Raw genomic sequence first — 46400 nt, 5'->3', positions numbered from 1 at the left:
GACTCCATCCTCGCTTCCAAGCTCAGGAGTCTCCACCGAACCCAGTGCGGTTCAGGTCGGCTTGTTCGCTGAGATGACGCAGCAGGCGCTCGACCCGAAACAGGAAGGCTTCGTAGGCCCACGGTGGCGGCGATACTTCACACTCATCGCGCTCAACCTGGTCGCGGCGATCGGAGAGGACGCCAACATCGTCAGCGTCGCGCACATATCCGGCAGCCCGAAGCTCGTGCAGCGGCTCGCGCGAGCGACCCGAGAGACCGCGCCCGAGTTGTCGTTGCAACTCGAGAGCGAGTACGTCAACCTCCCCCGCAACGAGGCGACCGAGCTGGCATCTTGGGGAGCGTCGAAGTTTCAGGAGCTCCTGTCGAGCGAGGCGATCCGCTGGATCCTCGGGTGCGGTCCCGACGCCATCGACATCCCGAGCGCAATGGACCGCGGAGAATCGCTCCTGATCGACTTGGGATCGCACGAGCTCGGACAGACAGCGGCACGCGCGATCGGCGCCGCCTATCTGCTCAAGCATTGGGCCGCGCTCGGAGAGCGCAAGAACAGAGACCACACCCACGTGATCATCGTCGATGAGGCTCACCTGCTCTCCTACGGTCCTTTGCCGCGGTTACTCGCCGAAGCGAGGAAGTTCGGGGTCGCCGTGGTTGTCGCGACCCAGCACCTCGGCCAGCTCTCACCACAACTTGCCGATGCGGTCGAGTCCAACACGGGCACGTTCGTCTCGCTGCGTTCCGGCCTTCAATCCGCCCAGCGGGCATCGACCCGCCTGATGGGGTGGCCGGCGCAGGACCTCGTGCGCCTGCCCAACCTGACCGCAGCAGCGTCGATGACCCGCGATGGACTCGTGACGGCGCCATTCTCCCTCAAGGTCGACTTCCACGATCGAGGCAGACGATCCCGGCAGCTCGGTCGGGTTGGCGAGCACGTTGTAGCGGGTATCGAGTCGCGGAGCCGGCACGAACTCGCGGCGTACTCCAAACTCAGCCCGATCGGGGTCGTCGACCTGCAACAGCGCCTCGACGAGACTCAGCCCGAGCCCGCTGAGCTGCCGAAGCCCCCTAGGGACCAACAGTCCGCCGTGGATGCCTGGCTGGCGAAGCGCAAAGAGGGCTACCGCGAGCCGGTTCGGGAGCCGAGCGAGCCACCGAAGGCCGTGGAGGAAGCGACCACGTGATGCGCCCCCCGTTTATCGGGATCGGTTTGTAGAGCATCCGGCACTACAGACCAAGGGAGATCGAAATGGCCCGCAATCGCAAGATTCGCACTCGCGTCCCTGGCTTCGGAGGCCGCGCCCTCCATCTCATCGACGCCGAGAACGTGGGCGGCGGCCCGAACATGAGGGCGGACGACGTCCGCTACATGTGGACGGTGTATCGAACGAACGTCGCGACGACCAGTTCGGACCAATTCTGGATCGGCTCCAGCAGGCGGTTCTTGCGTGGGGCCATCCCCGCCTTGTCGGGCGAAGGCGCCCGAGTGCTTGTCCGCGACGGCAGGGACGGCGGGGAGTCCATCCTCATCGATAACGTCGACGTCGATCACGTCGCCGACCGGTACGACCGTGTGGTCATCGCATCCGGCGACGGAGCCTTCGAGGGGCTCACGCTCGAGCTCCGAGCGCGCGGCGTGCACGTCCAGGTCGTCAACGGGTACGCGAATCTGTCGCGCGCACTGCGGCGGGCAGCAAGCACGGTGACCCAACTCAAACTCACCTTCGCGGATCCGATCCCGTACCGCCCGGACCGAACCGTGGCGGCACCAACCCCAGCACTTCTGGCCGCCCGGTCGCGCCAGGCACGCGGGTTGCGGCGTGACCTCAGCGCCGGACCGCTCCCGCAGGGTTCCTCGATGCGCTCCTGGAGGGCCGTTCCGGTCATGTCGGGATCAGTACCTATTGGTACGTAGGCCAACACCTGTCCGTGACACCAATCGCAGGGAGGAGGGACCAACCATGGGATCGATCATCACCCGCGCCAGCCACGCGCTGCGCTACGTGTGCCGCGGCTGCGGCATCACAGTCGGCAACCAGGGTGCATTCAAGAAGTGCCCGAACTGCGGCATCAAGTGGGGCTGACCACCGGCGGTGGCGCGGCCGTCTGCGGACGCCGCGCCACCGTCCCCGCACGTCGAGCGAACCGCGGCCTCATCGGGGGATACAACAATCTCACCGCTGCATCTGCTGGACGGGCTCGCTATCAGCGGGCCCCACGACTCAGCAGACGCTCTGATAGCCAACGGGTACAGCCCCGCCACCCGGAGCGGCGGCGATGGTGGTCCCGACGGACGCTCGCTACCGTTCGTCCCCAGCACCCGGGCTGCGTTCGAAGCCGCGCTCAGGGCCGCGATCGACGGCGGCGCGAACTGCATCTCGGCTGGACACCTGCTCCACGCCCTCCTCGAGGACACGGAGGTCATCCAGCACCTCGTAGCAGCGGGATCGAACCGCATCCAGTGGTCGAACAGCTGATCCCCTGCTCGCGGCGACCACCAGCCAGATCAACACCCACTATCCGGTGGGCGCTTCCGATGACGGCCCGGCGACCGAACAGCCATGGCCAGACTTCGAACGCTTCACCGAGGCAGCCCGAACGGTCATCGCCACCGCCGACCACGAGGCCGAGCTCCTCGGACACAACTTCATCGGCGCCGAGCACCTCAACCTCGGCATCATCGCCTCCACCGCACCCGAACTCGACCCCTACAAGCCGCGCCAGCCTGACCCGGGCACGGCGTTTGGTCGTCAAGGCGATCCGGCGCGGCAACACTGCGCCCGGCTCCCGACGGGCCTTCGCGCCTCATGCCAAGGACGCACTCGAAGCCGCGGCAGCCCTAGCGGCCACACTGGGCTGTCCCGTCGATGCTCGCCACCTGCTGGTGGGAATCGCCCAACCCGACAGCCTCGGCCAGCGACTCCTGAAGCTCTCCAAGGTCGATGTCGTCCAAGCCACGAACGACGTCAAGGTCGACCGCGTACCCCTGCTCCATTGACACAGACTTGGACCAATGGAGGGACGCCCTCCTGACCAGCGGAAACACCGAAAACCGGGGGCGCCCGTCCAGGGACGGGCGCGAAATGGTGCCTCCGCGGGTCCACAGTCGGGTGCATGAACAACCTGCAACCCCAACGCGCCGCGACCGTCCGGTGAGGTAGGTGCAGGCGTAGTCGTCTCGCGGAGGTCGATCCTGGCGGGGATGGTGATGGGCTTACGTCGGATGGTGGCGGCCCGGGCTCTGACCAGGGAGTGCGTCTTGGTCAACGTGGTTGCGGCGCGGGTGAGGTTGAAGGCCATGACGGCACAGATGAGCCAGGCGGCGTTCGCGGTGAACTTCCCGGAGGGCATGTGCGCCAGGGCAGATGCCTTCAGGTCAGCGTTGACGTTCTTGATGATCGTGTGGCGGCGGTGGACCTGATCGGCGTCCACGCCTGGTCACTGATGGAGCTGATGGCGTGTGTGACGGCCTTGCGGTGATTGAGACGTTCGCGCCGGCGGCCAGGACCTTGGTGACCAGGGTGGCCGAGTAGAACGCTGCGTCCGCGCGCACCAGCACTTCCCGCCCGGCCAGGTGAGTGCGGCCCACCAGGCGAGAGCATCGCTGGCTAGGCGGGTGGCCCCGCGTGGGGAGCCGACGCTGCCCTTGCGCAGCCGACCGGCGGCGATCACTGGTGCGAAGCCGCTGGGCCCTTCGGCTGAGATGGTCCCGAGCAGGGCGTTGAGTCCACGGACACCGGAGTAGCCGAAGGAGGCGCCCTGTTTGGCATGCCCGTGGACCTCGATGATGGTGTCATCGAGATCGACCATCACCGTCCCGGTCGCGGTGGCGTCGCCGAGCAGGCCGGTGCCTTGAGCGAGGTTGAGTAGGAACCGGGAAGCGACCGCGTCGCCCTGGCGGACGTGACCGAAGGTGAACGAGCGCAGGAACTGGCCCAGTGTCGAGGGAGCATGCGGACGCTCGAAGAGCCTGCTCATCGCCCCGTGGCGCACCACGCCATGTCATCAATACTGTCCACCCCAGCGGCCATGCCAGCCACCAGGCTGGTCAGTTTCAAACCGGCCTTGGCGCTCTTGTCCGTGGGCACGCTCAAGTGCTCATCACCGAGCTCACGCAAGCCCGCCTCCGGGCCAGGCCCATCAACGGGACCAGACCCGCGAACGACACGAGATTCGGCTCATCGAACCTCACCGATCGGTGGATCGAGGCTAAGGTCACCCGCAGAGGTCATGGAACGGAGCGCGGGTGAACGCACGACGGCGGCACGAGGCACGAGCGGCGTATGCGCTGCTGCTGCCCAGCTTCGTCGGAGTCGGCGGCTTCCTGCTGCTGCCGGTGCTGGTGGTGCTGGGGATGTCCTTCATGGAGTGGGATCTGATCTCCGCTCCGGAGTGGGTAGGCCTGGAGAACTACGCGTACCTGCTCACCTCCGAGCGCTTCGCCAACTCACTGTGGGTCACTGCAGTGTTCACACTGCTGTCCATCCCGACGGCGATCGCACTGGGCCTGCTGCTGGCGATCGCCATCAACCGTGGCCTGCCAGGCACGAGCTGGTTGCGCGTGCTCTACGTCTTGCCATGGGTGAGCGCACCGTTGGCCCTGGGTGTGGTGTGGAAGTGGATCCTCGACCCCTCCTACGGGGTGCTGAACGCCCTGATCGGGCGGCGGGTCGAATGGCTCACCGACCCGCAGCTCGCGCTCCCGGCCGTGGTGTTCGTGCAGGTGTGGACCACGGTGGGCTACATCTCGCTGTTCTTCCTGGCCGGGCTGCAGCAGATCCCGGTGGCGGTATACGAGGCGGCCAAGCTGGACGGTGCTGCCGCCGCGCGCATCCTGCGCTCGATCACGCTACCGCTGCTGCGCCCGACGATGTTCTTCGTGACGGTCACCTCCGTGATCGCCTCGTTCCAGGTGTTCGACTCCATCTACGCGATGACCCGGGGAGGCCCGGCCTTCCGCACCGATGTGATCGCCAGCCGGATCTATGACGAGGCGTTCGTCAACCTCCGCCTGGGCCGCGCAGCGGCGATGGCGGTCGTGCTGTTCTTGGTGCTCGTCGCGATCACCCTCATCCAGCAGCGCTACTTCCGGCGCCGGATCACCTACGACATGTCATGACGGAGCAGCCCATGGCCACTGTCACCTCACCCACCCGAACCCGCCGGACGCCGTCGGCTCGGGCTTCCCGCCTGCTCGCGAACGCGTTGACGTACGCCTTCCTCCTCGCAGGTGCTGCCCTGATGCTCGGGCCGTTCCTGTTCTCGCTGCTCACCTCGCTCAAGACCCCGCGGCAGTTCAACACCACGTGGCCGGTGAGCCTGCCGGACCCGGTCACCACGGAGAACTTCACCAGCCTGTTCTCCGAGCAGTACAACTTCGTGGTGCCGATCGCGGTGACCGCGCAGGTGGTGCTGGTGCTGGTGTTCGGGCAGATGCTGTGTTCAATCCTGGCCGCCTATGCCTTCGCCCAGCTCGACTTCCCTGGCCGGGACACGCTGTTCTGGGTGTATGTGGCCACGCTGATGATCCCGGCGGTGGTGACGATCATCCCGCTGTACTCGATGATGACCTCGCTGGGCCTGAAGAACACCTTCCTCGGCCTGGTGCTGCCGTTCCTGTTCGGCTCCCCCTACGCGATCTTCCTGCTCCGGGAGAACTTCCGCTCCACCCCCGCGGATGTGCTGGACGCTGCGACCATCGACGGTGCCGGGGTCTGGCGGCGCCTCTGGCAGATCATGGTGCCGATGAACAAGCCGATCCTGGCCACGCTGCTGCTCATCACCGTGGTCACGCAGTGGAACAACTTCCTCTGGCCGCTGATCATCGCCCCGGCCGAGGAGTGGAATGTGATCACCGTGGCCACTGCGGCGCTGCAGACGCAGTACGCCGGGAACTGGACGCTGGTGATGGCGGCCACCACGATCGCGATCGCACCGCTGGTGACGTTGTTCGTGATCTTCCAGAAGCAGATCACGTCCTCGCTGGGCGTGACCGGGGTGCGCTAGGGGGTCAGCACCCGTCTGGGCCCGGTTCGGCAGACCGGCCTACTGACGGCGTATGTCGGGTCTGCGGTGGTTCAAGCGAAACGGCCGCGCTCGCAGCGCCGTCTCCGCCACGAGGATCAGCGCCACGATCAGCACTGCCCCGAGCGCGGTGGAGCCGACGCGCTGCAGCTCCACCGGGAGCACGTTCTCCCCGCGCGCATTGAGCAGAACCACACCCGCAGTGAGGACCGTGACGTACCAGGCGTAGTGCACGCCCCGAAGCTGGATTGCGATGGAGACGATCATCGCCACCAACCCGGCGAGAACAAGAATCATCGGGATCGGCAGTACCAAGGCAAGCAGCGCCGCAGCGGTTCCACCGGCGATCGTCCCGGCGGAGCGGGCCAGCAGCCGTCGCTTCGTCTCGCTCGCCCCCGGGCGGACGGTCACGAGGATGGTGAGCAACACCCAGCCGGCCATCGTGCCCGGGAACCAGGTAGCCGTCAGGTACGCCGCAAGCCCGAGCAGGAACGCGAGTCCCGCCCCGTAGCGGGCAGCGGTACGCCCGTCCAGCGCCTCGAGCGGAGAAGCAGGTACTCCGGTCAGGAACAGCGAGCCGATCAGGATCGTCCACGCCCCACCGAGCAGCGAGAGGCCGATCGGTGCCAGGACCGGCCACGGCCCGTCGGCGAGCCACGCCAGGCCCTCGACGCGGAACGGGGCCGCGATCAGGAGGGTCGCGGGCCACCCTGCGCTGATCGCCGCAGTGTTCTGCCAACCACGGGCGGCGGTCGCGCCCACGACGACTCCCACCAGCACCATCAGCGCCGCGGCGGCCAACGGCCAGGGCTTCACGAGCTCCACCGCACCGACCAACGCGCTCGTGGCGATCACGCCGACAACTGCCGCACGCCGGCCGTGTGGCAGGGCCAGGAACGCCGGCACCACACCGACGAAGAGCAGCGCCACTGCCGGTGCCAGCGGCGTGAGCGCCACGACCGCCGCCGGCACCGACACCACAGCGACGAGCCCGGCAACCTGCGCCGTCGTCGACAGCATCCCGCGGCGATCTGGCTGACTCACGCAGGCGAGTCTGGCAGATCTATCCCATGCTCTTCGCCCCGTCGAGCGACTCCCGGATGATGTCAGCGTGGCCGGCGTGTTGGGCGGTCTCGGCGATGATGTGCAGCAACACGCGCCGGTTCGACCACTCCGTGTCGGTGAACCAGGGTGCCTGCGGAAGCTCCTGAACCAGATCGAGGTCGGTCTCGGCAAGCACCTCGTCGGTGCGTGCGGCGATCTCGGCATACCGGTCCAGCACGCCGGCAAGCGTCTCCTCGGGGAGCAGGCGGAACTCTCCGGCCCAGTCCTCGAACGCTTCGGCCGGGAGGGACTCGAAATCGATCCCGTCCCACGGCATCGCGGCCCGGCCTCGGAGCACGAACTCACGCCAATTCAACTCGGCGGCGCTCACGTGCTTGATCAGCCCGCCGATCGTCAGCTCGCTCACCGTGGTCCGGGTGCGGGCCTGGTCGTCGGTGAGGTCGCGTGCGGTGAAGCGCAGGAAGTGCCTGGCGTTGGTCAGCGAGTGCAGCAGATCGCCGCGCTCGCCGGTCAGTTCGGTGGTGACGGTGGCCATGGTCGACTCGGTCATGACGTGTTCCCTTCGTCCGGCGGCCGCAGGCCGCCTCTTGTGGCTGGTATCTCCACGCTAGAAGGCATTAGTGTCAGTTTCTGACCGCTATCGGAGGAAGGGTGGGTCCATGAGCACGAGTTCGCGCACGCTCCGCCTGCTATCGCTGCTGCAGACCCACCGGTACTGGTCCGGGGACGACCTGGCCGACCGGCTCGAGGTGTCGATCCGCACCCTGCGGCGCGATATCGACCGGCTCCGGGATCTGGGCTACCCGGTCCAGGCCGACCGCGGCGTGGGTGGTGGCTACCAGCTCGCTCCCGGCGCGGCGATGCCGCCGCTGGTACTCGACGATGACGAGGCCGTCGCGCTCGTAGTGGGTTTGCAGTCCGCGGCACACTCGGGGCTGGCGAATGTGGCGGAGGCATCGGTGCGAGCACTGGCCACCGTGGTCCCGGTGCTGCCGAAACGCCTTCGGCGCCAGGTGGAGGCGATCGGGGCATCGACCGACTCCCTCCGGCCGGAGGCTGCCGCGGGTGAGGCGACCGACCCCGGAACGCTCGTGGCATTCGCCCAGGCGTGCCGGGATGCCGAACGGGTACGCTTCGGCTACTCCAGCGCTTCCGGCGAGGCCACCGAACGGCACGTAGAACCCGTGCGCCTGGTCACGGTGGGCCGGCGTTACTACCTCCTCGGCTACGACCTCGACCGTGCCGACTGGCGCAGCTTCCGCCTGGACCGGGTGCGCGAACCGTCTCCCACGGGCGTCCGCTTCCGCCCGCGCGAGGTTCCCGGGGGCGACGCCGCAGCCTATGTCCGTGCCGGGCTGCGCCGCGGAAGCCGCGGCCCCGAGGTGAGCGCCGAGATTGCTGCGGACGCCGATCAGGTGCGCGAGCGGATCGGGCGCTGGTTCGACGTCACCGAGTCCGGGCCGGGCCGGTGCCGGGTGCATGCCGAGGGAATCAACCCGGAGTGGATGGCCTTTGCCCTGGCCCACACCGGTGGCGAGATCCTCTCGGTGGAACCGGCCCAGGTACGTGAAGTGATGCGCACCTGGGCGAGCCGGTTCACGCGCGCCGTGGGGACGCCGTCGTAATCCGCGCAGAGATACACCTCGCTCACCATCCTTCGCATGACGTAACTACTTGTTTTGTAGCATGCGCTACTGTTGTCGTAGTAACCATGGAACGGGTAGCCGAGGTGGGCTTGATGGGACTGAGCACGAGCGAGATCTGGCGACTGGTGCACGAGGAGCGGGCGCAGCTCGCGGACGACCTCTCCGCACTACCGGCTCCCCGGTGGGCGACACCGTCCCTGTGCGAAGGCTGGAGCGTGCACGACGTGCTGGCCCACCTGCTCGAGACGGCGCTCACCGGACGTCTCGCCTTCGCCTGGTCGATGGTGCGCGCGAAGGGTGACTTCGACCGGGCCAATGAGAACGGGGTCCTGCGCTACCGGCACGCCGACCCCAGCCAGACACTGGCCGCATTCCGCGAGGCCGGCCCCCTGCAGCGGACTCCGCCCGCGCACCGAGCCACCCGGCTCGTGGAGGCGATCGTGCACGGCGAGGACATCCGCCGTCCGCTGGGAATCGAGGCAACCTACCCCAGCGCCGCTATCCACGAAGCCCTGGACTACCAGCTCCGCACCAAGGTCTCCTTCGGCGGTGGCCGCGAGCGCGCCCAGGGTGTGCGCCTCGTCGACGCCGCGACCGACCAGACCTGGGGAACTGGCCCGGAGGTCACGGGCCGCCCGGTCGACCTGCTGATGGCTGTCTCCGGCCGCCCGGTCGGAGACGGGCTACTGACGGGACCGGGCGCGCCGCAGCTGGCGGCCGGAACCTAGCCCGCCATCACGATCGCTTCGAACTCGCTGAACACCGGTGGGATCTGGGGTGAGCTCCACATCCGGTTCGTCAGTAGGATCCCGGTGCGATCTCTGGCCGGGTCGGTGAACCAGCGCGATCCCAGCCCACCGTTCCAACCGTAGGCTCCCGCAGCCAGGCCGCTCGGGGCCCGGGTGGTACGCACCTCGCAGCCGTACCCCCAGCCCGTTCCGTCCGGGTCCGGTCCCCCGCGGGCGAGGACGTGGTCGCGTAGCTGATTCGTGGTCATCGCGCGCACGAGTTCTCGCGGGATCAGCTGGCGATCCCCGACGGCGCCCCCTGCGCGGATCAGATCGGCGAACCTCCCGTAGTCGCTCACCGTGGAGACCAGTCCGGCGTCACCACCCTCACGCGGTGGGATCGCGGCCCACTGACCGTCGGCGGGATCGTAGACGTCGGTGCCCGCACCGAAGCAGGCTCCGAACCGGCGCTGGGTCTGGGGTGGTATCCAGAAGCCGGTGTCAGTCATCCCGAGGGGTTCGAAGATCCGTTCGGCCATCACCTCACCCAATCTGGAGCCCGTGACGCGCTCGATGAAGAGGCCCGTGACGAGGGAGGGCGTGTTGTACAGCCAGCGTTCCCCCGGCTGGTGCCGAAGCGGCAGGTCGGCCGCGGCCGTGAGCCAGGCTTCCGTCGAGAGCACCCCGGCAGGTGCCGGTGGTCCGGCCACGATCCCCCGCGCTGCCCACGCGGCATCGAGCGGGGTGGGGCTGAAGTCGGTGAAGTCCATCCCCCAGCCACTGGTGTTGGTGAGCAGGTCGGCCAGGGTGATCGGCCGATCGGCGGGCACCGTGTCGTCGATCTCGGCGTGGGGATGGCGCAGTACCCGCCGGTCGGCGAGCTCCGGGAGGTGGGCGTCCACAGGGTCAGTGAGCCCTACGGCACCGTCGGCCACCAGCATCAGGGCGAGGGCCGCCGTCACCGGTTTGGTCATCGAGGCGATGCGGAACACCTCATCGGTATCGATCCGTGCGGTGGCTTCGAGGTCACGGTGACCGAGCGCTCCGGTGAGGACCTGGTCTCCGTCGCGGACGTACCAGGTCAGGCCTGGGATGGCGTCGGCGCCGACGTGGGTGGCGAGCTGCTTCTCCAGATGTGCGCGATCCATACCGACCATGCTGGACTACGCCGGTGACAACCGACCATCCCTCCCCCGTCCCGCGGCCCTCAGCCGCCCAGCTCGCGTGGCAGCGTCTCGAGTTCGGCGTCTTCTTCCATGTGGGTGTCAACACCTTCGCCGGCAAGGAGTGGAGCGACGGCACGCTGGCCGCCTCCTCCTTCGCTCCCACCCAGCTCGACGCCCGGCAGTGGGTGCGTGTGGCGAAGGAGGCAGGGGCCCGGTACGTGGTGCTGACCGCCAAGCACCACGACGGGTTCTGCCTGTGGCCCACGGCCACCACCGACTACTCGGTGGCGTCCTCACCGTGGCGGGGTGGCCAGGGCGATCTGGTCGCGGAGGTGGCGCAGGCGTGCCGCGCCGAGGGGATCGGTCTCGGTCTGTACCTCTCCCCGTGGGACCGGCATGCACCGGAGTACCCGGACCCCGAGGCCTACGACGCGCTCTACCTGGCCCAGCTGCGCGAACTGTGCACGAACTACGGCGAACTCGTGGAGCTGTGGTTCGACGGCGCCGGTTCCGCGGGCCGCAGTTACGACTGGGACGCGATCATGGCGCTCGTGGCCGAGCTGCAGCCGGGCGCAATGGTCTTCAACATGGGCACCCCGACGATCCGGTGGATCGGAAACGAGGACGGGCTCGCTGCCGACCCGGTGCGGTACGCCGTCGACAGCGCCAGTCTGGACAACTACACGGACACGGTCGTCGCCCTGGGCGAGTCCCGGTACGTGCCGCCGGAGGCGGACGTCTCGATCCGGCGCGGCTGGTTCTGGGCGGCCGATGACGCGCCGAAGAGCGTGGAGCACCTGCTGGCGATCTACTACCGGTCGGTGGGACTGGGCGCGAACCTGCTGCTGAACGTGCCACCGGATACGCGCGGCCTGATCGACGACGCCGATGTGGCGCGCCTGCGCGAGCTCCGCGCCGCGCTGGATCGCCGTTTCGGCTCACCTGTGCCTGGTGTGTGCGAGCAGGTTGCCGACGGCGTCTGGCAGGTCCACTTCGACGCCCCCGTGACCTTCGATCACCTCGACCTGGCGGAGGAGCTGGGCGACGGGCAGCGGGTGGTGGCGCACCGGGTGAGTGTGGAGGGCGACGAGCTCGACGGTGACGTGCTGCTGGCCGAGGGCGGGACGATCGGGCATCGTCGGCTGCACGCTCACCCGCCGGTGACCGCGCAGCGGCTGCGCGTGACCTGCCTGGGCGAGGGTGCACGGTTGGCGGGGGTGTCGGTGCATCACGCCGGCACCCATGAGGTGCCGCAGATCGAGTACCTGGCGCCGACGGACGAGCCGGAATAGAGCGGGCAACTCCAGTCCACGTCGCCCCACCGACACACCTTCCAGGCACCGACCTGGGGGGCCGCCTCTGTCCGCGCCCGGAAGGTCGGTCGGCAGCGGGGACCTGTGTCCAGGGACCCCGACGAGGGTGGCCTGGATGTCGAATCTCGGCTCTGCGACGACACCTAGGCCACCCTCACGCCCGGCCCTGGTACGTGGGGACCGGGGCATCCGGGCCAGGGGAACGGGCGAACATGAAGCGGTGATCGCTCGCGACCCAAGGTTGCGCTCCGTGTGGGTCCATGCCTGGAGCCGGGTCGGCAAGATCGGCGCAGCGGTCGACAGGTCAGACGTAGCGGCCTAGCGTTGGGGACCATGTGGGGTCGGCCGAAGGGGATTGGCACGCGCGGAGTGGGGCTCGTCGCCTCTGCCGCCGCAGCCGCAGCACTGGTTGCTGGCTGCACGGGATCGGACGACTCCTCACCCTCGGCAGGCACCGGCACATCGAGTGCAGCACCGACGACTGCGAGTGAGCCGGACGCGTCGGTCGCACCGGGCGAATCCTCCGAACCTGCGGAGCCGGAGTCCGCTGATTCGCGCACACCAGGTCTGACTCCCGATGACTCGGACTCCGGGTGCAGAGACGGACTCACCTACGCCGACGACTGGGACTGGTCGCTGCCGAGACCCGAGCCGGGCGAGTTCGTGCCTTACGACTATGCCAGTCAGATCCAGGAGCACAGCGAAAGCGCCTACGGGCTCACGGTGGTCCGGACCGCGGAGCACGACGGGTTCGACCGGTTCGTCGCCGAGTACACCAACCCCCATGGCTACACCGGCGAGCCGGGACTATATGCGGCCTATGTCGAGTGCGCGGGCGCGGAGGGTAGCGGCGAGGAGATCCCCATCACCGGCGAAGACATCCTCGCGGTCTCCATCATCGGCGGCACCCCGCGCATCTCTGACGACGGAGTCTGGGCCGAGACACCCGAGATCGACGCTCCCGGAACCGCCATCACCGAGATCGACTACCAAGAACCGACGGGCGGCACGCACCTGCTCCATCTCGGCGTCGGCCACGAGCGCGCCGACTTCCGCGTCTTCTCCCTGACCGACCCCTACCGCGTGGTGGTCGACATCGCCCACCCGGACTGATCTCCACGGCGCCGACCGAACTTCCAGGCACCGGCCCACGTTCCGGCCTATGTCCGCGCATGGAAAGTGAGTCCGCACCCGGAACCTGTGTCCGGGGAGCCTGGCACGAGAGGCTTGGGGCTGACGAGGGTGGCCTGGATGTCGAATCTCAGCCCTGCCGCGACACTGAGGCCACCCTGAGGGCCAGCGGCGCCACACCACAGGTGCAGCCCGACCGGCCCACGCCCGCCCTAGACCCGCGGCGGCCCGCTCGAATCCCGCACCATCAGCGTCGGGCTCACCATGACCCGGTGCACGGGCCGACCGGCATCGGCCATCCGCGCCGCGAGCAGCCCCACGGCCGTGCGCCCGATCGTGCGCCGGGGCGGACGCACCGCGGTCAGTGCAGGAGCCGACATCGCGGCCACCTGATCGTCGTAGGAGACGATCGAGAGGTCACCGGGCACTCTCAGCCCACGCTCCTCCGCACGCTGGATCAGCCGGATCGCCTCCGGGTCGGAGTGCACGAGCAAGGCTGTCGTGCCGGTCGCCACCACATCGTCGATGATCGCATCGATCGCCGGATCGAAGCCGGGCTCGCGCCGATCCGGGATGCGCCAGTCCACCACCGACGCCGGGTCGAGCCCATGTTCAGCACAGGCGGCGAGCCAATCGGTGTGCAGTCGCGGCGCGTGCGGGGAGTCCTGGCTCAGTGCCACCCCGACCAGCCGGTGCCCCAGCCCCACAAGATGGTGCACGGCCATGGCGGTCCCGTCGCCATGATCGGTGATCACCGACTCCACGGTGCGCTGCACCGACCCCACCGACGCGGTGCGTTCCATGAGCACGACCGGTACCGGAGCGTCGGCGAGCCACTCCCGCATCAGGTCACCACCGGCGCCGTCGAGCGTCGGCGCGATGAGCAGCCCGTCGGCCCCGGCGTCGATGAGCCGTTGCAGATCGACGCGCTCATCCGGTGCCTGGTAGACCGAACCCCGCAGCGTCACCCGCAGTCCGAGGCGCTTGGCCTCCTCCTCGGCGCCGCGCGCGACGTCGGGCCAGTAGTAGTCGAGCGAGGGGACGAGCATCCCGACCGTAGCGCCGGCTGGCCCGGAGGTCCGTCCGGAGAGGCGGGGCCCGACGGCGGTCGCTCCCCCGTGCACGCGACGCACCAGTCCGGCGTCGGCCAGCTCGGAGACGGCGCGCCGCACGGTCACCGGGGTGACCCCGAGCTCGGCTGCCAGCTCAGTCACGCGCACCGTGCCCCGGTCGGAGACAGCGGCCAGCACCTCCGCCTGACGTGACCCCACCGGAGGTCGCCGTCCCTCGTTCGACGTCTGCGCCATCACATCCCTCGCCACGATCCTTCACCGTCCTGATTGGTCAGCCTAGAGCCCCGATCAGCAGAGCCAGGCTGGTTGGCAGCCGCTACCGACGTCGGTTGACACCCGCATTGATCGAACTTACTGTATCCGATCGTACTAGGTTGTTTTGATCGTTTTTCGATCGGTTCGACATTTCGCTCGCACAGGACCCAAAGGAGTTGCCGTGGCGACCATCCGCCCCCTCACCGCTGCGGTGATGGCACCGGCGACGTTCCAGCGACAGTTCGGGCCCGCCGAACTCCAGCGCCTCACTGACCTGGCCATTCTCAGCGATCCGATCTGCACGGACAGTATCGCCGCCATGTCCGCTACCCGACTGGCCGAGACCGAGGTGCTCCTCACCTCGTGGGGATGCCCGCCGATCACTGACGCCCAGCTGGATTCCGCCCCTCGGCTCCGCTCGATCATCCACGCGGCCGGCAGCGTCCGCGGACTCGTGCCCGCGAGCGTGCACACCCGGGGCATCGCCGTGGCATCGGCAGCGGAGATGAACGCCGTGCCCGTGGCCGAGTACACGCTCGCGGCGATCATCCTTGCCGGCAAGCGCGCCCTCCCGCTCGCGGCGCAGGGCCGGATCCACCCCGGCACGTGGGAGACCTCCTTCGACGACGACGCCCTCTCGAACTACGGACGCACGATCGGCATCGTGGGGCTGTCGAAGATCGGCCGCCGCGTTCTCGACCTGCTGCGCGTCCTCGATCACGGCCCGATCCTGGTCGCCGACCCGTTCGCCGACCCGGCCGAGGTCCGCCGGCTCGGCGGTGAGCTGCTCCCCCTGCCCGAGGTCCTGGCCCGCGCGGATATCCTCTCGCTCCACGCCCCGCTGCTGCCGGCCACCCGGAACATGATCGGCGCGGCCGAGCTGGCCCTGCTCCCCGACGGCGCCACGATCATCAACACCGCCCGGGGCGCCCTGATGGACCACGACGCACTGCTCGCCGAATGCACCGCCGGCAGGCTCGACGCGATCCTCGACGTCACCGACCCCGAACCGCTCTCCGCGCAGCACCCGCTGCTCGACCTGCCGAACGTCACCGTCACCCCGCACCTGGCCGGCTCACTGGGCACCGAGACCCGGCGCCTGGCGCAGTTCGCGCTCGACGGCCTCGAGGCCCTGATCGCCGGCCGGCCGCTGCCCGGCGCGGTCACCGACGAGACCGCGGCGGTGAGCGCCTGATGGGCACCCGCGTCCGCACCCGCGAGGAACTGGTGGCCTTCGCCGACCAGCTGCTGGCCGCCGTCGAGCCCTACCGTTCTCCGGCCGGCTCCCTGATCACGCTCCCGGGGACCCCAGGCGGATACGGCACGGCCGTGGACGGCCTCGAGGGTTTCGCCCGTACGTTCCTCGCCGCCGGTTTCCGGGCCGCAGGCGATGGCCACGACGACGGCGCCCGCCTCGAGCCGTACGCCCGCGGCCTGGCCGCCGGGACAGACCCCGGCCACCCCGAACGCTGGGTCCGCCCCACCGAACACCCGCAGGCCAAGGTCGAGGCTGCCTCGCTCGCGCTCATCTTGGACATGACCCGGCCGTGGCTGTGGGACACCCTCGATCCTCGCGTGCAGGAGCAGGTGGTGGCCTACCTCGCTGAGGTCGTCGGCGACGAGACCTACCCGCGCTGCAACTGGCTGTGGTTCCGCATCACCGTGGAGACGTTCCTGCGATCGGTCGGCGGACCACACCGCCTCGACGACATCCACGCCGACCTTGCTCTGCACGAGGAGTTCTACGAGCGCGAGGGCTGGTACCGCGACGGCGACGAACGCTCCTACGACCACTACATCGGCTGGGCCATGCACCTGTACCCCACGTTGTGGGCACGCATGGCCGCTGCCCGAGATATCGCCGAGCCGCGCCTGGAAGTCGACCGCGAGCGCCTGGATCGGTTCCTCGCCGACGCCGTGCACCTGATCGGCGCCGACGGCTCACCCCTCATCCAGGGCCGCAGCCTCATCTACCGCTTTGCAGCCGCCGGCCCGTTCTGGGCGGGCGCGATCGCCGATGTGCCCTCAGTCCCGCTCGGGACGCTGCGGCGGGCCGCACTCGGTGTGGTGGATCACTTCGCCCAGCACGTGCCGAACGAGCGCGGGCTGCTGGACCTGGGCTGGCACCGCCCATGGCGCTCACTCGCCCAGTCCTACTCCGGCACCGGCTCCCCGTACTGGGCGAGCAAGGGCCTGCTCGGGCTCGCCCTCCCGGCCGGGCACCCGGTGTGGGCCGCCCCGGAGCACCTCCTCCCGCACGAGCAGGAGGACACGGTTCGCACGATCGCCGCCCCCGCGTGGGTGGTCAGTGGCACCACCGCCGACGGCGTCGTGCGGCTGGCCAACCACGGCACCGACCATGCCCTCACCGGATCCGCCGGGGGAGACTCTCCCCTCTACGCGCGCCTGGCCTACTCCACCGCCACCTTCCCGCTGCTGCACGCCGACGCCTGGCAGAACCCGGCCGACCAGTCCGTGGTGGTCACCGACGGTTCCGGCCGTCGCAGCCACCGCAGCGGGATGACCACCCTCCCGGTGGAGAACACCGCCACTGCGACCACCCTCGCCGCCTCTCGGGCCCGCGCGCACTGGCTGCGCCCCGCCGAACAGCAGCAGCTGCACGGATCCGGCGCCCAGGGGGAGGCCATCGATGCCGGCACCCTCACCACCATCTCCGTGCTGCACGGAGCCTGGGAGGTGCGCCTGGTCCACCTCGCCTCCCCGTCCTCCGAGGCGGTCGCGCTCGAAGCAGGCGGCTGGGCGCTGTCCGACGACTCCGGTGTCGTGATCGATACCGTGCCCGAGCCGAAGGCGAGCGGGCAGGCCCAGCCGGGCTCCGCCGTCGGGAATCTGCTACGCAGCCAGACCCACGAGGCCGCCCTGCTCGGCCTACACGGGTGGACGGTGGCGCGCACCGAGCACCACGACGACGCCACTCCCCTCGGCGCGCACACATGCGTCGGGATCCTCAGGACTGCACCGGCGCCGGGCTGGTACGCCCTCGCGCTCGGTCTGGCCGGTAGCGAGCTGCTGCCGCCGCCTCCCTTCGTCCATCTCCACGCCGGGTTGTCCGCCCGGATCGAGTGGGCGGACGGCTCCGGCACCGTCGTCGACATTGGCGCGGTGCCCACGGACACCACGAAGGACACACCCACGCCCATCCGGGCACGAGACCTCAAGGAGAGGATCACGCAATGAAGCGCACCATGCTGACCGGCGCAGCCGCCCTGGCTGCCGCAGCACTGACCCTGACCGCCTGCAGTGGCGGCGACGACACCGCCGGAGGAGGCGGCGACACAGGCGACGCCTCCAACGTAGACACCATCACCCTCGCCGGCTGGAGCCTGGCCACCACCCCGGAGTTCCAGGTGCTGGCCGACGCCTACAACGAGCAGAACCCGGACGTCACCGTGGAGCTGCAGGAGTACGACGCCACCGAGTACGACACCCAGATGATCGCCGACCTGGCGGCGGGTTCGGCACCGGACATGTACGTGCTGAAGAACCTGAAGAACTTCGTCACCTACGAGGACGGTGGGCAGTTGCTCGACCTGTCCGACATCGAGGTCAGTGACGAGGTGAACGGTGTGGACGCCTACACGGTGGACGGCGCCACCTACGCCATCCCCTACCGCCAGGACGCCTGGTACCTGTACTACAACAAGGACCTCTTCGACCAGGCCGGGATCGACTACCCGGACGGGTCGTGGACGTGGGATGACTACGCCGCCACGGCCGAGGAGCTGACGGAGGCACTCGGCGGAGACGCACTGGGCACCTACCAGCACAGCTGGCAGTCCACCCTGCAGGGCTTCGCCAACGCACAGGACCCGGACGCCGATGTGCTCTCCGGTGAGTGGGAGTACCTCGTGCCGTGGTACGAGCGCATCGTCGAGCTGCAGGATGCAGGCGCCCAGATGGACTTCGGCGCTGTGACCACTAACTCGGTGACCTACCAGTCCCAGTTCGGCACCCAGCAGGCCGCGATGATGCCGATGGGCTCCTGGTACGTGGCCACGCTGCTCGCCCAGCAGGACAGCGGCGACGCCGAAGAGTTCAACTGGGGCTTCGCTCCGGCGCCGCAACTGGACGCCAGCACCACCGAGAACCCGGTGACCTTCGCCGACCCGACCGGTATCGGCATCAACCCGGCCGTGGACGCTGACGTGGCTGCCGCCGCGAAGGACTTCCTGGCGTTCGTCGCCAGCGAGGACGCCGCGTCGGCGCTCGCCGAGATCGGCATCACCCCCGCCATCACCAACGACGGCGTGACCGAGACCTACTTCTCGATCGAGGGTGTTCCGACCGACGAGCTCTCGCAGTTCGCGTTCTCCACGCACGACGTCCGTCCGGAGAACCCGGTCTCGGCCGACACTGCGACGCTGCAGAACATCCTCAGTGACGCCCACTCGGCCATCCTGTCCGGCACGGTGTCCCCGGCCGATGGCATCGCCGAGGCGATGGACCGGGCTCAGTCCGAGGTTCTTGGCTGATCCACGCTAGTTTCCCGGTACCGGCCGGCCCATCACGGGCCGGCCGGTACCCTTGATCGAGGAGGAGAACCATGGCGACGACAGCCGTGGACGCCCCCGCTGCACCGGCACCCCCACCGCGCCGGAACCGCAGTCGGTTGACGCTGCGCAACACCTTCATCGGGTGGACCTTCATCCTCCCGAACTTCATCGGCTTCGCGGTGCTGACGCTCGTGCCGGTGATCACCTTGTTCTACCTGGCCTTCACGTCCTGGAACGCGTTCGGGCAGGCGAACTGGATCGGCCTGGAGAACTTCCAGCGGCTGCTCACCGACGGCACGTTCCACACCGCGCTCATCAACACCGGCTACTACGCGGTGCTGCACATCCCGCTGACCCTGGCGGTCTCACTGGGCCTGGCGCTGCTGCTGAACCACAAGATGCGCGGGATCGCGTTCTTCCGCACCGTCGCCTTCTTCCCCTACATCACCTCGATCGTGGCGATCGCGGTGGTCTGGAACATGCTCTTCTCCCCCGACTCGGGGCCGATCAACCAGTTCCTGATGGCGCTGGGAATCGACAACCCACCCGGATGGACCACTTCGGCCACCTGGTCGATGCCGGCCGTGGTGCTGACCAGCGTGTGGCGCGAGATGGGCTACTACATGCTGCTCTTCCTCGCCGGCCTGCAGGCCATCCCGCGTGAGCTCTACGAGGCGGCCCGGGTGGACGGCGCCCACGCGATCCAGCGGTTCTGGAACGTGACCGTGCCGAGCCTGCGGCCCACGACCTTCTTCGTCACCGTGATTCTGACGATCCAGAGTTTCAAGGTGCTGGACCTGATCCTGGTCATGACCGACGGCGGACCGGGCACCTCCACGCTCGTGCTCGCCCAGTACATCTACCGCAAGGGCTTCGAGGAGAACGACTTCGGCTACGCCTCCGCGGTGGCCGTGGTGCTGTTCTTCATCTGCCTCGGGCTGACGGTCGTGCAGTTCCTGCTGAACAAGAGGAAGGAAGTCTGATGGCGACCGTGACACTCGACCGCCCGGGCACCTCCCCTGCTCCGGTGCTGCGTCAGGACCCTCGCCGCGGACGCAAGCTGGCCGCGCGCATCGCCCTGTACGTGGCGATGATCATCGCAGCGGCGGCGATCATGCTGCCGTTCTTCTGGATGGTCACCTCCTCACTGAAGACGAACAACCAGGTCTTCTCCGTGCCGATCCAGTGGTTGCCGGACCCGGTGGTCTGGCGCAACTACCTGGACATCTGGGCCAAGGCCGACATGCTCACCTGGGTCAAGAACACCTTGATCCTCTCGGTGAGCGTGACCTTCCTGCAGGTACTCACGGGGTCCTTCGCGGCCTACGGCTTCTCCAAGTTGCGCTTCCCGGGCCGCGACGTGCTGTTCCTGACCTATGTGGCCACCATCGCCGTGCCGTGGCAGGCGTACATGATCCCGCAGTTCATCATGCTGTCCAAGGTCGGACTGTCGAACACGCTGTGGTCCATCCTCGCGCTGCAGACGTTCAGCGCGTTCGGCGTGTTCCTGATGAAGCAGTACTACGAGTCCATCCCGGAGGAACTCTCCGAGGCGGCACGTATCGACGGCCTCTCGGAGTACTCGATCTGGCGCAAGATCGTGCTGCCACTCTCCGGACCGGCCGTGGCCACGCTGACGCTGCTGACGTTCGTCAACACTTGGAACGACTACCTCGGCCCGCTGATCTACCTGCGTGACCGGGACATCTGGACCATCCAGATCGGTCTGAAGTCCTTCGTCTCGCAGTACAACGCCGAGTACGCGCTGATCATGACTGGCTCGGTGATCTCGGTGCTGCCTATCGCGCTGATCTTCATGCTCGGGCAGCGCTACTTCGTCCAAGGCATCGCCACCGCGGGGCTGAAGGGCTGACAATGGCGAGCATGGCAGGCGCAGCGGGCGCAGCGGGAAGAGCGGGCACAGCCAGCAGGAAGGGCCGGACTGGCAATTCGCCTCGGCGTCGCCTGCTACGCATGCCCTCGGCCGATACCTGGGAGACCGTGATCGGCGTCGGGTACCTGGTACTCGGCACCAACGCCATGCTGCTCGTCGCCACGATCCCGCTGCTGGTGCTGCTGGTCAGCACCGACCCGGTCACCTCCTGGCCGGCGCTGCTGGGTGCGGGCGTGCTCGCCACGCCCGCACTCACCGCTGCCTTCGCCGTCTTCACGCACTACTCCACCACCCGCGGCACCGAGGTGATCCGCACGTTCTGGCGGGCGTGGGCCCGGCACCTGCGGCGCAGTCTGGCGCTCGGCCTCGGCCTGTCCCTGACGGCGGTGGTGCTCGTGGTGGATGTGCTCGCCCTGTGGGGCTCACCGTGGGGTGCGGTGCTCACCCCGCTCTTCGTGGTGCTGTTCCTGCTCGCCACCACGACGGCGCTGCTCGCCCTGGTCGCGACCGTCGAGCGCCCGGATGCCCGGCTGCGCGACGTGCTGCGGGCCGCCCTCTACCTGGGCGTGCGGCGCTGGTACCTGACGTTGGCGTCGTTCGCCGTGTTCGCCCTGCTCGGGGGACTCTTCGTGATCCACCCCGCCCTCGCCGTCGGGCTAGCGGCCGCGCCGCTGCTGTACGTGACCTGGGGGAACTCGCGCTACACGCTGAAGCCGGTGCTGCCGAAGGGGTCGTCGGTCGACATCTGAGCGCTGTCCGACCACCTCATCGGCTCAGTGTTCGAGGACGTCCGGTGCAGGTCCGGCCTCTTCGAGAAGCTGTGTCAGGGCATCGTGGAGCCCCGGGACCCGGTTCGTCGGACGCGTCCCAGATGTGCGCTGCTGACTCAGGCTGCATAGACGTCCTGCGCACTCTGCAGCGCTGAGGCCCGGAAGTAGGGGTTACGCACGGCTCGAGTGACCACGAGATCGACGTTGCGGCCGACGATGCTCGACAACTCGTCCCTCAAACCGAAGTAGTCGCTGAACCGGTCGCCACGACCCGGAAGGAAGTCAACGAGGAAATCGACGTCACTGCGTGCAGGGTCGAACCGGTCGGTCAGCACCGAACCGAAGAGACGAAGCCGCGCGACGCCATAGCGTTCGCACGCGCTCTCGATCGCTGCGCGGTCGAGATTGGATGCAAATGACACGAACTCAGGGTAGCGGGAGGTGTTCGACAGGTCGAGATTCTGACCTCCCAGCACGCGGCACCGACGGCGTGCCTTGTGAGACGTCCACTCGTCGCTCAGACCGTACGACTGATCCCGAGCTCCGGTTCCCGCACGATCAGCGCCGCCACGGCCACCGCGATCGGGATCGCCGCGGTGGCCAGTAGGACCGGGCCGTAGCTGCCGACGGTGTCGAAGACCGCAGCGAAGAGCAGCGGGCCCAGCGCCGAGCCCCCGACGCTGACCGAGGTCATCAGGCCGCGGATGGACCCCAGATGTACCGTTCCGAACGCCCGGGGCAAGGCGGCCGCCTCAACCGCCCGGATCATGCTGCCCGAGGCGCCGAGCGCCATTCCGAACCCGATCGCGGACCACCCGGGCCCGACCACCACACCCCAGGCCAGTGCGAGCGCGAGGGTGCACATCGAGGCGACGATCATCCACCGGGAGGCGAACCGGTCCATGAGAATCCCGGCGCCCATGGTGATTCCCAGGCCGGCGATGGTCTGCGGGAGGAAGTTCGCGGCCGCCTCGGTCGCCGAGAGTCCCCGGGCGGTGAGGAGGCTGATCTGGTGGAACGCGACCGCCGTCGCCAGCATGCCCGAGACGGCGACGGCACACGTGACCAGCCAGAAGAACGGATGCCGGACCACCTGTGCCCGGGTGGCCCCACGGGCAGGTGGTCGGGGCGGCTCACCCTCCTTACGCCGTCCGTCCACCTGTTGACCGAGGGCCTCCGGCCGGTCGCGGACGGCGAAGATCGCCAACGGGATCACCACGGCCCACACCGCGAAGCCCTCGATCATCCACGCACGCTGCCACCCGTGGGAGGCGATCAGGGACTCCAGCAGCAGTGGCGTGGAGGAAATGCCGAGCGAGCCGATCGCGGTGACGATGCCCATCGCGAACCCGCGGCGCCGTTCGAACCACAACGCCACCATGGTCGTGGCGGTGAGCGTGAGCGCGCCCTGCCCCATCATCCGGATCCCCACGAAGCCGAAGGTGAGCCCCACGATCGAGGTGACGAACGAGAGGGCGATGAGGATCGCGCCGAAGACGAATCCGATCGCCATCATCGTGCGGCGGGCGCCGAACTTGTCCAACGCGCGGCCCACCCACGGCAGCGCGAACGCGCCGATCAGCGTGCCGATCAGATAGGCGGTGGAGATCGCGGACCGGCTGAAGCCGAGATCGGCGATAAGCGGGTCGATGAACAGCGAGATACCCACCGTCTGGCCCGGACCGGTGGCAGCGAGGGCGATCGCTCCGATGGCCACCATCCGCCAGCCGTAGAAGCCGTGCGGGGAGGTGGAACGGACCCGGGATCGGGTGGACACGGTGGGCTCCAGCGTGTGGCGAGCAGCGATCAGGTGGCGTCGGCGAGCAGGGGTGTGAGAGTGACGTCGGGGTGGGTACGGCCGATGGAGCGGGCGAGGTAGATGTCGCGCAACAGGGCCAGGCGGGTGCCGTCGTGGCGGCGGGCGATCTCCACCCCGTGCATCCCGGAGATCTCGGCAGCGCCGGCCTCGTCGGTCTTCCGGGCGAGGGAGTACGGCAGGGTGTCCAGGATCAGTCGAGCACCGAACTCGTGCTCCATGCGGTCGGCGGCAACCTCGAACTGCAGGGGCCCGACCGCGGCCAGGATCGGGTTGCCGTCCCCGCGAAGGTCGGAGATGAGGCGCTGCACCACACCCTCCTGGACGAGCTTGTCCATCCCGCGGCGGAACTTCTTCGAGGCGCTCGGGTCGGCCACGCGCGCCGAGGCGAAGTGCTCCGGTTCGAAGGCCGGCATCGGCGGGAACTCCACCGCCGGCCCCTCAGGGTCGTAGAGCGTGTCACCCACGGCGAGGTTGGCCGCGTTCACCAGCCCGACGACGTCCCCCGGGTACGCCCGATCGGTCACCTCCCGGTCACGGCCGAAGATCGAGAGGGCGTACTTGGTGGCGAACGCTCGCTTGGTGGGCTGGTGGGTGAGGATCATGCCACGTTCGAACACCCCGGAGCAGACCCGCACGTAGGCGACGTGGTCGCGGTGCTTGGGGTCCATTCCGGCCTGCATCTTGAACACGAAGCCCGAGAAGGCCTCCGCGACGGGCCGGTCGTCGCCGCTCTGCGTCGGGCGGTCCCCGGGAGCAGGTGCCCACCGGTCGATCGTCTCGAACAGCTGGCGTACGCCGATGTTGCTGAGCGCGGCGCCGAACAGGATCGGCATCACGGTGGCCTTGGGGGCGCTGGAGTCGAGCACGGGCAGGAGCCCGGATTCCTCACGGGCACGGGAATCATCCTCACCGAAGTGCTGGGCCGCAGCCTCGGGATCGAGGGTCTCGTCCTCCGCGAGCTGAGCGCCGCCGGGCGCCTTGCGATAGGCGTGCACGTCCCCGGTGGCTGCATCGAGCAGGCCGAACGCGGAGCCACCGATCCCCACGGGCCAGGTGACGAGCTGGGGTTCCCGGTCGAGACGTTCGGTGATCTCGTCGATCAGTTCCAGCGCCTCCCGCCCAGGGCGGTCCCACTTGTTGATGAACGCGATCACCGGCACGTTGCGGCGCTTGCACACCTCGAACAGCTTGAAGGTCTGCGGCTCCAGGCCCTTGGCGGAGTCGATCAGCATCACGGCGCAGTCGACCGCCGTGAGCACGCGGTAGGTGTCCTCGGAGAAGTCGGCGTGCCCGGGGGTGTCCAGCAGGTTGATCGTCAGGTCACCCCAGGCGAACTGCAGCGCCGCCGAGGTGATGGAGATCCCGCGCTTGCGCTCCATCTCCAACCAGTCCGAGACGACGCCGGACCGGTTGCCCTTGCCGTGCACGGCGCCCGCCTCACCGATCACCTGGGCGTGCAGGGCCAGCGCCTCGGTCAGCGTGGACTTACCTGCGTCCGGGTGGGATATGACGGCGATGGTGCGGCGGCGCTGGGCCTCCGCGGCGATGTCCTGTGACGACGATCCGTCGGCCTGCATAAGTGGCGACTCCCTCCACCGCCGACTCTAACGGCGCGGGAGGGTGAGGCCGAACTGGCGCTGGTGTGAGGTGGCACTCATCGTCGCTACACTCACGTAACGTCACAGTCGACGGGAGGGCCCGATGGCACGCCAGCTCAGCTGCCCCCGGTGCGGGGATGAAGACGCGATCCGGGGATCGCGCGAGGCCAGCAGGATCATGCTCACGTGCGATACGTGCCAGATCACGTGGGACAGGGAGTCGCCGGTGTGCGCGACCTGCGGCGGGTCTCGGCTGCTGCTGACCACCCGGCGAGTGGAGTCGATGGGTCGGGGCACGCAGACCTCGATCATCGCGACGGTGGAGGTGGAGATCTGCGAGACGTGCGACCACGAAGTGTTGCGGGCCTACACCGACCACGGGCAGCCACTGCCTGCGGGGTACGTCCCGTACGCCACTCGGCATCCGGAACGCCCAGATTGAGGCCAGGGACGCCGTCGGTTCATTCGGTCTCGGTGCCGGACCCTGCCTCGCCGGCGGGATCAGCGCAGTAGAACAGCTCGCCATCCTCGGCGGCGTGGTAGGCGTACTCCTCACCATCGTGGGTCAGGATGAGGCGGTAGCCCTCGACCAGCGCCTGCGTATAGGACTGACCGGGAGCGGGGCAGCCGATCGCCCCGTTGGGCCAGGTGACCTCCTCGAGTGGCTGAGGGAAGATCCGGTAGTAGGGCAGGCTCAGTCGCTCCGCGAGATCCTCGACGGCGGCCCGCTCCTGGTCGGATAGGTCGCCGTAGCGTTCGTCCCAGGACTGCTGCGGGTCGGTGTCGGCCGTCGCGCCGTCGGTGGTTGACTCTGCACTGGTCGAGTCGTCCGGCCCGAGCGTGTTGGCATCGGGATCCTCAGCGCTGGCACCACAACCGACCAGCAGCAGCGAGGCTGCGATGATGGCCGCGATTCGGCGCATGAGGCCACCTCCTGTCGACCTCATCATAGGTTTCGCCGACGGGTCCGGCAGGAGGTGTGACCGAGCTACAGCTCGATCACGGTGTAGCTGACCACGCCTTCGCTCGTGATGGAGCTCAGCGTGACCTGCCACTGATCATTGGCGAGCCCCACCATCTCCATATCCCCCGAGCTCATCGAGTACGACTCCTCGGACTCGCCGAAGCCCGCGTCCCGCAGCGACTGCTCGGCGCGCTCGAAGGCATCCTCACCCATTGCCTGGATTTGAACGGCCCAGCCCGACCCTTCCTGGGACTCCATGGCCGACGCGCTGAGAATCTCCCCCTCGATCAAGGGGACGTCTGCGGGGAAGCTGTCCGGCAGATCGCCCCCAACCGAGAACGACCCTTCGTCGCTCTCGACGACGAACCCACCGTCCTCGGAGTCGAGGTCCACGTCGACGTTCTCGCCCTCGGCCTCGGCGGCCTCCTCGACGACCCGCTCGACACCTCCCTCGATGAGGCCGCTACATCCGGTCACCGTGGCCATCGCGACCACGGCAACCAGGGTGGCCCACCGGGCAGTCTTTGCGTGACGAGTCATCGATCCGCTCCATTTCGCCTCCGGCGGCTCCGCGCGGGCCGCGGAGCCTTCCGACGCTTAAGAGTGGCCCAAGGAGACCCTGATACGTGACAAGGCCGCCAGGAGTTCGCCGCGGGCTCGGTTGTCCAATCGTTAAGCGGACGATATTCTCCAGATCAGGGCTGACGGGGTTCCGAGCCCGACCACAAAGGGAGAGGCCAGCCGTGCGGATCGCAGCGCGAGGACGTACCCGGACGCTTGCTGTCATCGCTGCGACCGCGGCGGTCATCACCGGCATGATTGGTCCGCAGGCCGCTGGTGCGAGTGCGCAGGATCCGCCGCCCTCACCAGATGAGACCGCGGTCACTCCACTCGACGCGGAGGTCCGGGTGTTCGACACCTGGGAGGAGGCGAATGCACTTCTCGGCCCGGACTGCATCGATGGGAGCATCGTTGTGCCTGGCGACGGCGGCGAGTACGACAACTCCATCGGACGTGCCCAGGTGCAGTGCGATCTCACCCTCGATCTGCGCGGATTCGGCTGGATACCCTCATTGCGCATGATCGTCGAACCCGGCAACCACTTCACCATCACCAACAGCGTGGGGCCGGGCTGCGACATGGACGTCATCACCGATCCCGAAGCCCATCCCGACCCCGACTGCACCTGGCTCGAGGCGTTTGAGGGTATCGCCGTGCCGTTGGGTGCGAAGCTGACGATCACCGGAGACATCGGTGTGTATGCCCGCGGGTTGGGGCGCGACGCAGCTCTCGGGGGCAGCACCCGCCATGCGAACACCCATGCCGGCGAGATCGAGGTCTCGGGCAATGCGACGGTCCGCGCCCGAGCCGGCGACGGTGCCGCGATCGGCGGCGGCTTCCACAGAGACATCGGCGGCGTCCAGGTGAGCGGGAACGGCGGCACGGTCGCCATCACCGATCACGCCTACGTCCTGGCCACCAGCAGCACCATGGTGGACTCCGCAGCAGTGGGCGGATCCAACGGGGGGATCGGCGGCAACCTCACGCTCGGCCCGGACGCCACGCTGATCGCTGCAGGTGGCGCCACAGCGATCGGCGGCACATGGGGCTCAGGGGACGGAGTCGCCGTCATCAACGGCACCCTCTACACCCGCACCCCGATCTTCGACGGCGACCTGATCTGGGACGACGGCGAGTTCACCGTCGGCCCGACCGGGCAGATCCTGGGGTCCGTGGAGGACCCGATCGGCGCCGGGCGGATCGCCGGCACCGGCACCATCGTCAACAACGGGGTGGTCGCGCTGACGAATGTGGATCCCCCGAGCATCATCACGAACCACAACTTTCAGGTGCAGTTCGTGCGACACCCGGGCACCACAGACGCCGAGGCGGACGAGGAACTGACCACCCGGGTGTATGCGCCGGACTTCGGTTCGGGCTACCGCGAGATTCCCGTGCCCGAACCCGGCGTGCTCTGGAAGACTGAGCCGAACGGCGGCGGGGAGGTTCTCGACGACTCGACGCAGCTCGCAAACTATGCGAACGACGACGGCGTGGTGCGGATCTACGAACACGTCATTGGCACGACAACCTCGCTCGCGGCATCCAGTCCGATCCGCGACTCCGGGCCCGTCGATGGCGAGCCAGTACGGCTGCTCGCAGTCACGACGAGGGACGAGCAGCTCGGGATCGATCCCCTCTCAGGCACCGTCACGTTCACCGCGGTGGATGAGGCCGGCGTTTCCCGCGAGCTCGGCACCACGGCGGTGGACATCGCGGGCGTCGCCACACTCGACACCTCGCTGCCAGTCGGTGACTACACGCTGACCGCGACGTTCGAGAGCGATGAAGCGCGGTATGCCACGTCGACTTCCGATGATCTCCACAGGACCGTGCAGAAGACACCGGTGCGCGTACTGCCCCAGCCCGAACCGCCCGACGGCGAGTGGGTGTACCCAGAGCCGGTGGAGATCTCAGCGAGGTTCTACGCCGAGATCGACCCCGCCGCGTGCGACAGCGATCCAGGCAGCGCGCTGTGCCCGGAGATCGAGACCGGCACCGCAACGCGCGACGGTGAGGCCGTCGAGATCGACGACGGCGTCGCCCAGTTCGTGGTCTCCGGCCTCGACGCCGGCGAGCACACCGACACCATCGAGTTCGTCGGCGATGACCACCGCCTCGGTGCATCGGGCACCGTGACCTACGAGGTGTCGCGGGCGAGCACCGTGATCGACGTCGACGCATCTGCGGACGCCGTCGCAGGAGAAGCACTTCCCGTAGCCGTCTCCGTGAGTGCCGAGTTCGACCCGACGACCCCGACGACCCTGACCACCCTGACGACGTCGAGCGCGTCCCCGAGCGGCACGGTCGAGTTGCGGGAAGGCGATGCGAGCGGGGATCTGCTCGCGAGTACGACGCTCGACGCCGAGGGTGTCGCACAGCTCGCACCAGTCTTCGACACCCCCGGCACGTACCACCTCGTGGTGGTCTACACCGGCGCCGACAACTTCTCGCCCGTGACCTCGCAGCCCTTCGTCGCGCACGTCACCCGCACGGACGCCGAGGAGCCGGATCCGGGCCCCGAGGAACCGGGCGTACCAGATCCCGATCCCGAGGAACCCGACGAATCAGGCGAACCAGGCGAACCAGGCGAACCAGGCGAACCAGGCGAACCAGGCAGTGATGCTCCGTCCGAACTCGGCCGGACCGGAAGCGACGTGCTCGCGTGGTTCATCGCGGCGCTCGTGATGATCGGCGCTGGCATCGCCGTCATCCTGAGTCAGCGCCCACGCCGGCAACCACGGTAGGAACCGGGGCGGTCACGCCACCCCCAGCGCACGCAACCCCGCCGCGCCGGCGGCGGCGGCCACCAGCACCACCGGCAGCGGCACTCCTCGCCACGCCAGCACACCGGCGAGCGCTACGCCGGCCGGGCGGGCACACCCGGCGATTCCTACGCCGTCCGTGAGGGCGGCGGTGGCCATGACCGAGGCGAGCACGAGGACGGCGCCATCCTCCATCAAGCTCTCGATCCGGGGCCGGGATTCGAGTAGCTCACCGGCCACACCACCGGTCGTACGGATGGCATAGGTCCCCACGGCCAGGCCAAGGCCGGCGAGCACCACGGTCAGCAGCTCAGGCATGACGCCACCTCCGCAGCAGCACCAGCGGGAGGGCTAGCAGCCCCAGGACGGGGGCGAGCCCGGCCGGGGCCCAGGCCACTGCCGTCACCGAGACGACCGCAGCCACCAGCACCGGCAGCCGCAACCGACTCTCATGCAGTGCGGGTAGGAGCAACGCCAGGATCACGGCAGGGAAGACGGCGTCCAGCCCCCACGCCTCCTGGTCGATGACCTGTCCGAGCAGACCCCCGGCCAGGGCACCGAGCGGCCAGCCGACCAGGACCGAAAGCCCGGCGATCGTGTACGCCCGGCGCGCGTGGTCCGGGTCGCGCTGGGCAAGTCCGTACGCCACCGACTCGTCATTCATCACGTGGGTGCGCACGAGCCGCTTCCATCCGTCGCCGAGGAAGCGGCGCACCGCCATGCCGTACGGCAGGTGCCGGGTGTTGACCAGCAGGGCCGCAACCATGGCCAGCCACGGGCTCGTGCCACCCGCGGCCAGTCCCACGAACAGCATCTCGGAGGCGCCAGCCAGCACCACGACGCCGAGGAGCGGAGCGAGCCAGACCGGCAGACCGCCGTCGACCGTGAGCGCGCCGTAGGCGATACCGATGAGGGCGACTGCCAGGCCCATGGAGAGCCCGCCGCGCACGAGCGGGTCCCGCAATGCCGATCCGGCCACATTCACCACCCCGAGCCTGTCGAGTGTTCGACGATCCGAACGCATGATCGTTATGATGAACCAGACAACAGACGTTCGGCAAGTCGAACACGGCGGAGGTCATAGCGAACATGGTCGAAGGACTCCCACGTGAGGTGATCGCGGCCAGCATCCACCGGGAACGCGTGCGATGCGGCTACAGCCTCACCGAGCTGGCGCGGCTGGCGAACGTCGCGAAGTCCACGCTCTCCCAGTTGGAAGCAGGTGCCGGCAACCCGAGCCTGGAGACCATGTGGGCACTCGCGACCGCCTTGGGCGTGCCGCTGTCTCAGCTCATCGCACCGCCGCGGGCGTCGGTGGACGTCATCCGCGCCGGCTCGGGGCCCTCGGTGCAGGCCACCGACGCCGATTACCTCGCCACGCTACTGGCGGCCTGCCCGCCGGGGGCGCGCCGCGACCTGTTCCGCATCGCCGCCGAGCCTGGGCAGCCACATCTGGCGGCGCCCCACGCCGCGGGCACGGTCGAGCACGTGTATATCGCGGCCGGCCGAGTCCGGCTGGGACCGGTCGGCGCCGAGGAGACTCTGGAGGCGGGCGACTTCATCACCTACACCGGCACTGAGCCGCACACCTTCGAAGCTCTCGACAGCCCGGCTCATGCACTGCTGGTGAGCGAGCAGCGCTGAGTGAGCGCCGACGCACCGACCACAACCTCACCGGGGGTGACCCTGTTGCCGGTCTGGACCAGATCACCGACCACAACCTCACCGGGGGTGACCCTGTTGCCGATCTCGATGGAATAATCGACGGCAACCTCACCGGGAGTGTGCGCGCAGCCCCGGCGTGGACTACCCCTCGGAACGCTTGCGCGGCGCAGCCCGCAGGTGCGCCCGCTCCCCCTGGGTGCCGAACAGGCTGAGGAACTCCACGGCTTCACCGTCGGCCGAGCCGAACCAGTGCGGTACGCGGGTGTCGAACTCGGCCGCCTCCCCTGGCTTCATCACCAGGTCGTGCTCGCCCAGCATCACCCGCAACCGCCCGTTGAGCACGTACATCCACTCGTAGCCCTCATGGGTCTTCGGCTCCGGCTGGGTGATCGGCCCGGCCGGGATCACCAGCTTGTAGGCCTGGATACCGCCAGGGCGGCGGGTCAGCGGCAGCATCGTCATCCCGTGCGCCTTCACCGGCTTGAGGTGAATCCGCGGATCACCCGTGGGCGGTGCGTCGACCAGCTCGTCCAGCGAGACGCCGTAGGCCCGTGCCAAGGGCAGCAACAGTTCCAGGGTGGGCTTGCGCGAGCCCGACTCCAACCGGGAGAGCGTGCTCACCGAGATGTCGGTCGTTCGCGCCAGCTCGGTGAGGGTGATGTCACGTTCGGTGCGCAGGGCCCGCAACCGCGGTCCGATGCCCTCCAGCGCTTGCTCCAGTTCGTCGTCCATACATCCGATTTTGCCATACCGGCAATGATCCTTGCCGGTATGGCTCGTGGTACGCATTCTGAGTCGCAGGAGGTGGTCCCCATGACCCAGTTGAAGGATTCCTACGATGTCGTCGTCATCGGTGGCGGCGCGGCCGGGCTGAACGGTGCCCTGATGTTGGCCCGCTCCCGCCGGAGCGTGGCCGTGATCGACGCCGGCCAGCCCCGCAACGCACCGGCCGACGCCGTGCACGGGCTGTTCGCCCGCGAAGGCACTCCCCCGGCCGAGCTGATAGCCCGGGGTCAGGAGGAGGTGCGTAGCTACGGAGGCGAGGTGTTCTCCGGGGAGGTGAGCGACGTCGTCGGGAGTGTGGACGACTTCGAGGTGCGCCTGGCCGACGGACGCACCACCCGGGCGCGCCGCATCCTCGTCACCGCCGGGGTGGTGGACGAACTGCCACCCGTGCCCGGACTGGCCGAGCAGTGGGGCCACGGCGTCGTGCACTGCCCGTACTGCCACGGCTGGGAGGTCCGCGACCGAGCAATCGGGGTGCTGGCCACCGGCCCGATGACCGTGCACCAGGCCCTGTTGTTCCGCCAGCTCTCCGACGACGTCACGGTCTTCTCCCACGAAGCCACCCTGGCGCCCGAGGAGCGGGAGAAGCTGGCGGCCGTCGGCATCAGCATCGTCGAGGGCCAGGTGACGGCGGTCGAACAGTCCGAGGGGACGATCACCGGCGTACGCCTCGCCGACGGCACCCTCGTGGCCCGGGAGGCGATCGTCGTCGCCACCCGGATGGTGGCCCGAGCGGGCTTCCTCAGCAGCCTCGGCCTCACCCCGACCGAGCACCCGAGTGGGATGGGCGTGCACATCCCGGTGGAGGCGATGACAGGGAAGACGGACGTTCCGGGCGTCTGGGCGGCCGGGAATGTCACCGATATGGCCGCCCAAGTCGGGCCGGCTGCCGCGGCGGGCGCGCAGGCGGGTGCCGTGATCAACGCGGACCTCGCGATGAGCGACGCTGCTGCGGCGGTGGCCACCGATCGGGACTCACTCTCCCCGGCATCGGTGGCCGGGTAGCGCGGGTGGCCGCTGGGAACCGCGGGCTCTAGTCGACCGCCGCGATCGCCTCTGCGATCACCACGTTCGGCGGCGCTGTGGCATCCACAACCTGGCCGGGCTCGTCGTCGCGGAGTTCTTCGAGCGTGTCGAACTGAGAGGTCAGCAGCGCTGGGGGCATGAAGTGATCTCGGGCTTGCATGCGGGTATGGATGGTGTCGTAGTCGGCCACCGGGTGCACGAAGAAGAGGCCGGGCGACCCGGCCCGCAGCCGGTCCCGGTAGGCGTGGCGCAGAGCCGAGCAGGCCAGTACGGTGCGCTCGCCAGACGCATCCCGGCGGGCGATCTCGGCAGCGAGGATGTCCAGCCAGGGCCACCGATCCTCGTCGGAGAGCGGGGTACCGGCGCTCATCTTGGCCACGTTGGCCTCCGGGTGGAACTCGTCGCCCTCCAGGAAGACCGCGCCCAGATGGTCCGCGAGCGCAGCACCGATCGTGCTCTTGCCATTGCCGGAGACGCCCATCACCACGATGTGCCGGGGGGTGTGTGTCATCCCCCCATTCTCGCGTGGACATGAGGGAGGTATCGAATCGGTGCACCCAGTTGCCTCGGAATCAATCGTCGATTTGGCGACTCACCCCCACCTCATCAGGAATCGATCGTCGATCTGGCGGTTGCACCGCCGCCAGATCGACGTGCGATTCCGGTGAGGGGCGTGGCGGAGCAACCAGATCGACGATTGATTCCGGTGAGGGGCGTTCCCCTGCCGCCAATTCGACGATCGATTTCGTCAGCGGCCGACGGCGTAGCCCTGCATCCCGCGCGGGTTCGCCGCCGCGTGGAGCATCCCGTCCGTCCCGGTGCCGGCGGCACTGAGCCTGCCCAGGGACCACTCCCCAGCCACGTCCACCTCATGCCCGCGACGACGCAGCTCGGCCACCACCTCGGCACCGACACGCCCCTCGATCCGCATCCCGCGCGGCTGCGCCACCCGCGGCGCGAACGAGCTGGGCCAGTGCGTAGAGTGCCAGGACGGCGCATCGATCGCCTCCTGCAGGCCCATGCCGAGCACCAGGTGGTTGATCAGGAACGGCACGGTCCACTGGTCCTGCTGGTCGCCGCCCGGCGTTCCGAAGCCCAGCACCCTGCCCTCACCCAGGAGCATCCCCGGGCTCAGGGTGGTACGCGGCCGCGCTCCCGGCACCAACGACGACGGCAAACCCTGTTCGAGCCAGAACATCTGCGCCCGGGTACCGAGCGCGAACCCGAGCCCAGGAATCGTCGGCGAGGACTGCAACCACCCACCCGACGGCGTCGCGGCCACCACATTCCCCCACCGGTCGGCCACGTCCAGGTGACAGGTGTCGCCACGGGCGACGGTCGGCTCCCCCTGTCCAGGGGTAGCCAACCCGTCCGGCCAGGCTCCGCCGTCGGACATCGCAGCCAAGACCCGTGCCGGCAGGCGCGGCGCCCGGCCACCCGGACTGCCGGGACGCAACTCGCCACTGGCGCTGGTGCCCACGAGCTGTGCCCGCTCGGCGGCATAATCCGGGCTGAGCAGGTCCTCGATCGGGACGTCCCCGTGCTCGGGATCCCCGTACCAGGCCTCCCGGTCGGCGAAGGCGAGCTTGGCCACTTCGGTGACGGTGTGCACGAGGTCTGCGGTCGGCATCTCCGTCAGGTCGAAGGTCTCCAGCATGGCCAGTTGCTGCAGCAGCACCGGCCCCTGCCCCCACGGCTGCGTCTTGGCCACCTGCACCCCGGCGAAGTCGACCGTGAGCGGCTCTTCCTCGCGCGCCCGCCAGGCGTCCAGGTCGGCGCCGGTGAGGAAGCCGCGGTGGGCGCCGTCACCCACACCATCAAACTGCTCGGTCGCGGCGAACGCGTCGATCTGCTCGGCCACGAACCCGGAGTAGAAGGCCCGGCGCGCACCCTCGATCTGCTGCTCGCGACCCGGCCCGGTGGCCTCCCCCTCCGCGACGAGCCGCTCCAGCGTGTCGGCGAGGACGGGATTGCGGAACCGTTCACCCGCGGCCGGTGGCCTGCCACCGGCCAGGTAGATATCGGCGGAGGTGGACCAGTGGTCGCCGAACACCTGCTCGAGTCCGGCGACTGCGGCGGCGGCCTGCGCGAGGAAGGGGTACCCCTCGCGGGCGTATCCGATCGCGTACCCGGCCACCTCGCGCAGCCTCATCGTGCCATAGCGCTCCAGCATCAACATCCAGGCACCGAAGCTTCCGGGCACGGTGGCCGCGAGCAATCCGGTGCCCGGGATCTCCTCGATGCCGTGCGCTGCGTAGGCTTCAGGGGTAGCCGACGACGGCGCCACGCCCTGGCCGCAGACGGTGAACGTCCTGCCCGTGCTCGCCTCGTGGCAGAGCACCGGCATATCGCCGCCGAGGCCGTTCAGGTGCGGTTCGACCACATGCAGCACCAGACCCGAGGCGACCGCGGCATCGAAGGCGTTCCCACCGGCCTCCAGGACCGCCATCCCGCTCGCCGAGGCGAGCCAGTGGGTGGAGGCGACCATGCCGTGGGTGCCGACGAGCTCGGGGCGGGATGTGAAGGTCACCCAGCCAGCGTATGCCGCGTCGGCGGCAAAGGTGACGGGTGGTCCCCGATGCGATAGGCAGGGAGGGTGTACACCGCGCCCGACCGCCTCTTCCACCGTGACATGGTGCTGCTGCTGGTCGCCACTGTCGGCGCGCTCGCGAACTATGCCCTGCTGCTCCCGGTGGCGCCGCTGTGGGCGGCTGAGGGCGGAGCGAGCGAGGCGCTGGTCGGCACGATCACCGGCGCGATGATGGCGACCACGGTGCTCACCCAGCTCTCGATGGGGTGGATCTTCCGGATCGCCACGCTGCGGCAGATGATCGTGGTGGGATCACTGTTGCTCGGCGTCGCCACACCTGCCTACCTCGCCTCGACGGCCGTGGTCCCGCTGGTGCTGATCTCCGGTGTGCGCGGAGTGGGGTTCGCCCTCGTGGTAGTGGCCGGGGCGGCCCTGGCCGCCGAGCTCGCACCGGCAGGCAAGCTCGCGACGGCGACCGGTGTGTATGGCGTCGCGGCCGGGCTGCCGAACGTGGTCGCCCTGCCTGCCGGTGTGTGGCTAGCGCAGACGTGGGGCTTCGCGCCGATGTTCATCACTGCCAGCGTGCTGGCGGTGCTCGCGGTCCCACTGGCGTTCGCGATCTCCGGTGGCCGATCGCATGCCGAGTCCGGGAGTGGCAGCGGGCACCTGCCGATGCGCACGTGGGCGAAGTTCCTGGCCCCGACCGCGGTGTTCGCGGCCACAGCCGTCGCGCTCGGTGGCGCGATGACCTTCGTGCCGATCGCAGTACCGGACCCGGGTACGGCCACCGTTTCGCTGTTCGCGCTGTCGGCGCTGATGGTGCTCGGGCGGCTGCTGGCCGGTCGGATCGGGGATCGGGTACGTGCCGGCCGGTTGCTCCTGCCGGCCGCGGTGATCAGCGCCATCGGGATGCTGGGGGTGGCGCTGACCACCGGGGCAGAGGCCGGTGCGCTGACGGTCATGGCCGCCGCCGTGTTCGGGTTCGGTTTCGGGGCGGTGCAGAACGACTCGCTGGTCACGGTGATGACCCGGGCCGGGCGAAACGGCCTGGGGACGGCGAGCACGGTGTGGAACATCGCCTACGACGGTGGTGTCGGCATCGGTGCTGTGCTGCTCGGCGTGGTGGTGGCTGCGTCGAATTACACGTGGGGTTTCGCAGTTCTGGCCATCGCCATCGCGGCTTTCGCGCCGGTGGCGTTCCGGCTGGGCCGCCCTTCAGGCCGGGCTACGCCGGGGAGCGGCGCTCGATGAGGATCGTGTCACGCCAGGTGCCGGCGAGCGGTCCGTGGGACATGTGGGCGATACGTTCCCGTCTACCAACCACGCGGAATCCGAGCGCGGCGTGCAACCGCAGGCTGGAGGCGTTCTCCGGGAACAACGAGGCCTGCACCGTCCAGACACCGCACGCGTCTGCCCGGTCGAGCAGGGCGCGCAGCAGCAGTCCGCCCACTCCCTGCCCACGGGTGCTGGTGGCGACGTAGACGGAGTGCTCCACCACACCACGATAGACCGGACGGCTCGATGTCGGGGAGGCGGCGACCCAGCCCACGACGACGCCGCGTGCGTCCGCGGCGACCAGCCGCAACTCCGGATGCCGGACGGCGTCGAACTCTGCCCACGACGGCGGCTCCACATCGAAAGTGGCCTGACCGGAGGCGATGCCCTCACGGTAGATCGCCTCGACTGCGGGCCAGTCGCCTGGGACCATCGGCCGCACGGTGATGCCGGTGAGCTGGCTCATGAGTCGATGAGCGTCCGAGTCGCGTCCTCCAGCACCTCCGTGGTGGGCCGGTAGTAGGCCCACCGGCCACGCTGCTCGCGATGCACGAGACCGGCGTCGACGAGCACCTTCATGTGGTGGGAGACCGTCGGCTGGGACAGTCCGACGGGTTCGGTCAGGTCGCACACGCACAGCTCGCCCGCATCGCTGGCAGCGATCAGCGAGAGCAGCTTCACCCGGGTGGGGTCGCCGAGTGCCTTGAACACGGTGGCGATTCGTTCCGCGTCGCGTCCAGCCAGGGCTGGGCCGACCTCGGTGCAGCACACGATGGTCCCGGTGGCGGTCATACCGATCATTCTGCCCGTCATATTGACATGTGTCGATCTGAAGTGGATGCTCGACTCATCGAAGAACGTCGATGAATGGAGCACAGTGATGGACCCCGTCGTCATCATCGGAGCCGGCCCGCAGGGCCTGGCCGCCGCGGCCCACCTCATGGAGCGAGGCGTGGAACCGCTGGTGCTGGAAGCCGGGCCCGGGCCAGCTGCAGCGGTGCAGGAGTGGGGTCATGTGCGGTTGTTCTCGCCCTGGCCGGAGCTGATCGACGGTGCCAGCCGGCGGCTGCTCGAGCGTGCCGGCTGGAGCGCACCGGAGCAGGGTTATCCCACCGGCGCCCGGTGGGTCTCGGAGTACCTGGAGCCGCTGGCCGCCGCGCTCGGTGACCGCATCCGCTGCTCCGCCCGCGTAGTCGGCGTCGGACGCAAGGGCCGCGACCTCTCGGTCGACTCCGGGCGGGAGGCCCAGCCGTTCACCGTGCACGTCGAAACCCACCATGGCGAAGAGCGCATCGAGGCGCGCGCAGTGATCGACGCTTCCGGAACGTGGTCGACCCCGAACCCCGCCGGCGCCGACGGACTGCCGGCGGCGGGTGAGCGCGCTGCCGCCACCACCGGAATGCTCACCTACCGCATTCCGGACATGGACTCCCGCTGCTCCGGCCGGCACACCGTCGTCATCGGCAACGGTCACTCCGCCGCGACAGCGATCGCGAACCTGGCCCGGATCGCCCGGCGAGACCCCACCACACGGATCACCTGGGTGCTGCGCCGAGGCCAGGTGGGAGACACCTTCGGCGGCGGCCAGGCAGACGAACTACCCGAACGTGGCGCCCTGGGACAGCGGGCGAAGCGGGCGGTCGAGTCCGGTCTGGTGCAACTCGCCACCGGGTTCCGCACCGAGCGGATCGACATGGTCGGCGGTTCGGTGATCGTCAGCGCCGAGGACGGCCGCCAACTGGATCCCGCCGACCATGTGGTCGTGCTCACCGGGTTCCGCCCCGATCACACGTTTTTGTCCGAGGTACGCCTCGAGCTCGATGTCCGGTTGCAGGCTCCGCCGCGCGTGGCCACCGAGGTGGACCCGAACATCCACTCCTGCGGGTCCGTGGCCGCGACCGGCGCGGCCGACCTGGCTCACCCGGAACCGGGGTTCTACATCGTCGGCGCGAAGTCCTACGGCCGAGCCCCCACATTCCTCGCCCTCACCGGGTTCGAGCAGGTGCGCAGTGTGGTCGCCCAGCTGGCGGGCGACGAGGAGGCGGCACAACGGGTGGAGCTGGAGCTACCCGATACGGGAGTCTGTGGCGGCGCGGGCCTGTTCGACGAGGCCGAGCAGGGCGGCGGTTGCTGCACTCCCGCCCCGCAGCAGATCACGCTGGAACCGGATCCCGCGGGTCGCTGACCGGCTCCCGCCTCAAGCCCACCGCTGAGATCTGCGACATCGCACGTGCACGATGTCGCAGATCTCGGCGTTTGCGGAAGGTCACGATTCGATCGCATGGACGCGCGAGGGCATACACGCGGCCCATCCACGGTTACCGTTCCCACAGATCGCCGCGGTTCGGTGCCGGGCGGTATCGAGGAAGGATGACGAATCGATGAGGACCCTCACACGGACCCGGGCCGGGATCGGCGTCGCGACGCTCGGCGTCGCCGCACTCACGCTGGCGGCCTGCTCACCCGGTAGTTCAGGAGAACCCGACGGCGAGGGCTCGGAAGGCGCGACGACGGTCACCTTCCGCTTGTGGGACGAAGCCGCGGCCACTGCGTATGAGGAGTCTTTCGACGCTTTCACGGCCGAGAACCCGGAGATCGCGGTCGATGTCGAGACCGTCCCGTGGGCCAACTACTGGGACCGGCTCCCCCAGGACATCGGCTCAGGCACGATGGCTGACATCTTCTGGACGAACACCTCGAACTTCGGCATCTATGCCGACAACGGCAACCTCATCAACGTCAGCGAGGAGTTGGGCGAGAACGATGGCCTGGTGAGCTCCGCCGTCGAGCTCTACACCCGGGACGGTGCGGTCTGGGGCGTTCCCCAGCTGACCGATTCGATTGCGCTGTTCTACAACGCCGACCTGCTCGACGAGGCCGGCATCGACCCGGCCACGCTGCGCTGGGACCCCAGCGGTGAGAACGACACGTTCCTGCCCGCAGCCCTGGACCTGACGGTCGACTCCAGCGGCGTGACCGCCGCCGACGACGGCTTCGACCCGGACAGCATCGAGCAGTACGCCTTCAACGCCCAGAACGATCTGCAGGCGATCTACATCGACTTCCTCGGCTCCAACGGCGCGCAGTACCAGGACGGCGACCAGTACGCCTTCAACAGCCCTGCCGGCGTCGAGTCGTTCGAGTACCTGGTGGACCTGATCAACACCCACCACGTCTCCCCGTCGGCGGCGGAGACGAACCAGAACGGCGATCTCGCCCGCGATCTGTTCGTCCAGGGGCGGATGGCACTGTTCCAGTCAGGGCAGTACTCGTTGCCGCACATGGCCGATGCCGAGTTCGAGTGGGGGCTGGCACCGATGCTGGAGGGTCCGGAGGGCCGGGTCAGCGTGGTGCACAGCGTCGCCGCGGTCGGCAACGCTGACAGCGAGAACATGGACGCCACCCTGGAGGTACTGCGCTGGCTCGGCACCCCTGAAGGTCAGGAACCGCTCGGTGCCAATGGCGCAGCGTTCCCGGCCTCGACCGACGCGCAGGAGTCCTTCATCAGCTACTGGGAAGAGCAGGGCGTGGACACCTCGGAGTTCATCGCCGCCGCTGAAGGTCAGACGATCGCCGCTCCGCTGGGCCCGCGGGCCAACGCCGGAGCGAACGCGATCGCGCCGTACTTCGAGGAGATGTTCGCCGGACGGCTGCCGGTGGAGGAGGCCCTGCAGCAGGCGCAGGATGCTGCGAACGAGGCCATCGCCGAGTAACGGCGAGACGAACGCAGCGCGACGCCCCCGCAGCCAGACTGCGGGGGCGTCGCGCTCGTTGTTGTGGTCGGTCCGTGCTTGGTCTGGCCTCAGCGAGCGAGCCCCAGAGCACCGATCGCGCCTCCGAGTACCGCCACCACGAGCCCGAAGTACTGCATCGGGATGAAGAACAGGGTGTGATGCCCGCGGAAGCGCCGAACGATCTGCGCATGTTCCTTGTCCAGCATCTCGGCTGCGAGCTGTTCAGCCTCCTCGCGGCTGGCCGGCTGGTACCCGGGCACGGGCTGGAACCGACCGGACGCAACAGTCTGCTCCACCTCCGGGCGTCGTGAGGCGATGTACTTGTCCGCACGGCGGCGCGCGTCCCAGGCCTGGAACCACCGCCCGACGAAGAACAGGATCACGCCCGCGACGGCAAGGCCGAGTCCGATCGGCAGCGGCTCGTACTCCTCTCCGATCAGGAGGCGGAAGAGTCCGCCGAGGCCGACACCAACGAGCAGAACGAAAAGAAGGCCGAGGATTCCCCAGCCACGCCAGATCACCATGAGGAGGAACCTAGCGCCATGGCGGGCTCGACGGCGCCCGCGCGCACGGGGAGAACTCACCATGCTCGTCCCGGTAGCCGGACGAGGTCGACACCCGGCACCCGTTCACGGTTGGGTGGAGAGCGTGGAACCTGCACTGCTCACCGTCGACTGGGGAACGACCTCGGTCCGCCTCACCGCCGTCGCCGTGGACGGCACCGTCCTCGGTTCGACCCACAGCCGCGAGGGCATCCTCACAGTCGGGCAGGAGCCCAGCGCCTACGCCCTCACGCTCGACCGCCTCGCCGGGAGCTGGGCCACGGCCCGCCCGGCCGTGATCGCGTGTGGCATGGTCGGCAGCGCGAAGGGATGGCGCGAGATCCCCTACCTTCCAACCCCGGTGGACCTGCGCGACGGCACGCCCCTGACGGAGGTGGCCGGACCGTGGGGGCCGGTGCACCTGGTGCCCGGAGTATCCACCCACGGTGGCGTGATGCGCGGGGAGGAGACGCAGCTGCTGGGCCTGGTCCTGGCCGGTCACCGTGATGGCGTGGTCGCGCTGCCGGGCACACACACCAAGTGGGCCTCGCTCACCGACGGCAGCCTCACCGGCTTCCACACCGCCATGACCGGTGAACTCTTCGCCCTGCTGACCACGCACGGCACGCTCGCACAGGTTGTCGGTTCCCAGGCTCCCGAGGCGCCGGACTGGCCCGCCTTCGAGGCAGGCGTGCACCACGGTCTGGCCGGGGCGGGCCTCGGTGCCGCGGCCCTGGCCTTCGGGGTCCGCGCTCGCGCTCTGCTGGAGCAGGTGCCGCCGGAGCGGGTACGTGAGGAGCTGTCCGGAGTGCTGATCGGAAGCGAGATAGCGGGAGCGCTGCACTGGCTCGACCACCAGCCGGCGACGGTGTCCGTCGTGGCCTCAGCCGGACTGACTGACCGCTACCGGCGTGCCCTGACCCTGGCCGGGGTGCAGGCCGAACCCGCCCCGGAGGACGTCACCTCCTCCGCGTTGGTGCACCTGGCTCGACGGGCCGGGCTGATCGAAGGAGTTCACTGATGACCGGTCTGATCGCCATCCTGCGCGGACTCGAGCCCACCGAGGCGTCCGAGGTGGGGTCCGTGCTCTACGAGTCGGGCTTGCGCACGCTCGAGGTCCCGTTGAACTCCCCGGAGCCCCTGCGCAGCATCGAGATCTTGCGCTCGTCACTTCCGCAGGATGCGCGCGTGGGTGCCGGCACAGTTCTCACGACGGCGCAGGTCACCTCCGTGAAGGAGGCCGGCGGTCAGCTCGTGGTATCCCCGAACACCAACCCCGAGGTGATCGCCGCGACCGCGGCTGCGGGACTGGCGAGCTATCCAGGGGTGGCGACCGTCTCGGAGGCGTTCACAGCGATCGAGGCTGGCGCCGGCGCGTTGAAGCTGTTCCCGGCCCAGCAGGTGGGCCTTGCGGGGATGAAGGCGTGGCTCGCAGTGCTGCCACCCGTAGACCTCATCCCGGTCGGTGGTGTGGGCGCTGACGAGATGGCCGAGTGGGTGGCCGCGGGAGCGACCGGCTTCGGGATCGGCAGCGCCCTGTTCGCCCCGGGCGTACGCCTGGAGGAGCTGCGCACGCAGGCGGCTGCACTCGTTCAGGCCTGGGATGCCGCCGCTCCCGGAGTGCGCACCGTCCACACCGACTGATCTGCCCAAACGCCGCACCAGGCGTAGCGTGGAGGTATGGCTGACGCACTCGTCGGCCCGCCGATGGCCGACCAGACGAACCACCCCCAGCGGGCCGTTCCGCGGAAGGCGGCATCGACCACCCGCGACTACCGCGCCCTGGCACGCCGTGTGCGCCGAGCTGGCTACTTCCAGCGCCGCTACGGGTACTACTGGACCCGCCTGGTGCTGACCGTGGCTGGCTTCGGCGGCGTCTGGGTGGGCGTGGTCCTGCTGGGCGACACCTGGTGGCAACTCGCTCTTGCGGTGGCGATGGCATTCGTGCTCGCGCAGCTAGCCTTTCTCGGCCACGACAGTGCACACCGGCAGATCTTTCGTTCCTGGTCCTGGAACGAGTGGACATCGCGCGTGCTGGCGAACGGACTGGTCGGGCTGAGCAATGCGTGGTGGACGCTCAAACACGATGCCCACCACAACGCACCGAACCAGGAGACCCGCGACCCGGATATCGAGTCCCGGGTCATCGCGTTCACCCCAGCGGCCGCCTCCTCCCGACGGGGGTTCCGACGCTGGTTCGCCCGCCGCCAGGGGTGGTTCTTCTTCCCGCTGCTCACGCTAGAAGGCCTGAACCTGCATGTCGCGAGCCTGCGGGCCGTACTCGGGCGGCGCCCGGTGGCTCGCCGTGCGGTGGAAGCACCAATCCTGCTCGGACGGCTCGTCGTCTACCTTGCGGCGCTGTTCCTACTCATGCCGCCGGCGCTGGCCGGCACGTTCCTCGCTGTGCAGCTGGCGGCGTTCGGAGTGCTGCTCGGCGGAGCGTTCGCCCCGAACCACAAGGGCATGCCGATCGTGGCCGCGGACAGCCGGATCGACTTCCTGCGCCGGCAGGTGCTGATGTCGCGCAACATCCGCGGAAACCCGGTCGTCGATGTGCTGATGGGCGGCCTGAACCGACAGATCGAGCACCACCTGTTCCCGAGCATGCCGCGGCCGGCGCTGCGTGAGGTGCAGCCGCTCGTGCGCGAGCACTGCGACGACCTCGACATCACGTACACCGAGGTCGGCTTCTTCAGTTCGTATGCCACCGTGATCCGATATCTCAACGACGTCGAGGGATCGACCCGCGAGCCGTTCGCCTGCCCGGTCGCGGCGAGCTTGGGGCGGTGACCCGCGCGCTCTATCGGGTGCTCGTACCCGCCCCCGAGATTCCCTCGTTCGTGGCCCCGGCGCTGTTCGCCCGCCCCGTCCTGGGCACGGGGACCGGCCAGCGTGCGAGCACCAGGTTGCGTGCGGTCCGAGCGGACTCGGCGCGGAACACGTCGACTACCCAACCTGTCACGATCAAAGCGAGACCACCCGTGAGTCCCCCGATGGTCAACCCTTCGACACCCAGGAACGTCTCCGCCCCAGTCGAGCTGGCGTGTCTCGCCGCTACCGAGGTAATGGTGGCCACGGTGCCCAGACCGATCAGCAGCAAGGAGAGCGGGACGAACGTGAGGTGGGTGTGCCGGAGCAGCACCTGCTCGGGCGGACGGGCCGCCACAGGGTCGCCGGCCGCGTTCCGCAGCGCGCGTCGCTCGCGGAGCCGGGCTGAGGAGGCGATGATCGCGCCCACCACCACCAGCACGGCAGCTGCTACGCCGATCACCGCCTCAGCCACGAAGGCGTTGCGCAGGATCGCCTCGACGGGCTCGGAGTAGGTGCGCGCGTCCGCCAGTCGGCTGGGCTTCCGGATCCTCAGGGTGAGCGGGAGGATCGTGAGGAGGATGCCGAGCAGCACCCCGCCGATGCCGGACATCCGCTGACCGATCACGATCGCGTGATTGCGGTCCGAGACCAGGGACGTCCCAGTCCTCGGCGCCACTGTCGCCGCTTCGGCGCCCTCGACGATGTGGTCGTATCGCTCCTGCGGCCAGGACCGGCGCACCATCATCGCGACCCGTTCGATCCCGGGCCGCACCACCGACCGCATCCACCAGATCGCAAGCAACGCCAGTCCTGCGGTCACCAGTGCCACGATCAGCCCGTAGACGGCGTAGATGGTGAAGTCCACCACGACGAAGCCGAGCATGATCGGTGCGAGCACGGCACCCATCGCTACCAGCAGATAGCACACCTGTTCCAGCCGGTGGCCGGCCTTCGACTCCTCGTGCAGCACCGACCATTGGGACGGTGCCGGCACCAGGTACGGATCGGCTCTCTGCTCGCTCACCCGGGCCAATGCCCGGACCGTGCCGTGAGGTACCGCGACGTTCGTGAACAGATGCAGTACGGCGGCGAGAAGTCCTCCGGCGCCGCAACCGGCGAACACGGCCAGCAGCCACGTGTTGAGGTCGTTCTGCAGGCTCGGCCCGACGAGGTCCGCCTCCTCCGCGGCAATACCTACGACGATGACGAGCGCGGCCAGCACGGCGCAGGCCACGGCGATCGCGCCCGCACCGCGTTGGAAGACGGAGGCTGCTCGCGCGAGCGGACTCACCTGATACTCGTGCCAGACCGGTTCGGCCGGCCGGTTCGCTGCCATGTCTGCCCGGGCTCCCTCGACGCGCCGCACGTTTCCTGCCATCCGCTGTTCCAGGGTAGGAACGGACGCAAGCCACCATGTGCGTCGGCGACCGGCGGGCAGTCAGCCGAGGCGTTCTCGCAACCAATCCAGGTCGGCCGCGTGCTCGACCGCTCCACCCGGGGTCTCCACCACGACCGGTGCTCCGGCCTGGCGGACGAGTTCGACGAGATCGTCAGTGGGCAGTGACCCCTGACCGAGGTTGGCGTGCCGGTCGGCCCCGGAGTCGAAGGCGTCCCGGCTGTCGTTGGCGTGCACCAGATCGATCCGACCGGTGACTGCCGTGACCCGGTCGACGAGCCCGGCGAGTTCTTCCCCGCCTGCGTACGCATGGCAGGTGTCCAGGCAGAATCCCACCCGGTCGCCGCCGTCGGCCTCCATCACCGAAGCCCACAGGCGCTCCAACTTCTCCACCCCACGAGCCATCGCCTTGTTCCCACCGGCGGTGTTCTCGATGAAGATCGGCACCTCGGCGTCCAGCTGGTCGATGCACTTGCGCCAGTTGTCGAAGCCGACCGCCTCATCATCGGAAGCGAGCACGTGCCCACCGTGCACCACCACCCCGATGGCACCGATCTCGGCCGCAAGACTCACCTGCTTCTGCAGCATCTTCCGGCTCGGGATACGGATCCGGTTGTTCGTGGTGGCCACGTTGATCACATACGGCGCGTGCACCACCAGCGTGATCCCGGCATCCTCGGCAGCCTGTTTCAGCGCGGCCGGACCGTCCGGGTAACCGACGGCGTGCCCCTTCCAGGCTTGTGGGTCCCCGATGAAGATCTGCGCCAGCTGCGCCCCCCGCGCCTGCGCCTCACCGATCGGGTCCGCCTGGTCCACATGAGCTCCGAGAACTGCCATGCGCACGAGACTAACGTCAGGCTCCGACACCTCACCCGCCCGGCATCAGGATGGATCGGGCATCGGCCCGCTGACCCGCCCGCTAGTCTCAGTGCGTCCCATCGACTCAGGAGGATCCCCTTGTCCATGCCCGGCCAGGCCCGCGACGTCAGCCTGAACGTCACCCGCAGTACCGGCGTCACCGTGTTCCAGACGAAGCCTGCCCGGCTGGTCTGGACGGCCGACGACCAGATCCAGGTGATCGACCGCTCACCTCTGGGCGACCAGGAGCTGGTGTTCGACGCGCGACCGGAGGAGATCACCAAGGCGAGCTACATGGGCAACGCCGGGAACGCCCAGTGCTACCTGACACTGCGAACCGCCAGCGCGAAGGTGAAGGTGGACCTCGGCGGCGCTCACCCCACTCCGCACCAGGGCGAGTCGGTGGAACAGTACAACCAGCGCGTGGCTGCGGAAGGAATCCCGCCGCACCGCTGGTGGACCGACCGGCTCGCCACCTACGGGGTGAACACG

General features: G+C 68.9%; 46 protein-coding genes and 1 pseudogene (1 of these 47 only partly in view). 27 read left to right on the top strand and 20 right to left on the bottom strand.

What is annotated here, in order from left to right; all coding sequences use genetic code 11:
* The 4 genes from FV560_RS03500 to FV560_RS20255 all read left to right on the top strand — a co-directional run.
* Window positions 1-1183: type IV secretory system conjugative DNA transfer family protein (locus tag FV560_RS03500; protein ID WP_235019890.1), on the top strand; the 1183-nt coding region annotated here is incomplete at its 5' end.
* 65 nt (window positions 1184-1248) lie between these two features.
* Entirely contained in the window at window positions 1249-1914 is a 666-nt protein-coding gene (locus FV560_RS03495; RefSeq protein WP_159619275.1) for an NYN domain-containing protein, read from the top strand.
* A gap of 46 nt (window positions 1915-1960) precedes the next feature.
* Window positions 1961-2083 (top strand): hypothetical protein, encoded by a 123-nt coding sequence (locus FV560_RS20485; protein ID WP_275401877.1) that lies wholly within the window; start codon window positions 1961-1963, stop codon window positions 2081-2083.
* Window positions 2084-2742: 659 nt separating this feature from the next.
* A complete protein-coding gene (locus tag FV560_RS20255) occupies window positions 2743-2997 on the top strand; it encodes a hypothetical protein (RefSeq protein ID WP_235019906.1) in 255 nt (84 codons plus the stop codon).
* A 112-nt stretch (window positions 2998-3109) separates the two neighbouring features.
* Here FV560_RS20255 and FV560_RS03490 read toward each other — a convergent pair.
* Window positions 3110-4224: pseudogene (locus FV560_RS03490) on the bottom strand (transposase family protein); the annotation flags it as partial.
* Between the two features lie 21 nt (window positions 4225-4245).
* On the opposite strand from FV560_RS03490, the gene FV560_RS03485 reads away from it, so the two are divergent.
* Window positions 4246-5118, top strand: a complete 873-nt coding sequence (locus FV560_RS03485; RefSeq protein WP_159619273.1) for a carbohydrate ABC transporter permease — start codon at window positions 4246-4248, stop codon at window positions 5116-5118.
* An 11-nt stretch (window positions 5119-5129) separates the two neighbouring features.
* Window positions 5130-6005, top strand: coding sequence for a carbohydrate ABC transporter permease (locus tag FV560_RS03480; protein WP_200837507.1), 876 nt, complete (start codon window positions 5130-5132; stop codon window positions 6003-6005).
* A gap of 39 nt (window positions 6006-6044) precedes the next feature.
* Here FV560_RS03480 and FV560_RS03475 read toward each other — a convergent pair whose 3' ends face one another.
* Both FV560_RS03475 and FV560_RS03470 read right to left on the bottom strand, forming a co-directional pair.
* Window positions 6045-7067 carry an FUSC family protein gene (locus FV560_RS03475; RefSeq protein WP_159619269.1) on the bottom strand — a complete coding sequence of 341 codons (1023 nt, stop codon included), beginning with the start codon at window positions 7065-7067 and terminating at the stop codon, window positions 6045-6047.
* 19 nt (window positions 7068-7086) lie between these two features.
* Window positions 7087-7638 (bottom strand): DinB family protein, encoded by a 552-nt coding sequence (locus FV560_RS03470; protein WP_159619267.1) that lies wholly within the window; start codon window positions 7636-7638, stop codon window positions 7087-7089.
* Window positions 7639-7747: 109 nt separating this feature from the next.
* Here FV560_RS03470 and FV560_RS03465 point away from each other — a divergent pair, with 109 nt between their 5' ends.
* Together FV560_RS03465 and FV560_RS03460 are read left to right on the top strand one after the other, a co-directional pair.
* A complete protein-coding gene (locus FV560_RS03465; RefSeq protein WP_159619265.1) occupies window positions 7748-8713 on the top strand; it encodes a helix-turn-helix transcriptional regulator in 966 nt (321 codons plus the stop codon).
* Between the two features lie 113 nt (window positions 8714-8826).
* Entirely contained in the window at window positions 8827-9462 is a 636-nt protein-coding gene (locus FV560_RS03460; RefSeq protein ID WP_159619263.1) for a maleylpyruvate isomerase family mycothiol-dependent enzyme, read from the top strand.
* Here the strand turns inward: FV560_RS03460 and FV560_RS03455 are convergent.
* Window positions 9459-10610, bottom strand: coding sequence for a serine hydrolase domain-containing protein (locus FV560_RS03455; protein ID WP_159619262.1), 1152 nt, complete (start codon window positions 10608-10610; stop codon window positions 9459-9461). The two genes, FV560_RS03460 and FV560_RS03455, sit on opposite strands and share 4 nt — an antisense overlap.
* 23 nt (window positions 10611-10633) lie before the next feature.
* Here FV560_RS03455 and FV560_RS03450 point away from each other — a divergent pair, with 23 nt between their 5' ends.
* Both FV560_RS03450 and FV560_RS03445 read left to right on the top strand, forming a co-directional pair.
* Entirely contained in the window at window positions 10634-11920 is a 1287-nt protein-coding gene (locus FV560_RS03450) for an alpha-L-fucosidase (protein ID WP_159619260.1), read from the top strand.
* Between the two features lie 354 nt (window positions 11921-12274).
* Window positions 12275-13054 (top strand): AMIN-like domain-containing (lipo)protein, encoded by a 780-nt coding sequence (locus FV560_RS03445; RefSeq protein ID WP_159619258.1) that lies wholly within the window; start codon window positions 12275-12277, stop codon window positions 13052-13054.
* A gap of 230 nt (window positions 13055-13284) precedes the next feature.
* Here FV560_RS03445 and FV560_RS03440 read toward each other — a convergent pair whose 3' ends face one another.
* Window positions 13285-14379, bottom strand: a complete 1095-nt coding sequence (locus FV560_RS03440) for a LacI family DNA-binding transcriptional regulator (RefSeq protein ID WP_159619256.1) — start codon at window positions 14377-14379, stop codon at window positions 13285-13287.
* A 202-nt stretch (window positions 14380-14581) separates the two neighbouring features.
* On the opposite strand from FV560_RS03440, the gene FV560_RS03435 reads away from it, so the two are divergent.
* From FV560_RS03435 to FV560_RS03410, 6 genes are all read left to right on the top strand, one after another.
* Complete coding sequence (locus FV560_RS03435; RefSeq protein ID WP_235019889.1) at window positions 14582-15595, top strand: hydroxyacid dehydrogenase; 1014 nt, start codon at window positions 14582-14584, stop codon at window positions 15593-15595.
* Entirely contained in the window at window positions 15595-17598 is a 2004-nt protein-coding gene (locus FV560_RS03430) for a DUF2264 domain-containing protein (protein WP_159619254.1), read from the top strand. Before FV560_RS03435 ends, FV560_RS03430 begins: the two co-directional genes overlap by 1 nt.
* Window positions 17595-18893: an ABC transporter substrate-binding protein gene (locus FV560_RS03425; protein WP_159619252.1), complete on the top strand. Its 1299-nt coding sequence runs from the start codon at window positions 17595-17597 to the stop codon at window positions 18891-18893. Before FV560_RS03430 ends, FV560_RS03425 begins: the two co-directional genes overlap by 4 nt.
* 71 nt (window positions 18894-18964) lie before the next feature.
* The gene (locus FV560_RS03420) at window positions 18965-19897 is read left to right on the top strand and encodes a carbohydrate ABC transporter permease (RefSeq protein WP_159619250.1); all 933 of its coding nucleotides are present in this window, start codon (window positions 18965-18967) and stop codon (window positions 19895-19897) included.
* Window positions 19897-20787, top strand: a complete 891-nt coding sequence (locus tag FV560_RS03415; RefSeq protein WP_159619248.1) for a carbohydrate ABC transporter permease — start codon at window positions 19897-19899, stop codon at window positions 20785-20787. Before FV560_RS03420 ends, FV560_RS03415 begins: the two co-directional genes overlap by 1 nt.
* Window positions 20788-20888: 101 nt before the next feature.
* Complete coding sequence (locus FV560_RS03410) at window positions 20889-21557, top strand: DUF624 domain-containing protein (protein ID WP_159619246.1); 669 nt, start codon at window positions 20889-20891, stop codon at window positions 21555-21557.
* A gap of 137 nt (window positions 21558-21694) precedes the next feature.
* Here FV560_RS03410 and FV560_RS03405 read toward each other — a convergent pair whose 3' ends face one another.
* The 3 genes from FV560_RS03405 to FV560_RS03395 all read right to left on the bottom strand — a co-directional run bounded on the left by FV560_RS03405 (window position 21695) and on the right by FV560_RS03395 (window position 24974).
* Window positions 21695-22000 carry a nucleotidyltransferase family protein gene (locus FV560_RS03405; protein ID WP_159619244.1) on the bottom strand — a complete coding sequence of 102 codons (306 nt, stop codon included), beginning with the start codon at window positions 21998-22000 and terminating at the stop codon, window positions 21695-21697.
* 95 nt (window positions 22001-22095) lie between these two features.
* Entirely contained in the window at window positions 22096-23355 is a 1260-nt protein-coding gene (locus FV560_RS03400) for an MFS transporter (RefSeq protein WP_159619242.1), read from the bottom strand.
* Between the two features lie 29 nt (window positions 23356-23384).
* Window positions 23385-24974 (bottom strand): peptide chain release factor 3, encoded by a 1590-nt coding sequence (locus FV560_RS03395; protein WP_159619240.1) that lies wholly within the window; start codon window positions 24972-24974, stop codon window positions 23385-23387.
* Window positions 24975-25098: 124 nt separating this feature from the next.
* Here FV560_RS03395 and FV560_RS03390 point away from each other — a divergent pair, with 124 nt between their 5' ends.
* Window positions 25099-25437 (top strand): hypothetical protein, encoded by a 339-nt coding sequence (locus FV560_RS03390; protein ID WP_159619238.1) that lies wholly within the window; start codon window positions 25099-25101, stop codon window positions 25435-25437.
* A 19-nt stretch (window positions 25438-25456) separates the two neighbouring features.
* Here the strand turns inward: FV560_RS03390 and FV560_RS03385 are convergent, their stop codons facing one another.
* Both FV560_RS03385 and FV560_RS03380 read right to left on the bottom strand, forming a co-directional pair.
* Entirely contained in the window at window positions 25457-25918 is a 462-nt protein-coding gene (locus tag FV560_RS03385; RefSeq protein ID WP_159619236.1) for a hypothetical protein, read from the bottom strand.
* Between the two features lie 65 nt (window positions 25919-25983).
* A complete protein-coding gene (locus tag FV560_RS03380; RefSeq protein ID WP_159619234.1) occupies window positions 25984-26499 on the bottom strand; it encodes a hypothetical protein in 516 nt (171 codons plus the stop codon).
* A gap of 203 nt (window positions 26500-26702) precedes the next feature.
* Between FV560_RS03380 and FV560_RS03375 the strand changes: the two genes are divergently transcribed.
* The gene (locus tag FV560_RS03375) at window positions 26703-29267 is read left to right on the top strand and encodes an Ig-like domain-containing protein (protein WP_159619232.1); all 2565 of its coding nucleotides are present in this window, start codon (window positions 26703-26705) and stop codon (window positions 29265-29267) included.
* A gap of 12 nt (window positions 29268-29279) precedes the next feature.
* On the opposite strand, the gene FV560_RS03370 is transcribed toward FV560_RS03375, so the two are convergent.
* Window positions 29280-29603, bottom strand: a complete 324-nt coding sequence (locus FV560_RS03370) for an AzlD domain-containing protein (protein WP_159619230.1) — start codon at window positions 29601-29603, stop codon at window positions 29280-29282.
* Window positions 29596-30309: an AzlC family ABC transporter permease gene (locus tag FV560_RS03365; RefSeq protein WP_159619228.1), complete on the bottom strand. Its 714-nt coding sequence runs from the start codon at window positions 30307-30309 to the stop codon at window positions 29596-29598. Before FV560_RS03365 ends, FV560_RS03370 begins: the two co-directional genes overlap by 8 nt.
* A gap of 65 nt (window positions 30310-30374) precedes the next feature.
* On the opposite strand from FV560_RS03365, the gene FV560_RS03360 reads away from it, so the two are divergent.
* A complete protein-coding gene (locus FV560_RS03360) occupies window positions 30375-30929 on the top strand; it encodes a helix-turn-helix domain-containing protein (protein WP_159619226.1) in 555 nt (184 codons plus the stop codon).
* Window positions 30930-31091: 162 nt separating this feature from the next.
* Here the strand turns inward: FV560_RS03360 and FV560_RS03355 are convergent, their stop codons facing one another.
* Window positions 31092-31682 carry a helix-turn-helix domain-containing protein gene (locus tag FV560_RS03355; RefSeq protein WP_159619224.1) on the bottom strand — a complete coding sequence of 197 codons (591 nt, stop codon included), beginning with the start codon at window positions 31680-31682 and terminating at the stop codon, window positions 31092-31094.
* Between the two features lie 81 nt (window positions 31683-31763).
* On the opposite strand from FV560_RS03355, the gene FV560_RS03350 reads away from it, so the two are divergent.
* Window positions 31764-32741, top strand: a complete 978-nt coding sequence (locus tag FV560_RS03350; protein ID WP_159619222.1) for an NAD(P)/FAD-dependent oxidoreductase — start codon at window positions 31764-31766, stop codon at window positions 32739-32741.
* Between the two features lie 28 nt (window positions 32742-32769).
* Here the strand turns inward: FV560_RS03350 and FV560_RS03345 are convergent, their stop codons facing one another.
* Window positions 32770-33273 carry a gluconokinase gene (locus FV560_RS03345; RefSeq protein ID WP_159619220.1) on the bottom strand — a complete coding sequence of 168 codons (504 nt, stop codon included), beginning with the start codon at window positions 33271-33273 and terminating at the stop codon, window positions 32770-32772.
* 237 nt (window positions 33274-33510) lie between these two features.
* A complete protein-coding gene (locus FV560_RS03340) occupies window positions 33511-35292 on the bottom strand; it encodes a gamma-glutamyltransferase family protein (protein ID WP_476748636.1) in 1782 nt (593 codons plus the stop codon).
* Window positions 35293-35358: 66 nt separating this feature from the next.
* Here FV560_RS03340 and FV560_RS03335 point away from each other — a divergent pair, with 66 nt between their 5' ends.
* Window positions 35359-36543, top strand: a complete 1185-nt coding sequence (locus tag FV560_RS03335; protein WP_159619218.1) for an MFS transporter — start codon at window positions 35359-35361, stop codon at window positions 36541-36543.
* Here the strand turns inward: FV560_RS03335 and FV560_RS03330 are convergent.
* Together FV560_RS03330 and FV560_RS03325 are read right to left on the bottom strand one after the other, a co-directional pair.
* Entirely contained in the window at window positions 36518-37033 is a 516-nt protein-coding gene (locus FV560_RS03330; RefSeq protein WP_235019888.1) for a GNAT family N-acetyltransferase, read from the bottom strand. The two genes, FV560_RS03335 and FV560_RS03330, sit on opposite strands and share 26 nt — an antisense overlap.
* On the bottom strand, window positions 37030-37359 hold the full coding sequence (locus FV560_RS03325) for an ArsR/SmtB family transcription factor (RefSeq protein WP_159619216.1): 330 nt from the start codon (window positions 37357-37359) through the stop codon (window positions 37030-37032). The genes FV560_RS03330 and FV560_RS03325 overlap by 4 nt, the downstream gene beginning before the upstream one ends.
* An 88-nt stretch (window positions 37360-37447) precedes the next feature.
* On the opposite strand from FV560_RS03325, the gene FV560_RS03320 reads away from it, so the two are divergent.
* Together FV560_RS03320 and FV560_RS03315 are read left to right on the top strand one after the other, a co-directional pair.
* The gene (locus FV560_RS03320; RefSeq protein ID WP_159619214.1) at window positions 37448-38752 is read left to right on the top strand and encodes an NAD(P)-binding domain-containing protein; all 1305 of its coding nucleotides are present in this window, start codon (window positions 37448-37450) and stop codon (window positions 38750-38752) included.
* A 196-nt stretch (window positions 38753-38948) separates the two neighbouring features.
* Window positions 38949-40280 (top strand): ABC transporter substrate-binding protein, encoded by a 1332-nt coding sequence (locus FV560_RS03315; RefSeq protein WP_159619212.1) that lies wholly within the window; start codon window positions 38949-38951, stop codon window positions 40278-40280.
* An 89-nt stretch (window positions 40281-40369) separates the two neighbouring features.
* Here the strand turns inward: FV560_RS03315 and FV560_RS03310 are convergent, their stop codons facing one another.
* Window positions 40370-40825, bottom strand: coding sequence for a hypothetical protein (locus tag FV560_RS03310; protein WP_159619210.1), 456 nt, complete (start codon window positions 40823-40825; stop codon window positions 40370-40372).
* A 124-nt stretch (window positions 40826-40949) separates the two neighbouring features.
* Here FV560_RS03310 and FV560_RS03305 point away from each other — a divergent pair, with 124 nt between their 5' ends.
* The 3 genes from FV560_RS03305 to FV560_RS03295 are packed head-to-tail and all read left to right on the top strand — an operon-like array spanning window position 40950 to window position 43633.
* A complete protein-coding gene (locus FV560_RS03305) occupies window positions 40950-41864 on the top strand; it encodes a 2-dehydro-3-deoxygalactonokinase (RefSeq protein ID WP_159619208.1) in 915 nt (304 codons plus the stop codon).
* Window positions 41864-42487, top strand: a complete 624-nt coding sequence (locus FV560_RS03300) for a 2-dehydro-3-deoxy-6-phosphogalactonate aldolase (RefSeq protein WP_159619206.1) — start codon at window positions 41864-41866, stop codon at window positions 42485-42487. The genes FV560_RS03305 and FV560_RS03300 overlap by 1 nt, the downstream gene beginning before the upstream one ends.
* Before the next feature lie 36 nt (window positions 42488-42523).
* Entirely contained in the window at window positions 42524-43633 is a 1110-nt protein-coding gene (locus FV560_RS03295; RefSeq protein WP_200837505.1) for a fatty acid desaturase family protein, read from the top strand.
* 10 nt (window positions 43634-43643) lie between these two features.
* On the opposite strand, the gene FV560_RS03290 is transcribed toward FV560_RS03295, so the two are convergent.
* The gene (locus FV560_RS03290; protein WP_159619187.1) at window positions 43644-45032 is read right to left on the bottom strand and encodes a hypothetical protein; all 1389 of its coding nucleotides are present in this window, start codon (window positions 45030-45032) and stop codon (window positions 43644-43646) included.
* Window positions 45033-45092: 60 nt separating this feature from the next.
* Window positions 45093-45887: a deoxyribonuclease IV gene (locus FV560_RS03285; protein ID WP_159619185.1), complete on the bottom strand. Its 795-nt coding sequence runs from the start codon at window positions 45885-45887 to the stop codon at window positions 45093-45095.
* Window positions 45888-46013: 126 nt separating this feature from the next.
* Here FV560_RS03285 and FV560_RS03280 point away from each other — a divergent pair, with 126 nt between their 5' ends.
* Window positions 46014-46400 carry the 5' portion of a hypothetical protein gene (locus FV560_RS03280; protein ID WP_159619183.1) on the top strand. Its footprint extends 102 nt past the window's final position, so 387 of the gene's 489 nt are visible here — the first part of the coding sequence; it begins with the start codon at window positions 46014-46016; its stop codon lies beyond the right edge, outside the window.

Origin of the sequence: Ruania rhizosphaerae (assembly GCF_009805705.1) — a bacterium.
In the GTDB taxonomy this organism is placed as follows: domain Bacteria; phylum Actinomycetota; class Actinomycetes; order Actinomycetales; family Beutenbergiaceae; genus Ruania; species Ruania rhizosphaerae.
The sequence above is the reverse complement of the archived record's forward strand: the minus strand, read 5'-3'. Positions and strand labels throughout refer to the sequence as shown.

Bases quoted from the DNA above. Each gene is read 5' to 3' on its own strand.
- FV560_RS03495 (WP_159619275.1), top strand. From the start codon at position 1,249: ATGGCCCGCAATCGCAAGATTCGCACTCGCGTCCCTGGCTTCGGAGGC.
- FV560_RS20485 (WP_275401877.1), top strand. From the start codon at position 1,961: ATGGGATCGATCATCACCCGCGCCAGCCACGCGCTGCGCTACGTGTGC.
- FV560_RS03480 (WP_200837507.1), top strand. From the start codon at position 5,130: ATGGCCACTGTCACCTCACCCACCCGAACCCGCCGGACGCCGTCGGCT.
- FV560_RS03470 (WP_159619267.1), bottom strand. From the start codon at position 7,638: ATGACCGAGTCGACCATGGCCACCGTCACCACCGAACTGACCGGCGAG.
- FV560_RS03465 (WP_159619265.1), top strand. From the start codon at position 7,748: ATGAGCACGAGTTCGCGCACGCTCCGCCTGCTATCGCTGCTGCAGACC.
- FV560_RS03460 (WP_159619263.1), top strand. From the start codon at position 8,827: ATGGGACTGAGCACGAGCGAGATCTGGCGACTGGTGCACGAGGAGCGG.
- FV560_RS03455 (WP_159619262.1), bottom strand. From the start codon at position 10,610: ATGGATCGCGCACATCTGGAGAAGCAGCTCGCCACCCACGTCGGCGCC.
- FV560_RS03445 (WP_159619258.1), top strand. From the start codon at position 12,275: ATGTGGGGTCGGCCGAAGGGGATTGGCACGCGCGGAGTGGGGCTCGTC.
- FV560_RS03440 (WP_159619256.1), bottom strand. From the start codon at position 14,379: ATGGCGCAGACGTCGAACGAGGGACGGCGACCTCCGGTGGGGTCACGT.
- FV560_RS03430 (WP_159619254.1), top strand. From the start codon at position 15,595: ATGGGCACCCGCGTCCGCACCCGCGAGGAACTGGTGGCCTTCGCCGAC.
- FV560_RS03425 (WP_159619252.1), top strand. From the start codon at position 17,595: ATGAAGCGCACCATGCTGACCGGCGCAGCCGCCCTGGCTGCCGCAGCA.
- FV560_RS03420 (WP_159619250.1), top strand. From the start codon at position 18,965: ATGGCGACGACAGCCGTGGACGCCCCCGCTGCACCGGCACCCCCACCG.
- FV560_RS03415 (WP_159619248.1), top strand. From the start codon at position 19,897: ATGGCGACCGTGACACTCGACCGCCCGGGCACCTCCCCTGCTCCGGTG.
- FV560_RS03410 (WP_159619246.1), top strand. From the start codon at position 20,889: ATGCCCTCGGCCGATACCTGGGAGACCGTGATCGGCGTCGGGTACCTG.
- FV560_RS03395 (WP_159619240.1), bottom strand. From the start codon at position 24,974: ATGCAGGCCGACGGATCGTCGTCACAGGACATCGCCGCGGAGGCCCAG.
- FV560_RS03390 (WP_159619238.1), top strand. From the start codon at position 25,099: ATGGCACGCCAGCTCAGCTGCCCCCGGTGCGGGGATGAAGACGCGATC.
- FV560_RS03385 (WP_159619236.1), bottom strand. From the start codon at position 25,918: ATGCGCCGAATCGCGGCCATCATCGCAGCCTCGCTGCTGCTGGTCGGT.
- FV560_RS03380 (WP_159619234.1), bottom strand. From the start codon at position 26,499: ATGACTCGTCACGCAAAGACTGCCCGGTGGGCCACCCTGGTTGCCGTG.
- FV560_RS03370 (WP_159619230.1), bottom strand. From the start codon at position 29,603: ATGCCTGAGCTGCTGACCGTGGTGCTCGCCGGCCTTGGCCTGGCCGTG.
- FV560_RS03365 (WP_159619228.1), bottom strand. From the start codon at position 30,309: ATGCGTTCGGATCGTCGAACACTCGACAGGCTCGGGGTGGTGAATGTG.
- FV560_RS03360 (WP_159619226.1), top strand. From the start codon at position 30,375: ATGGTCGAAGGACTCCCACGTGAGGTGATCGCGGCCAGCATCCACCGG.
- FV560_RS03355 (WP_159619224.1), bottom strand. From the start codon at position 31,682: ATGGACGACGAACTGGAGCAAGCGCTGGAGGGCATCGGACCGCGGTTG.
- FV560_RS03350 (WP_159619222.1), top strand. From the start codon at position 31,764: ATGACCCAGTTGAAGGATTCCTACGATGTCGTCGTCATCGGTGGCGGC.
- FV560_RS03345 (WP_159619220.1), bottom strand. From the start codon at position 33,273: ATGACACACACCCCCCGGCACATCGTGGTGATGGGCGTCTCCGGCAAT.
- FV560_RS03330 (WP_235019888.1), bottom strand. From the start codon at position 37,033: ATGAGCCAGCTCACCGGCATCACCGTGCGGCCGATGGTCCCAGGCGAC.
- FV560_RS03325 (WP_159619216.1), bottom strand. From the start codon at position 37,359: ATGACCGCCACCGGGACCATCGTGTGCTGCACCGAGGTCGGCCCAGCC.
- FV560_RS03320 (WP_159619214.1), top strand. From the start codon at position 37,448: ATGGACCCCGTCGTCATCATCGGAGCCGGCCCGCAGGGCCTGGCCGCC.
- FV560_RS03315 (WP_159619212.1), top strand. From the start codon at position 38,949: ATGAGGACCCTCACACGGACCCGGGCCGGGATCGGCGTCGCGACGCTC.
- FV560_RS03310 (WP_159619210.1), bottom strand. From the start codon at position 40,825: ATGGTGATCTGGCGTGGCTGGGGAATCCTCGGCCTTCTTTTCGTTCTG.
- FV560_RS03300 (WP_159619206.1), top strand. From the start codon at position 41,864: ATGACCGGTCTGATCGCCATCCTGCGCGGACTCGAGCCCACCGAGGCG.
- FV560_RS03295 (WP_200837505.1), top strand. From the start codon at position 42,524: ATGGCTGACGCACTCGTCGGCCCGCCGATGGCCGACCAGACGAACCAC.
- FV560_RS03290 (WP_159619187.1), bottom strand. From the start codon at position 45,032: ATGGCAGGAAACGTGCGGCGCGTCGAGGGAGCCCGGGCAGACATGGCA.
- FV560_RS03285 (WP_159619185.1), bottom strand. From the start codon at position 45,887: ATGGCAGTTCTCGGAGCTCATGTGGACCAGGCGGACCCGATCGGTGAG.